56 protein-coding genes (2 of these 56 running past the window's edge) are annotated in these 56727 nt (G+C 63.6%); 27 read left to right on the top strand and 29 right to left on the bottom strand.

Features of this window, described 5'->3' with window-relative positions; genetic code table 11:
* A protein-coding gene (locus B0G71_RS09055) for a glycosyltransferase family 39 protein (protein ID WP_116148429.1) crosses the window boundary here: on the top strand, window positions 1-480 show its end. The gene continues 1278 nt to the left of window position 1, outside the view; the window shows 480 of its 1758 coding nt (coding positions 1279-1758); its start codon lies off the left edge, out of view; its stop codon occupies window positions 478-480.
* A gap of 2 nt (window positions 481-482) precedes the next feature.
* Complete coding sequence (locus B0G71_RS09050; RefSeq protein WP_116141121.1) at window positions 483-1862, top strand: MATE family efflux transporter; 1380 nt, start codon at window positions 483-485, stop codon at window positions 1860-1862.
* A gap of 188 nt (window positions 1863-2050) precedes the next feature.
* Here the strand turns inward: B0G71_RS09050 and B0G71_RS09045 are convergent, their stop codons facing one another.
* Both B0G71_RS09045 and B0G71_RS09040 read right to left on the bottom strand, forming a co-directional pair.
* Complete coding sequence (locus tag B0G71_RS09045) at window positions 2051-2500, bottom strand: carboxymuconolactone decarboxylase family protein (RefSeq protein WP_116141119.1); 450 nt, start codon at window positions 2498-2500, stop codon at window positions 2051-2053.
* Window positions 2452-2946 (bottom strand): MerR family transcriptional regulator, encoded by a 495-nt coding sequence (locus B0G71_RS09040; RefSeq protein ID WP_116141117.1) that lies wholly within the window; start codon window positions 2944-2946, stop codon window positions 2452-2454. Before B0G71_RS09040 ends, B0G71_RS09045 begins: the two co-directional genes overlap by 49 nt.
* A 322-nt stretch (window positions 2947-3268) precedes the next feature.
* Here B0G71_RS09040 and B0G71_RS09035 point away from each other — a divergent pair, with 322 nt between their 5' ends.
* Together B0G71_RS09035 and B0G71_RS09030 are read left to right on the top strand one after the other, a co-directional pair.
* Window positions 3269-3865: a helix-hairpin-helix domain-containing protein gene (locus B0G71_RS09035; RefSeq protein ID WP_116141115.1), complete on the top strand. Its 597-nt coding sequence runs from the start codon at window positions 3269-3271 to the stop codon at window positions 3863-3865.
* Between the two features lie 80 nt (window positions 3866-3945).
* Window positions 3946-4515, top strand: coding sequence for a YidB family protein (locus B0G71_RS09030; RefSeq protein ID WP_404935327.1), 570 nt, complete (start codon window positions 3946-3948; stop codon window positions 4513-4515).
* 156 nt (window positions 4516-4671) lie between these two features.
* On the opposite strand, the gene clpB is transcribed toward B0G71_RS09030, so the two are convergent.
* Together clpB and B0G71_RS09020 are read right to left on the bottom strand one after the other, a co-directional pair.
* Window positions 4672-7269, bottom strand: a complete 2598-nt coding sequence (gene clpB / locus B0G71_RS09025) for an ATP-dependent chaperone ClpB (protein ID WP_106283557.1) — start codon at window positions 7267-7269, stop codon at window positions 4672-4674.
* A 119-nt stretch (window positions 7270-7388) separates the two neighbouring features.
* Window positions 7389-7889 carry an Rrf2 family transcriptional regulator gene (locus B0G71_RS09020; RefSeq protein ID WP_106283558.1) on the bottom strand — a complete coding sequence of 167 codons (501 nt, stop codon included), beginning with the start codon at window positions 7887-7889 and terminating at the stop codon, window positions 7389-7391.
* 304 nt (window positions 7890-8193) lie between these two features.
* Between B0G71_RS09020 and B0G71_RS09015 the strand changes: the two genes are divergently transcribed.
* On the top strand, window positions 8194-8736 hold the full coding sequence (locus tag B0G71_RS09015; protein WP_116141113.1) for a group III truncated hemoglobin: 543 nt from the start codon (window positions 8194-8196) through the stop codon (window positions 8734-8736).
* Between the two features lie 157 nt (window positions 8737-8893).
* Here B0G71_RS09015 and B0G71_RS09010 read toward each other — a convergent pair whose 3' ends face one another.
* The 6 genes from B0G71_RS09010 to B0G71_RS08985 form a co-directional block, all read right to left on the bottom strand.
* Entirely contained in the window at window positions 8894-9370 is a 477-nt protein-coding gene (locus B0G71_RS09010) for a molybdenum cofactor biosynthesis protein MoaE (protein WP_106283560.1), read from the bottom strand.
* A gap of 44 nt (window positions 9371-9414) precedes the next feature.
* Window positions 9415-9672: a molybdopterin converting factor subunit 1 gene (gene moaD, locus B0G71_RS09005; RefSeq protein ID WP_012432823.1), complete on the bottom strand. Its 258-nt coding sequence runs from the start codon at window positions 9670-9672 to the stop codon at window positions 9415-9417.
* Window positions 9673-9702: 30 nt separating this feature from the next.
* Entirely contained in the window at window positions 9703-10947 is a 1245-nt protein-coding gene (gene glp, locus B0G71_RS09000) for a gephyrin-like molybdotransferase Glp (protein WP_116141111.1), read from the bottom strand.
* A gap of 242 nt (window positions 10948-11189) precedes the next feature.
* Complete coding sequence (gene thrC, locus B0G71_RS08995) at window positions 11190-12644, bottom strand: threonine synthase (protein ID WP_116141109.1); 1455 nt, start codon at window positions 12642-12644, stop codon at window positions 11190-11192.
* Between the two features lie 8 nt (window positions 12645-12652).
* Window positions 12653-13984 carry a homoserine dehydrogenase gene (locus B0G71_RS08990; RefSeq protein WP_116141107.1) on the bottom strand — a complete coding sequence of 444 codons (1332 nt, stop codon included), beginning with the start codon at window positions 13982-13984 and terminating at the stop codon, window positions 12653-12655.
* A 98-nt stretch (window positions 13985-14082) separates the two neighbouring features.
* Window positions 14083-15333: a pyridoxal phosphate-dependent aminotransferase gene (locus tag B0G71_RS08985; protein ID WP_106283651.1), complete on the bottom strand. Its 1251-nt coding sequence runs from the start codon at window positions 15331-15333 to the stop codon at window positions 14083-14085.
* Between the two features lie 404 nt (window positions 15334-15737).
* Between B0G71_RS08985 and B0G71_RS08980 the strand changes: the two genes are divergently transcribed.
* The 12 genes from B0G71_RS08980 to B0G71_RS08920 all read left to right on the top strand — a co-directional run bounded on the left by B0G71_RS08980 (window position 15738) and on the right by B0G71_RS08920 (window position 29390).
* On the top strand, window positions 15738-16112 hold the full coding sequence (locus B0G71_RS08980) for an Mth938-like domain-containing protein (RefSeq protein ID WP_116116829.1): 375 nt from the start codon (window positions 15738-15740) through the stop codon (window positions 16110-16112).
* Between the two features lie 408 nt (window positions 16113-16520).
* Window positions 16521-18269, top strand: coding sequence for a glycosyltransferase family 39 protein (locus B0G71_RS08975; RefSeq protein WP_116141105.1), 1749 nt, complete (start codon window positions 16521-16523; stop codon window positions 18267-18269).
* A gap of 25 nt (window positions 18270-18294) precedes the next feature.
* Entirely contained in the window at window positions 18295-18666 is a 372-nt protein-coding gene (locus B0G71_RS08970; RefSeq protein ID WP_116141103.1) for an SMR family transporter, read from the top strand.
* 248 nt (window positions 18667-18914) lie between these two features.
* The gene (locus B0G71_RS08965) at window positions 18915-20066 is read left to right on the top strand and encodes a DegT/DnrJ/EryC1/StrS aminotransferase family protein (protein ID WP_116148427.1); all 1152 of its coding nucleotides are present in this window, start codon (window positions 18915-18917) and stop codon (window positions 20064-20066) included.
* Between the two features lie 6 nt (window positions 20067-20072).
* Window positions 20073-21125 carry a glycosyltransferase gene (locus B0G71_RS08960; protein ID WP_116141101.1) on the top strand — a complete coding sequence of 351 codons (1053 nt, stop codon included), beginning with the start codon at window positions 20073-20075 and terminating at the stop codon, window positions 21123-21125.
* Window positions 21122-22057 carry a formyltransferase gene (locus B0G71_RS08955; RefSeq protein WP_116141099.1) on the top strand — a complete coding sequence of 312 codons (936 nt, stop codon included), beginning with the start codon at window positions 21122-21124 and terminating at the stop codon, window positions 22055-22057. The genes B0G71_RS08960 and B0G71_RS08955 overlap by 4 nt, the downstream gene beginning before the upstream one ends.
* Window positions 22054-23100 carry a bifunctional UDP-4-keto-pentose/UDP-xylose synthase gene (locus tag B0G71_RS08950; RefSeq protein WP_012432812.1) on the top strand — a complete coding sequence of 349 codons (1047 nt, stop codon included), beginning with the start codon at window positions 22054-22056 and terminating at the stop codon, window positions 23098-23100. Before B0G71_RS08955 ends, B0G71_RS08950 begins: the two co-directional genes overlap by 4 nt.
* A 10-nt stretch (window positions 23101-23110) precedes the next feature.
* On the top strand, window positions 23111-24004 hold the full coding sequence (locus B0G71_RS08945) for a polysaccharide deacetylase family protein (RefSeq protein WP_116141097.1): 894 nt from the start codon (window positions 23111-23113) through the stop codon (window positions 24002-24004).
* 142 nt (window positions 24005-24146) lie between these two features.
* Window positions 24147-24608, top strand: coding sequence for a peroxiredoxin (locus B0G71_RS08940; protein ID WP_116141095.1), 462 nt, complete (start codon window positions 24147-24149; stop codon window positions 24606-24608).
* 353 nt (window positions 24609-24961) lie between these two features.
* Window positions 24962-26812: a PhoH family protein gene (locus B0G71_RS08930; RefSeq protein WP_116116822.1), complete on the top strand. Its 1851-nt coding sequence runs from the start codon at window positions 24962-24964 to the stop codon at window positions 26810-26812.
* A gap of 205 nt (window positions 26813-27017) precedes the next feature.
* Window positions 27018-28241: a C40 family peptidase gene (locus B0G71_RS08925; RefSeq protein ID WP_116141093.1), complete on the top strand. Its 1224-nt coding sequence runs from the start codon at window positions 27018-27020 to the stop codon at window positions 28239-28241.
* Between the two features lie 342 nt (window positions 28242-28583).
* Window positions 28584-29390, top strand: a complete 807-nt coding sequence (locus B0G71_RS08920; RefSeq protein WP_116148425.1) for an SDR family NAD(P)-dependent oxidoreductase — start codon at window positions 28584-28586, stop codon at window positions 29388-29390.
* A 59-nt stretch (window positions 29391-29449) separates the two neighbouring features.
* Here the strand turns inward: B0G71_RS08920 and B0G71_RS08915 are convergent, their stop codons facing one another.
* From B0G71_RS08915 to B0G71_RS08870, 10 genes are all read right to left on the bottom strand, one after another.
* Window positions 29450-30460 (bottom strand): inorganic phosphate transporter, encoded by a 1011-nt coding sequence (locus B0G71_RS08915; protein WP_116116820.1) that lies wholly within the window; start codon window positions 30458-30460, stop codon window positions 29450-29452.
* Complete coding sequence (locus tag B0G71_RS08910) at window positions 30460-31086, bottom strand: DUF47 domain-containing protein (protein WP_012432805.1); 627 nt, start codon at window positions 31084-31086, stop codon at window positions 30460-30462. The genes B0G71_RS08915 and B0G71_RS08910 overlap by 1 nt, the downstream gene beginning before the upstream one ends.
* Window positions 31087-31224: 138 nt before the next feature.
* Window positions 31225-32610 carry a replicative DNA helicase gene (locus tag B0G71_RS08905; protein WP_074763850.1) on the bottom strand — a complete coding sequence of 462 codons (1386 nt, stop codon included), beginning with the start codon at window positions 32608-32610 and terminating at the stop codon, window positions 31225-31227.
* A gap of 133 nt (window positions 32611-32743) precedes the next feature.
* Window positions 32744-33196 (bottom strand): 50S ribosomal protein L9, encoded by a 453-nt coding sequence (gene rplI / locus B0G71_RS08900; protein WP_106283575.1) that lies wholly within the window; start codon window positions 33194-33196, stop codon window positions 32744-32746.
* A 27-nt stretch (window positions 33197-33223) separates the two neighbouring features.
* Window positions 33224-33499, bottom strand: coding sequence for a 30S ribosomal protein S18 (rpsR, locus tag B0G71_RS08895; RefSeq protein WP_007182109.1), 276 nt, complete (start codon window positions 33497-33499; stop codon window positions 33224-33226).
* 2 nt (window positions 33500-33501) lie between these two features.
* The gene (gene priB, locus B0G71_RS08890; protein WP_035550556.1) at window positions 33502-33801 is read right to left on the bottom strand and encodes a primosomal replication protein N; all 300 of its coding nucleotides are present in this window, start codon (window positions 33799-33801) and stop codon (window positions 33502-33504) included.
* A 51-nt stretch (window positions 33802-33852) separates the two neighbouring features.
* On the bottom strand, window positions 33853-34227 hold the full coding sequence (gene rpsF, locus B0G71_RS08885) for a 30S ribosomal protein S6 (RefSeq protein ID WP_006048823.1): 375 nt from the start codon (window positions 34225-34227) through the stop codon (window positions 33853-33855).
* A gap of 289 nt (window positions 34228-34516) precedes the next feature.
* Complete coding sequence (locus tag B0G71_RS08880) at window positions 34517-35464, bottom strand: anti-sigma factor (protein WP_116141091.1); 948 nt, start codon at window positions 35462-35464, stop codon at window positions 34517-34519.
* Window positions 35454-36188, bottom strand: coding sequence for an RNA polymerase sigma factor (locus tag B0G71_RS08875; protein ID WP_116141090.1), 735 nt, complete (start codon window positions 36186-36188; stop codon window positions 35454-35456). The genes B0G71_RS08880 and B0G71_RS08875 overlap by 11 nt, the downstream gene beginning before the upstream one ends.
* Window positions 36189-36341: 153 nt before the next feature.
* A complete protein-coding gene (locus B0G71_RS08870; protein ID WP_116141088.1) occupies window positions 36342-37256 on the bottom strand; it encodes a LysR family transcriptional regulator in 915 nt (304 codons plus the stop codon).
* 163 nt (window positions 37257-37419) lie between these two features.
* On the opposite strand from B0G71_RS08870, the gene gcl reads away from it, so the two are divergent.
* The 4 genes from gcl (at window position 37420) to B0G71_RS08850 (ending at window position 42072) form a co-directional block, all read left to right on the top strand.
* Window positions 37420-39195: a glyoxylate carboligase gene (gcl, locus tag B0G71_RS08865; RefSeq protein WP_106283578.1), complete on the top strand. Its 1776-nt coding sequence runs from the start codon at window positions 37420-37422 to the stop codon at window positions 39193-39195.
* Between the two features lie 104 nt (window positions 39196-39299).
* Window positions 39300-40109, top strand: coding sequence for a hydroxypyruvate isomerase (gene hyi, locus B0G71_RS08860; RefSeq protein WP_116148423.1), 810 nt, complete (start codon window positions 39300-39302; stop codon window positions 40107-40109).
* A gap of 95 nt (window positions 40110-40204) precedes the next feature.
* Entirely contained in the window at window positions 40205-41113 is a 909-nt protein-coding gene (locus B0G71_RS08855) for a 2-hydroxy-3-oxopropionate reductase (protein ID WP_116141086.1), read from the top strand.
* Between the two features lie 557 nt (window positions 41114-41670).
* Window positions 41671-42072, top strand: a complete 402-nt coding sequence (locus B0G71_RS08850; protein ID WP_116141084.1) for a DUF3597 domain-containing protein — start codon at window positions 41671-41673, stop codon at window positions 42070-42072.
* Between the two features lie 140 nt (window positions 42073-42212).
* Here B0G71_RS08850 and B0G71_RS08845 read toward each other — a convergent pair whose 3' ends face one another.
* The 6 genes from B0G71_RS08845 to B0G71_RS08820 form a co-directional block, all read right to left on the bottom strand.
* A complete protein-coding gene (locus B0G71_RS08845; protein ID WP_116148421.1) occupies window positions 42213-43256 on the bottom strand; it encodes an asparaginase in 1044 nt (347 codons plus the stop codon).
* Between the two features lie 223 nt (window positions 43257-43479).
* Window positions 43480-44406, bottom strand: a complete 927-nt coding sequence (locus B0G71_RS08840) for a CysB family HTH-type transcriptional regulator (RefSeq protein WP_106283582.1) — start codon at window positions 44404-44406, stop codon at window positions 43480-43482.
* Between the two features lie 94 nt (window positions 44407-44500).
* On the bottom strand, window positions 44501-45559 hold the full coding sequence (locus B0G71_RS08835; protein ID WP_012432793.1) for a sulfate/molybdate ABC transporter ATP-binding protein: 1059 nt from the start codon (window positions 45557-45559) through the stop codon (window positions 44501-44503).
* Window positions 45559-46614 carry a sulfate ABC transporter permease subunit CysW gene (cysW, locus tag B0G71_RS08830; protein ID WP_116141082.1) on the bottom strand — a complete coding sequence of 352 codons (1056 nt, stop codon included), beginning with the start codon at window positions 46612-46614 and terminating at the stop codon, window positions 45559-45561. The genes B0G71_RS08835 and cysW overlap by 1 nt, the downstream gene beginning before the upstream one ends.
* On the bottom strand, window positions 46611-47513 hold the full coding sequence (gene cysT / locus B0G71_RS08825) for a sulfate ABC transporter permease subunit CysT (RefSeq protein WP_106283584.1): 903 nt from the start codon (window positions 47511-47513) through the stop codon (window positions 46611-46613). Before cysT ends, cysW begins: the two co-directional genes overlap by 4 nt.
* A gap of 161 nt (window positions 47514-47674) precedes the next feature.
* Entirely contained in the window at window positions 47675-48715 is a 1041-nt protein-coding gene (locus tag B0G71_RS08820; protein WP_116141080.1) for a sulfate ABC transporter substrate-binding protein, read from the bottom strand.
* A 314-nt stretch (window positions 48716-49029) separates the two neighbouring features.
* On the opposite strand from B0G71_RS08820, the gene lexA reads away from it, so the two are divergent.
* The 3 genes from lexA (at window position 49030) to B0G71_RS08805 (ending at window position 50893) form a co-directional block, all read left to right on the top strand.
* On the top strand, window positions 49030-49680 hold the full coding sequence (lexA, locus tag B0G71_RS08815; RefSeq protein ID WP_012432789.1) for a transcriptional repressor LexA: 651 nt from the start codon (window positions 49030-49032) through the stop codon (window positions 49678-49680).
* A gap of 104 nt (window positions 49681-49784) precedes the next feature.
* On the top strand, window positions 49785-50129 hold the full coding sequence (locus B0G71_RS08810; protein ID WP_106283586.1) for a hypothetical protein: 345 nt from the start codon (window positions 49785-49787) through the stop codon (window positions 50127-50129).
* A 101-nt stretch (window positions 50130-50230) separates the two neighbouring features.
* Window positions 50231-50893, top strand: coding sequence for a DUF2939 domain-containing protein (locus B0G71_RS08805; protein ID WP_116141078.1), 663 nt, complete (start codon window positions 50231-50233; stop codon window positions 50891-50893).
* A 173-nt stretch (window positions 50894-51066) separates the two neighbouring features.
* Here B0G71_RS08805 and B0G71_RS08800 read toward each other — a convergent pair whose 3' ends face one another.
* The gene (locus B0G71_RS08800; RefSeq protein ID WP_012432786.1) at window positions 51067-51531 is read right to left on the bottom strand and encodes a universal stress protein; all 465 of its coding nucleotides are present in this window, start codon (window positions 51529-51531) and stop codon (window positions 51067-51069) included.
* Window positions 51532-51819: 288 nt separating this feature from the next.
* On the opposite strand from B0G71_RS08800, the gene nodI reads away from it, so the two are divergent.
* Both nodI and B0G71_RS08790 read left to right on the top strand, forming a co-directional pair.
* Window positions 51820-52734, top strand: coding sequence for a nodulation factor ABC transporter ATP-binding protein NodI (gene nodI, locus B0G71_RS08795; protein WP_106283589.1), 915 nt, complete (start codon window positions 51820-51822; stop codon window positions 52732-52734).
* Window positions 52735-52838: 104 nt separating this feature from the next.
* Window positions 52839-53666: an ABC transporter permease gene (locus tag B0G71_RS08790; RefSeq protein WP_116141076.1), complete on the top strand. Its 828-nt coding sequence runs from the start codon at window positions 52839-52841 to the stop codon at window positions 53664-53666.
* A gap of 86 nt (window positions 53667-53752) precedes the next feature.
* On the opposite strand, the gene B0G71_RS08785 is transcribed toward B0G71_RS08790, so the two are convergent.
* Together B0G71_RS08785 and B0G71_RS08780 are read right to left on the bottom strand one after the other, a co-directional pair.
* On the bottom strand, window positions 53753-54175 hold the full coding sequence (locus tag B0G71_RS08785; RefSeq protein ID WP_116141074.1) for a hypothetical protein: 423 nt from the start codon (window positions 54173-54175) through the stop codon (window positions 53753-53755).
* A gap of 317 nt (window positions 54176-54492) precedes the next feature.
* On the bottom strand, window positions 54493-55455 hold the full coding sequence (locus B0G71_RS08780; protein ID WP_116141072.1) for a LysR family transcriptional regulator: 963 nt from the start codon (window positions 55453-55455) through the stop codon (window positions 54493-54495).
* Window positions 55456-55683: 228 nt separating this feature from the next.
* On the opposite strand from B0G71_RS08780, the gene B0G71_RS08775 reads away from it, so the two are divergent.
* Window positions 55684-56727: the 5' portion of a M20 family metallopeptidase gene (locus tag B0G71_RS08775; protein WP_116141070.1), read on the top strand. The gene runs 360 nt beyond the window's last position; 1044 of the gene's 1404 nt are visible here — the first part of the coding sequence; the start codon lies at window positions 55684-55686; the stop codon falls past the right edge of the window.

Here is a 56727-nt window from a genome sequence, read left to right as displayed (position 1 = left end):
GTGACGGTCTGCTGGTTCGTGCTGGTGCAGTGGCGGCTCGCGCGCCATCCGAAAGTCCTGTGGCGCAGCGTGGTGCTCTCGAGCGCCGGCACCACCCTGATGTGGGTGCTGCTCATGACGCTGTGGCTGCCGGTGGTCAACTACAGCCGGACCTATAAGGACGTCGCCGAACAGATCGCCGCCCATCTGCCGGACGACTACACCTGCATTTCGCCGGTGCGCCTCGGCAATGCGCAGATCGCGACCTTCGCGTATTTCGGCGACATGCACTTCTCCTTCGACCAGGACTGCGACGTGATCCTGCGTCAGGATACGCAGGACTACGGCGAGCCGAGCGCGATGTCCGACTTCGTCTGGAAGCTGGTGTGGGAAGGCCGCCGCGTGGCCGACCGCGACGAACGCTTCCGCCTGTACGTGCGCATCGACCGTCCGAAGCCGCCGGTCGTCAAGCGCCGCAACTGGCGCAAGAAGTCCGACTGAGCATGTTCGCCGACGTACGGAAAATCGCCGGACTCGCGTGGCCGGTGCTGATCGGGCAACTGGCGATCATCGCGTTCGGCGTGATCGACACGGCGATGGTCGGCCGCTACTCGGCTGTCGATCTGGCGGCGCTCGGCCTGGGCTCGTCGGTCTATATCTCCGTGTATATCGGCCTCACCGGCATTCTGACCGCGCTGCAACCGATTACCGCGCAACTCTACGGCGCGCGCCGCTACATCGAGATCGGCGAGGAGGTTCGCCAGGCCTTGTGGCTCGCACTCGCGCTGACGGTGATCGGCTTTCTGATTCTGTTTTTCCCGGGCCCGGTGTTGCAGATCGCGCGCGTGCCCGAGGCGCTGCACGAGCGCACCGTCGCGTACCTGCGGATTCTGGCCTTCGGCTTGCCGGCCGGCCTCGCTTTTCGCGTCTACAGTTCGATCACCAATGCGGTCGGCAAACCGCGGCTCGTGATGATCCTGCAGATCGGCGCGCTGCTGCTCAAAGTGCCGCTCAACACGTGGTTCATCTTCGGCGGTTTCGGCATGCCGGCGCTCGGCGGCCCGGGTTGCGCGCTTGCCAGCACGACGATCAACTGGGGGCTGGCCGCGCTCGGCATGTTGCTGCTGACACGCGTCGACGTGTTCAAACCGTTCGCGATCTTCGCGCAGTTCTGCTGGCCAGTCTGGCGACGCCAGGCGGCGCAACTGCGGCTGGGCATTCCGATGGGACTGTCGTATCTGATCGAAGTCACCTCCTACACGTTCATGGCGCTCTTCATCGCGCGCTTCGGTACGACGACGCTCGCCGGCCATCAGATCGCCGGCAATATCGGTGCGGTGCTGTACATGACGCCATTGTCGATCGGCATCGCTTCGTCGACGCTGGTCGCGCAGGCACTCGGCGCGCATCGTCCGGCAGCGGCGCGCACGCTGTCGCGTCACGGCATCATGATGGCGATGGCGATCGCCTGCTGTTACGGCGCGGTCGTGCTGGTGCTGCGGCCGTACATCATCGAAGGCTATACGCCGAATGCGCAGGTCGTCGCGGCGGCGTCGCCGCTGGTGCTGATCGTCGTGTGCTATCACCTGTTCGATGCGTTGCAGATCACTACCGCGTTCGTGCTGCGCGCCTACAAGGTGGCGGTCGTGCCGACCGTGATCTACGCGGTGGCGCTGTGGGGTGTGGGGCTCGGTGGCGGCTATGTGCTCGGCTTCAACGTGACCGGCGGCACGCCGGAATGGCTGACCGGCGCGCGCGGCTTCTGGGTAGCGAATACCGCGAGTCTCGCGATTGCGGGCATCGGCTTGCTGATGTACTGGCGGGTGGTGAGCAAGCGCTATTTGCATGCCGAGGCGGCGCTTCGGGTCGATTCGGCGGCTTGACGGGGCTACTGTACAGCGGTGAAATGCGCGGGTTTCCCGCTGGTGAACTGCAGTTTGGTCTCTGTCCACAGCCCCGTTGTCGTGGGGACTGCCAATAACGGACCGTTAGTTGCGTTAGAACCACAATAAAAAGCGGCCGCGCAATGCAGCCGCTCGGCCTACCTTGCTGTCGCCGTTGCCCGAGGATATCAACCCGCGTGCGCTTGCTCCTCCAGCACCTGCGCCGCGCTCGCCGCTTGCCCATCGCTCACCGCCTGGTCACGGCGCTCGAAAATCTCGCGCGCGGCAAACAACGCATTCAGCGCCGCCGGAAAGCCCGCGTACAGCGCCATCTGCATGAACACCTCGACGATCTCCTCGCGCGTGCAGCCGACGTTCAACGCCGCCTCGATATGCACCTTCAATTGCGGCTGCGCGCAGCCGAGCGTGGCAAGCGATGCGATCGTGGCAATCTCACGCGCGCGCAGATCGAGTTGCGGCCGGCTGTAAATGTCGCCGAAGCCAAATTCGATCAGCAGACGGCCGAAATCCGGCGCGATCGGCGCCAGCGCGGCGATCACCTGTTCGCCGGCCGAGCCGTCAATCTGTTTCAGTTTGTCCCAGCCTCGGGTGTAGCGGTCGTTGTGTGCGTGGTCCATCGTGAGTCCTCTTCCGAATGTGAGTGCGCCTGGGTTTCGTCGGTTTGTCGTGTCGAATGCTCCGCGGCGGCTGCGCGCCCAGCCGCTTCGTAGTACGCGATCTTGTCGACGATCGCGCCGAGGTTGCTCTGCAACTCGGCGATCCGCGCCAGAACTGCATCCCGATGCGCCACCAGCAGATCGCGGCGCGCGCCCACCGTAGGCTGCCCTTGTGCGCGCAAGGCGGCGAACGCCTGCATGCCGGCGATCGGCATGCCGGTCGCCTTCAGGCGCATCAGGAACCGCAGCCAGTCCAGATCGGCCGGCGAATACAGCCGATGCCCCGCCTGCGTGCGGCCGACGGCGCGAATCAGCCCGGCCTGCTCGTAATAGCGCAACGTATGCGTCGAAACGCCGATCGTTTCAGCGACCTGCCCGATGGTGAGTGCTTTCGAGATATTCGACATGACGGAACTCAGGTTAGGACTTCGAGTGCACTCTAAGTCAAGTGCGTCATGCTGTCATTTGTCTCCGCTGTCATTTTTTACGGCGTGAGGTTTTGATCGATAAGCTCACAACAGCCTAATAACAAGGCAAAAGGTTTAAATCTTGTTCACACTGATTTACTTGTCGTGAATCGATCGGTATAAATCGTCCGCGTTCGCAAATAAGGGCGCGCAATTTGTTCTATGCTTAAGCGCAGCGAAAGCTGACAGGCTGCTGTCGTCCGAGCTTTGTACGGGTCGTCCCTTCGCGGCTAACTTTTTTGCCCACAATGGAGTGCTTGCCATGCTGAAGAAGCTTTTAATGCTTTGCGTTGCTTTGGCTTTGTCGCTGTCGGCCGGATTTGCGGCGGCCGTCGAAGTAAATTCCGCCGATCAGGCGGCGCTCGAATCGGTCAAGGGTATCGGCCCGGTGCATGCGAAAGCGATCATTGACGAACGCACGAAGAATGGCCCGTTCAAGGACGCCGACGATCTCGCCACGCGCGTCAAGGGCATCGGCACGAAATCGGTGACCAATCTCGAAGCGGCAGGCCTGACGATCAACGGTTCGTCCACACCGCCGAGCGGCGCCAAGCCCGCCGCGAAACCGGGCAGCACGGCCACGACGAAGGCAGCGCCGGCCGCCGCGCCTGCGGCCACGACCGCGGCGCCAGCCACGGCTGCGACCACGACGCCGGCCGCGCCCGCGGAGGCTTCCGGCGCGAAGGCATCGAAGTCTAAGAAGAAGAGCAAGGCTGCGGCATCCGACGCGGCGGCGGCATCCGCGCCGGCCGCCACGACCGCGGCGGCGCCGGCCAGTGCCTCCGACAGCAAGGCTTCGAAGAAGAAAGCGAAGAAGAGCAAGGCCGCATCGGCTGCGGCGGCCTCGGGCGGCGCCTGACAGCACGGAACGAGGACCGGACAGAATCACACGGAGTACGAAACAGGATCAGGCAGCGGCAGCGCAACGGCCCAAGGGTTATGCGCGTGGCGGCCACGCCAATGCACCGTCGGCGCCGTCTCGCCGCCGCCCGCCTTCCTCCCACAGCGCCGCGCAACCGCGCGGCGTTTTCACCCGCTGACCCGTCGAGCACGTGTCGGCATTCAAGAGAGACTGTCATGAGCCTACTCGACACACTCGGTTCCCTGGTTGGCAAATCCCCCGAAGGCGGTGGTGGCCAGCAAGCCCTGATCGCGGCTGCGCTCGAATTCGTCAACAGCCAGCCGGGCGGCCTGAACGGCCTGATCGACCGCTTCAAGGAAAAAGGCCTCGGCGACGTCGTGACGTCGTGGGTCAGCAATGGCGAAAACCAGCCGATCGCGCCCGACGCGCTGCACAGCGTGCTCGGCTCGGAAACCGTCACCAACCTCGCGGCGAAGGCCGGCGTGCAACCGGATCAGGTCACCGGACTGCTGTCGCAGATTCTGCCGCATGTCGTCAATGCCGCCACGCCGGAAGGCGAAGTGCCGGCCGAGGGCAAGCTGAACGCCACGACCGTGCTCGGCGCGCTGGGCGGCTTGTCGGCGTTGTTCGGCAAAGGCAACGCGTAACGACACGGGCGGCCTTGGCTGCCCACATGCCCGCTTGTAGCACAATCAGCGGGCAAAAAAAAACGGCAACGAAGTCACCTTCGTTGCCGTTTTTTAACATTGTCAGGAGCGGCTCGACCGCCGCCGCTCCTTCTCTCCGAAGAGAACGCGTTTCGCTTAATGCACGACGCGTTCGAATACCAGCTTGCCCTCTTCCAGTTCGACCGGAATCACGTCCTTCGGACCGAACTTGCCGGCCAGAATCAGCTTGGCGACCGGGTTCTCGATCTCCTGCTGGATCGCGCGCTTCAACGGCCGCGCGCCGAACAGCGGATCGTAGCCGACCTTGCCGACATGCTCGAGCGCCGAATCCGACACCACCAGTTGCATATCGAGCTTGGCCAGCCGCTCGTGCAGACGCTGCAACTGGATCCGCGCGATCGACTGGATATTCGAGCGGTCGAGCGCATGGAAAACGACGACGTCGTCGATCCGGTTCAGGAACTCGGGCCTGAAGTGCAGCTTCACTTCTTCCCAGACCGCGTCCTTCACCGCGTCCTGCGGCTCGCCGACCATCGACTGGATCACTTGCGAACCGAGGTTCGACGTCATCACGATCACCGTGTTCTTGAAGTCCACGGTGCGGCCCTGTCCGTCGGTCATGCGGCCGTCGTCGAGCACTTGCAGCAGCACGTTGAACACGTCCGGGTGCGCCTTCTCGATTTCGTCGAGCAGGATCACGCTATACGGCTTGCGACGCACGGCTTCGGTCAGATAACCGCCTTCTTCATAGCCCACGTATCCCGGCGGCGCGCCGATCAGACGCGCGACGCTGTGCTTTTCCATGAACTCGCTCATGTCGATACGGATCAGATGATCTTCCGAATCGAACAGGAACGACGCCAGGGCCTTGCACAACTCGGTCTTGCCCACCCCGGTCGGACCGAGGAACAGGAACGAACCATACGGGCGGTTCGGATCCGACAGACCGGCACGCGAACGGCGGATCGCATCGGCGACCGCGCTGATCGCCTCGTCCTGACCGACCACGCGCGCATGCAGTTTCTCTTCGATCTGCAGCAGCTTTTCGCGCTCGCCTTGCATCATGCGCGACACCGGAATGCCGGTGGAACGCGACACGACTTCAGCGATTTCCTCCGCCCCGACCTGCGTGCGCAAGAGCCTCGGACGGGTCGGATTGTTCTGCTCGCTCGCCTCGGCCTTGGTCACTTCCTTCAACTGCGCTTCGAGCCCCGGCAGCTTGCCGTACTGCAGCTCGGCGACCTTTTCAAGCTTGCCTTCGCGTTGCAGGCGTGTGATTTCCGCACGCGTCTTTTCGATCTCTTCCTTCAATTGCGCGCTGCCCTGCACCGCAGCTTTTTCCGCGGTCCAGATTTCTTCGAGGTCCGAATATTCGCGATTCAGCCGCTCGATTTCTTCCTCGATCAGCTGCAGACGCTTTTGCGACGCTTCGTCTTTTTCCTTCTTGACGGCTTCGCGTTCGATCTTCAACTGGATCAACCGACGGTCGAGCCGATCCATCTCTTCCGGCTTCGAGTCGATTTCCATCTTGATCTTCGAAGCGGCTTCGTCGATCAGGTCGATCGCCTTGTCCGGCAGGAAACGATCCGTGATGTAGCGATGCGACAGTTCCGCAGCGGCCACGATGGCGGGGTCGGTGATATCGACGCCATGATGCAGTTCATACTTTTCCTGCAGACCGCGCAGGATCGCGATGGTCGCTTCGACCGACGGTTCGTCGACCAGCACCTTCTGGAAGCGGCGCTCGAGCGCGGCATCCTTTTCGATGTACTTGCGATATTCGTCCAGCGTGGTCGCGCCGACGCAATGCAGTTCGCCGCGCGAGAGCGCCGGCTTGAGCATATTGCCCGCGTCCATCGCGCCTTCAGCCTTGCCCGCGCCGACCATGGTGTGAATTTCGTCGATGAAGACGATGGTCTGCCCTTCGTCTTTCGCGATGTCGCTCAGCACGGCTTTCAGGCGTTCTTCGAACTCGCCGCGATACTTGGCGCCGGCCAGCAGGGCCGCCATATCGAGCGACAGCACGCGCTTGCCCTTGAGCGTTTCCGGCACTTCGCCGTTGACGATACGCTGCGCCAGACCTTCGACGATCGCGGTCTTGCCCACGCCCGGTTCGCCGATCAGCACCGGGTTGTTCTTGGTGCGGCGTTGCAGGATCTGGATCGAACGACGGATCTCGTCGTCACGGCCGATCACCGGATCGAGCTTGCCGGCCCGCGCGCGCTCGGTGAGATCGATGGTGTATTTCTTCAGCGCTTCACGCTGGCTTTCGGCGTCCTGGCTATGCACCTGCGAGCCGCCGCGCACCGCGACGATCGCGCTTTCCAGCGACTTGCGCGACAAGCCGTGCTGACGCGCGAGACGCCCGGCCTCGCCTTTGTCGTCCGCAACCGCGAGCAGGAACATCTCGCTCGCGATGAACGTGTCGTTGAGCTTCTGGGCCTCCTTGTCGGCTTGATTCAGCAGACCGGTCAGCTCGCGGCCGATCTGCACGTTGCCGTCCGTGCCCTGCACTTGCGGCAGACGCGTCATGGCGTCGCCGAGCGCCGTTTGCAGCGCCTGCACGTGTACGCCGGCACGCGAGAGCAGCGAGCGCGCCGAGCCATCCTGCTGGGCGACGAGAGCCGACAGGACGTGAACCGGTTCGATGTATTGATTGTCGTGGCCGACGGCCAGACTCTGGGCATCCGCCAGGGCTTCCTGGAATTTAGTGGTGAGCTTGTCGATTCTCATCAAGAGACCTCCAATTTTCGATTACCACCAAAATGAGGCGTTTTATCCAGGTTTCAAGCGTTTTTTTGCCCCAAGCGACAACTATTTAACATTTGACGCGCGAGAAATGCCTGGCGCATTCATGCCGCCGACGCCGCGTCGCCGTTGGCCGGCGAGACCGGCGTGATCGGAATCACGTTGCTCAAACCGAGCAGCGCGGCCAGCGGGCCGTGCGGCTGCGCCATCTCGCCAATGGTATGGCGATCGAGCTCGGCGAGGAAGGCATTGCGCGCCGCCTCGAGCGCGCCGCGCAAACGGCATTGCGCCGTAATGACGCAGCCTCGGCTCTCGCCGCGCTGGTCCGGAAAGCAACCGACCAGCGCAAAGTCGCTCTCCGTCGCGCGCACAATTTCGCCGACCGTCAGCGCATTCGTCTGCTCCGCGAGCCGCAGGCCGCCGTTGCGGCCGCGCACGGTCTCGACCCAGCCGAGTTCGCCGAGCTGCTGCACGACCTTCATCAAATGGTTCTTGGAAATGCCGTACGCGTCGGAAATGTCCTGGATCGTCGACAACCCTTCGCCACGAACGGCGAGGTACAGCAGGACACGTAGTGAGTAATCCGTATAGTCGGTCAGTCTCATGGGTGCAGGTAGTGCAATGAGCGCAAGCCGCGATCCGGGGGATAACCGCGTCGATGCAAGGGTTGCCGTGGGCCGTCGCTTCGCCCTAAGATGCAGGCGCCACGCATATTTTCCAGTTCTGCGCAGACAGGCGGAGTGCGTGAATCGGCATTAATGGTAACGTTTCCTGCCTGGGGCATTCTTACGAAAAGCGGGGTATTCGCATCCTAGTTCCGCACGTTCGGGCTCCATTTGAGGCTATTTCCGACGCTGTGTGGCGCCATGTGGCGATATGCAGTGAATCGCTGCATTTTTTGGAATCTGCATGAACCCGTCTTTCCCTGCCGCGCCAGTGGTCGAGCGCGCCGCCGAGCCCACCGAGGCGAATATCCGCGATCTCGTCTACGGCTTCTACGACCGCGTGCGAGCCGACACGCTGCTCGGCCCGATATTCGACGCGAAACTGGCGGGCCGCTGGGACGACCATTTGCCCAAGATGTGCACGTTCTGGGGCAGCCTAGTGCTGGGCGCGAAGCAATACCGCGGCAACGTGCAGCAGGCGCACCAGCCGCTCGAGGGTGTCGAGCCGCAGCACTTCAGCCGCTGGCTGTATCTGTTTCTGGATACGGTCGAATCGCGTTATCAGCCGGCTGCGGCGGTGCGCTTCATGGAACCGGCGCTGCGTATCGCGCAGAGTCTGCAACTGAGCCGTTTCGGCTGGGACTACAAGATTCCGGAGGAACAACAGGCGCTGCTGGACCGCATCGCGCCAAAACGGCATCCGCGCGACGGCGAGGATGGCCACGCGGCGCGGCCGCCCGGCGAGCCGTTTCCGACACGAGTCGTCGGCCGGACGCGGGACGAGTGAGCCAGCCCGGTTCAGGTTGATAAGCCGCTTTGAAACGGTACGGCGGCACGGAGTAACCGTGGCGAGCCGCGTCCCCAGCCTTAGGAGCGCTTCAGATTGGCGTGAGATGCGCCAGGACGCTTTCTGACTCGCCAGCTCCCATGCTTAAACCCGCGCCCTATTCCGCCGTTCGATTGTCCGATTCGATGCCCCAGCGCGCGAGCGCCGCGTCGTCGGTAACACGGGCATCGACCCAGCGCTCGCCGGCTTCGGTCTTCTCTTTTTTCCAGAACGGCGCCTGGGTCTTCAGATAATCCATCACGAATTCGCACGATGCGAAGGCTTCCCCCCGATGCATCGCCGTGGTCGCCACCAGCACGATCTGGTCGAGCGGAGACAGCTTGCCGACCCGATGCACGATCGACACCTCGATGCCGGGCCAGCGCTCGCGCGCGCTCACGACGATCGCTTCCAGCGACTTCTCCGTCATGCCGGGATAGTGTTCGAGCTCCATCGTTTCGACCGTGTTGCCGTCGTTCAGATCGCGCACGGTGCCGACGAAGCAGGCCACCGCGCCGATCTTCGGATTGCGCGCGCGCAATGCGGCGACCTCGGCGGTAAGGTCGAAGTCTTCCGTCTGGACGCGAACGGGCATCTAAGGCTCCTATGCGGTTAAGCGGCGTTGTGGCGTTTTCTGGTTCAGCCGCCGGTGACAGGCGGAAAAAACGCGACTTCGCAGCCTTCGGTAACGCGCGTCCCGGCGCCGGTCATCACGTGGTTGCAAGCCATGCGCAGCGCGCGGCCTTCCGCCAGCGTGTCGGCCCAGATGCCGCCGCGCACGCGCAGCCAAGCGCGCACATCGCCGACGGTCGCGATGCCGTCGGGCAGATCGACGGTTTCGTCGGCCAGGTCGAGCGCTTCACGCACGCTCGCAAAATAGCGGAGTTGAATCTTCATCGGGATGCCGCCGGCGGTGGCCGGCCTCGCTCAGTTCAGCAATTCGGAAAAAGGAATGAAGCGCACGGTCTCGCCGGCGCTGATCGCGTGATTCGGCGGATTGTCGATCAGGCCGTCGCCCCACACTGTCGACGTCAGCACAGCCGAACTCTGGTTCGGAAACAGATCGAGGCCGCCGGCCGGGTTGATGCGCGCGCGCAGGAATTCGTTGCGGCGGTCGGCCTTGCTCTGCGTGAAATCCGCCCGCAGCGACAGCGCGCGCGGCGCGACCGTCTGCACGCCGGCCAGGCTCAGAATGAACGGCCGCACGAACAGCACGAAGGTGGCGAAGCTGGACACGGGATTGCCCGGCAAACCGATAAAAAAGGTTTCAGCCGAAACCGAGGACTCCGACGCAGCCTCGCCACGCTGCGCCGCACGGCGCACCGCGCCGAACGCGAGCGGCTTGCCCGGCTTCATCGCGATCTGCCACATCGCAAGGCGCCCTTCCGCTTCCACCGCCGGCTTCACGTGATCCTCCTCGCCCACCGACACGCCGCCGCAGGTCAGGATCAGGTCGTGCGCCTCGGCGGCTTCGCGCAGTGTCGCGCGGGTCGCGTCGAGCTTGTCCGCGACGATGCCGTAGTCGGTGACTTCACAGCCGAGCTTCTCCAGCAGGCCGCGCAATGTAAAACGGTTCGAGTTGTAGATCGCGCCCGGCTTCAGCGGCTCGCCAGGCATGGTCAGTTCGTCGCCCGTGAAGAACACGGCAACCTTGACGCGCCGCCGCACCGCAAGTTCGGCGCAGCCGACCGAGGCCGCGAGTCCCAGCGCCTGCGGCGTGAGCCGCGTGCCCGCCGGAAGAATCACCGCGCCGCTGCGGATATCCGCGCCCTGCGCCGTGATCCATTCGCCCGGTTGCGGACTGTGCAGGATGGTGACGTCCGCGCCGGCGGCTTCGGTCTGCTCCTGCATCACGATCGCGTCGGCGCCGGGCGGCACCGTGGCGCCGGTGAAGATGCGCGCGGCCGTGCCGGGCTTCAGCGGCTCCGGTGCGTGACCGGCGGGAATCCGCTGCGAGACCGGCAAACGGCTGTTGCCCTGCGCCGCCAGGTCCACCGTGCGGATCGCGTAGCCGTCCATCGAACTGGTGTTCATGGGCGGGACGTCGAGCGGCGACGTGACGTCGGCCGCGAGCACGCGGTTCAGCGCTTCCAGCGTGGGGATCGACTCCGTGCCGGCAATCGGGCTCGCTGCGCTGAGGAGAGTCGCCAGGGCTTCGGCGGTGGCGAGCATCGGCGCGCGGGGCGTGGGTGTGGACATCTCTGATCTCGGGGCCGCTGACTAAAAGAATATTGTAGCGGTCGAAGCCGATAGCCTGGGCAACCCGGCGTTATGGGAGGATTTTTTGGAGCTGGAGTGCTTGCCACGAGGGTTCGCGGCAAGCGTCGTTTAGCGTCGAGCGCGTGGCGCGTGCCGGACAGTCCGCATGAGCCGTGGACAACGCGCTCACGCTTCCTGTCGAGCGCGACGCCGACTTAATGAGCGCCCGCGTTCGCCGCCACGAAGTCCTTCACGCGCTGCACGTCCGCCGGCAGCACTTCGAAACGCTGCGGCAACGACTCGAGGCCCGAGAACGCCGCCGGCCGCTCCGGCTCGCGCAACAGCGCTTCGCGGATCGTCTCGCCGAACTTGATGGGTTGCGCCGTCTCCAGCACGATCATCGGAATGCCCGGCTGCAGATGTTCGCGCGCCACCTTCAGGCCGTCGGCCGTGTGCGTGTCGATCATCGTGTCGTACCGCTCGAACACGTCGCGGATCGTGTCCACGCGGCTGTCATGGCTGCTGCTGCCGGACACGAAACCGAACTCCTGCACGCGCGCGAAATCGCCGCTTGCCGCAAGGTCGAAGCCGCCCTTCTCTTCGACATCGCGGAACAGTTGCAGCACGCGCGCCGGATCGCGGCCAAGCAGATCGAACACGAAACGCTCGAAGTTCGACGCCTTCGAAATATCCATGCTCGGGCTGCTGGTGTGATACGTCTCGGCCGCCTTGCGCACGCGGTAAATGCCGGTGCGGAAGAACTCGTCGAGCACGTCGTTTTCGTTCGTCGCGACGACGAGTTTCTCGATCGGCAGGCCCATCATGCGCGCGATGTGACCCGCGCACACGTTGCCGAAGTTGCCCGACGGCACCGTGAACGACACGCGCTCGTCGTTGGACTTCGTGGCCGCGAAGTAGCCCTTGAAGTAGTACACGACCTGCGCCACGACACGCGCCCAGTTGATCGAGTTGACCGTGCCGATCTTGTACCTGGCCTTGAACGCGTGATCGTTCGAAACGGCTTTAACGATGTCCTGCGCGTCGTCGAACACGCCTTCAACCGCGATGTTGAAGATGTTCGGGTCTTGCAGGCTGTACATCTGCGCGGTCTGGAACGCGCTCATTTTCTTGTGCGGCGACAGCATGAACACGCTGATGCCCTTCTTGCCGCGCATTGCGTATTCCGCGGCGCTGCCGGTGTCGCCCGAAGTCGCGCCGAGAATGTTCAGGGTTTCGCCGTTTTTGGCGAGCGCGTATTCGAACAGGTTGCCGATCAGCTGCATCGCCATGTCCTTGAACGCGAGCGTCGGACCGTTCGACAGTTCCAGCAGCGACAGCGGCGCACCGTTTTCGACGCCGAGCGTCTTCAACGGCGTGATCTGCGCGGCGCTTTCGTCGTCGCGCACGTTGCAGTACGTAGCCGCCGTGTAGGTCTTGCGGGTGAGCGCGCGCAGGTCTTCGGCGGGAATGTCGTCGCTGAATTTCGACAGTATCTCGAAGGCGAGGTCCGCATACGGCAGCGTGCGCCAGCGCGTCAGTTCGTCAGCGCTGACACGCGGATATTCCGCGGGCAAATACAGGCCGCCGTCTTTCGCGAGACCGCCCAGCAGGATGTCGGAGAAAGTGTGGCGCTCGCCGGCTCCGGCGCCGCGCGTTGAGAGGTAGTTCATAGTTCGGCCTAGTTCAGTGCTTCCATGCGCAGCTTCGTGACTTGCGAGACGACGGTCTTCAACGCCTCGATCGTTTTGATCGCGGCGTTGACGTTCTTTTCAACCGTTTCGTGCGTAATCAGGATGATGTCTGTCTCGCCCTTGCCGTTCGCGTCGACCTGCTCCGATTCCTTCTGCAGCAGCGCGTCGATGGAAATGCCGGTGTCAGCCAGAATGCGCGTGATGTCGGCTAGCACGCCCGTCACGTCCGCCACTCGCAGACGCAGGTAGTAGCCGCTCGTGACTTCGTCGATCGGCAGGATCGGGGTGCTCGACAGGCTGTCCGGCTGGAACGCCAGATGCGGCACACGATGCTCCGGGTCGGCCGTGTGCAGACGCGTCACGTCGACCAGATCGGCCACTACGGCGGAAGCCGTCGGCTCAGCGCCGGCGCCCTTGCCGTAGTACAAGGTTGTGCCGACCGCGTCGCCATGCACGACGACCGCGTTCATCGCACCTTCCACGTTCGCCAGCAGGCGCTTTTCCGGAATCAGCGTGGGATGCACGCGCAATTCGATGCCTTTATCTGTACGACGCGTGATGCCGAGCAGCTTGATACGGTAGCCGAGTTCCTCGGCGTATTTGATGTCGATCGCCGCCAGCTTGCTGATGCCTTCGACGTAAGCCTTGTCGAACTGCACCGGCACGCCGAACGCGATCGCGCTCATGATGGTCGCCTTGTGCGCGGCGTCCGCGCCTTCGATGTCGAAGGTCGGATCGGCTTCGGCGTAACCCAGTTCCTGTGCGGCTTTCAGCGCGGTCGCGAAATCGAGCCCGCGGTCGCGCATCTCCGAAAGGATGTAGTTCGTGGTGCCGTTGATGATGCCCGCGATGTACTGGATGCGATTGGCCGTCAGCCCTTCGCGCAGCGCCTTGATGATCGGAATGCCGCCCGCCACCGCCGCCTCGAACGACACCATCACGCCGTTGGCGCGCGCCGCTTCGAAGATCTCCGTGCCGTGCACCGCGAGCAGCGCCTTGTTGGCCGTGACCACGTGCTTGCGGTTCTTGATCGCGCGCAGAACGAGCTCGCGCGCCACGCCCGTGCCGCCGATCATTTCGGCCACGATATCGATCGACGGGTCGTCGACCACCGCGTTGAAGTCATCGGTCAGCGCCACGGTGCTGGCTTCACTGCCGAGCGCCGCGGTCGCCTTGGCGGGATTGCGCACGGCAATGCGCGCAATCTCGATGCCGCGGCCCGCGCGGCGTTTGATTTCTTCCTGATTGCGGCGCAGTACCGTGAAGGTGCCGCTGCCTACCGTGCCGAAGCCCAGCAGTCCAACTTTGATCGGTTCCATGCAGCGTGTGTTTTCGAGTAGATGATTAAAAGGGAAACGGGTGGCGCCCGGCGGACGGCGCGACGCGGTGGGAGCCGCGTCGTACGCTCTATTGTGCGCTAGGCAGAGTGACGCTTGCGGTAACCGTCGAGGAAGCGCGCAATGCGGTTGATCGAATCCGCGAGATCGTCCACGTTCGGCAGGAACACGACGCGGAAGTGGTCTGGCGTCGGCCAGTTGAAGCCGGTGCCCTGCACGAGCAGCACACGCTCTTCCAGCAGAAGGTCGAGGATGAACTGCTGGTCGTCCTGGATCGGATAAATCTTCGGGTCCAGACGCGGGAACATGTACAGCGCCGCTTCGGGCTTCACGCAGCTCACGCCGGGAATCGCCGTCAACATGTCATACGCGAGTTCGCGCTGTTTGTACAGGCGCCCGCTCGGCACGATCAGGTCATTGATGCTTTGGTAGCCACCGAGCGCGGTCTGGATCGCGTACTGGCCGGGCACGTTCGGGCACAGGCGCATGGACGCCAGAATGCCGAGCCCTTCGAAGTAGTCTTTGGCGTGACGGCGATTCTCGCCGGCGGTCAGGCCGGAGATGAACATCCAGCCGGCGCGGTAGCCGCACGAGCGGTAGCTTTTCGACAAGCTGTTGAAGGTGACCGTGAGCACGTCTTCGGAGAGCGCCGCCATCGACGTGTGCTTCTTGCCGTCGTAGACGATCTTGTCGTAGACCTCGTCGGCGAAGATCACGAGGCCGTGCTGGCGCGCAATTTCGATCAGGCCGAGCAGCAGTTCGTCCGAATACAGCGCGCCGGTCGGGTTGTTCGGGTTGATGACCACGAGCGCGCGCGTGTTCGGCGTGATTTTCGCGCGAATGTCGTCGAGGTCGGGCATCCAGCTATTCGACTCGTCGCAGATATAGTGCACCGGCGTGCCGCCCGACAGGCTCACGCCGGCGGTCCACAGCGGGTAATCGGGCGCGGGCAGCAGCACTTCGTCGCCGTCGTTCAGAAGACCTTGCAGCGCCATCACGATCAGCTCGGAGGCGCCGTTGCCGATGTAGATGTCGTCCAGTTCGACGCCGTGCACGCCCTTTTGCTGCGTGTAATGCATGATCGCCTTGCGCGCGGCGAACACACCCTTGGAATCGGAGTAACCCGACGAGCCCGGCAGGTTCAGGATCATGTCCTGAATGATTTCGTCCGGCGCGTCGAAGCCGAACGGCGCGAGATTGCCGATGTTCAGCTTGATGATACGGTGGCCCTCCTCTTCGAGCCGCTTCGCGTGTTCGAGGACGGGCCCGCGAATGTCGTAGCAGACATTCAACAACTTGTTGGATTTGAGAATCGGTTTCACGGCGGGCACTTCATCCTGGTTGATGGCGGGGGCGAACAGGCGTGCGTTCCTCAGGCGCACCGGCGCTCAATGGCACCGGAACAGCGGCGAGAAGAACCACACAGACAATTGCAGACGAAAGCGGCCGAAAGCGGGCAAAACCAGGCGGGTAGCCGGTGGGCCGCACCCGTGGACTCCGCGCGGCTTGTGGCGGCACATGAGCGAGGGGCGCCGCAAGGCGGCTAAAAAGTTATAATTTAGCGGATTTTGGCCGACTTCCGCAATGCACCAACCGCAACGGCAAGGCTTTTCGGCCGCTTCTGTCCCGCTAGTACCCCATGCGCGTGTCGCATTCGCGTCGAATCGCCTGGCTCCGCTGCATCGGTCAGGCCGGCCACACGCATGATGTCTCACGACGACTTCGGAAAACCAATTTGAAACTACATCAGGATTCGAGCGGCGCCCTCAACACCGTAACCGGCTACGGCGCCGACTATGTCGAAATCAATCTGGTGCGCCACTCGGGCAGCATTCTCGTGCTGCCGGACGCGCCGGTCATTGCTTGGCCCGTCTCCTCATTCGAGCAGTTGAGCGCAGAGCACTTCGCCATGCTGGTCGACTCCGCGCCCGAAGTGGTCGTGTTCGGAAGCGGCGAACGGCTGCGCTTTCCGCACCCGCGCCTGACCGCCGCGCTCACCGCGAAGCGCATCGGCGTGGAGACGATGGATTTCAAAGCCGCCTGCCGCACCTACAACATTCTGATGGCCGAGGGCCGCAAGGTCGCGGCCGCGCTGCTGATCGAGGCCTAGAGCCAAGTCGGCGCCGGCCTCGCGCGCGTGGTTTGCGATGCGAGTGCGAGGCCGCTGCGCGTCCGTATCGGAAGCATCGGCGCCGCCGGGCCGAACCGCGCGCCCTGGCCGAGTCACGGCCGATCACGTACACTGCGCGCCATTGATTGCTGGAACGGCAGCCTTGGCACGCCCGCTCGAGCCGAGAAGGATCTGTCGACGGAAGGTGCCGCAGCGCCACCGTCGAAGCTGACGGCGCGTGGCAAGGCAACCAGAACGCGGCGCGGACAGTCTCATGCTCGCGCGCCCCGGGAAGTGGCCGTCTGGCAAAGCGCCGGCCGCCTCACTAAGAGCCGCGCCCGACCGGTCGCCATTTCCGAACAACACCGCTTCGCCGCCTGCGCGGCGTCGCCACAAAGGTTGAAATCCATGAACGATACGCCGACGAAGCTACCGCTCAACCGCACGATTCTGCTGCTGGTGCTGGCCCTTGCCGTGATCTGGTTCGTGCCGCTCGGCTGGCGCCATCTGCTGCCTAGCGACGAAGGCCGCTACGCCGAAATGGCGCGCGAGATGTTCGTCACCGGCGACTGGATCACGCCGCGCTACAACGGCTACAAGTATTTCGAGAAACCGCCGCTGCAAACCTGGGCGAACGCGCTCACGTTCGCGTGGTTCGGCGTCGGCGAATGGCAGGCGCGGCTCTACACGGCGCTGACGGGGTTTGCCGGCGTGCTGCTGGTCGGCTTTACCGGCGCGCGCGTGTTCAACGCGGCAACTGGCGTGTTCGCGGCGATCGTGCTGGCAACGTCGCCGTACTGGAACCTGATGGGCCACTTCAACACGCTCGACATGGGCCTGTCGTTCTGGATGGAGCTGACGCTATGCGCGCTGCTGCTCGCGCAGCGCCCCAACCTGCCGACCGGCAGCGTGCGCGGCTGGATGTGGGTGTGCTGGGGTTCGATGGCGCTGGCCGTGCTGTCCAAAGGCCTTGTCGGCGTGATCCTGCCGGGCGCGGTGCTCGTGCTGTACACGGTGATCGCGCGCGACTGGGCCGTGTGGAAGCGCCTGCATCTGATCGGCGGCCTGATCGTGTTCTTCGCGATCGTCACGCCGTGGTTCGTGCTGGTGCAGCAGCGCAATCCGGAGTTCCTGAACTTCTTCTTCATCGTTCAGCAGTTCAAGCGCTATCTGACGCCTGAGCAGAACCGTCCGGGGCCGTTCTACTACTTCGTGCCGGTGCTGATCGTGGGCTTTCTGCCGTGGCTTTCGGTGACGCTGCAAAGCGTGCGCCACGCGTGGCGTCTGCCGCGCCAGCCGAACGGCTTCGCACCGGTCACGCTGATGCTGACGTGGACCGTCTTCATCTTCCTGTTCTTCAGCGCGTCGCACTCCAAGCTGCTGTCCTACACGCTGCCGATCGCGCCGCCGATCGCGCTCCTGATCGGCATGTATCTGCCGCTCGTCACGCGCGAGCAGTTGCGCCGCCACCTCGCCGGCTATGCACTTTTTCTCGTAGTCGCCGCATTCGCCGCGTTGTTCATGGCGCGCTTCGGCAGCGCCCGCAATCCGGCCGAACTGTACGCCGAGTACCGCACGTGGGTGCTGGCGGCGCTGGCCGTCGCCTTCGTGATGACGCTGGCCGCGTTGTGGCTGAACCGCCGCGGCCGGGCCGGCAGCCTCGGCGCCGTCGCCACCTTCGGCGCGGCGTGGCTGCTGCTCGGCACCATCGCCGGTACGGGTCACGACGTGTTCGGCCGCCTGAGCTCCGGCGCGCCGCTCGCGCCGGCCATCAAGACCGAGATCGCGAAGCTGCCGGCGGATACGCCCTTCTACTCGGTCGGCGTACTCGACCACACCATGCCGTTCTACGTCGACCACACCATGATCATGGTCGAGCACCCGGACGAACTCGCGTTCGGCGTGTCCGTCGAGCCGCAGAAATGGATTCCCTCCATCGATGCCTGGGTCGAGCGCTGGAAGGCCGACCGCTATGCGCTTGCCCTGATCCCGCCGGGCACCTACGACCGTCTCCTCAAGGAAGGCCTGCCGATGCGGGTGATCGCCCGCGACTCGCGCCGCGTGGTGGTGGAAAAGCCGACGGCCACGCCCACGGCGCCCGGCCCGGCCGCTGCCGAAGCGCCTGCGCCGACGCCAGTAGAAAAAGCACAACAATGACCCCATATCAGGATCTAACCGTTCGATGAACCCGATTTCCCTCTTTTGCATTCTTGCAGGCGTCACGTTGAACGCCGGTGCGCAGTTGCTGCTCAAAGCCGGTACGAATGCCGTTGGACACTTCGAATTCACCCGTGCGAACATCCTGCCCATCGCCTTTCGCCTGGCAACCCAGCCGCCGATCATCGGCGGCCTGGCCTGTTATGTGATCAGCGTGGCCGTGTGGGTCATCGGGCTGTCGCGGGTGGACGTGTCGATCGCCTATCCGATGCTGTCGCTCGGCTACATCGTCAATGCGTTCGCGGCGTGGTACCTGTTCGGCGAAGTGCTGTCGGTACAGAAGCTGATCGGCATCGGCATCATCCTGCTCGGCGTGGTGGTGCTGGCGCGCAGCTAGGCGCCACTGTCCAAGGCAAGGTGTGCAGGACACAATTTATTACTGTTTATCGCAGGCGCAGACCGGGAAGGTCTAGACGGCAAAAGATACCGTAAGCGGACAGCCTCGCCGATTAAGGAATCCGTAAGGTTGGCCACGGTATGCTGCGCGGTTGCGCCCTTTTTTGCCGCGGCCCCGGGTTTTGCGCGTAGTGTGTGGTGTCCTGCGCGCCCTGCGGGTTGCGCCTCTTTCAATCGAGCGAAGCATTCATGACCCAGTCAACAGTCCCGTTTTTGCCCTTTGTCAAACCCGAGATCGATGAGGCAACGATTCAGGGCGTCGCCGACGTGCTGCGCTCCGGCTGGATCACCACCGGTCCACAGAACCAGAAGTTCGAAGCGGCGCTTTCCGAGTTCTGTGGCGGACGTCCGGTGCGCACGTTCAATTCCGGCACGGCAACGCTGGAAATCGGCCTGCGTATCGCTGGCGTAGGAGAAGGCGACGAAGTCATCACCACACCGGCCTCGTGGGTGTCGACCAGCAACGTGATTTATGAAGTCGGCGCGACGCCGGTGTTCGCCGACATCGACCCGGTCACGCGCAACATCGACCTCGACCTGCTGGAAAAAGCCATCACACCGCGCACCAAGGCGCTAATTCCGGTGTACCTGTCAGGCCTGCCGGTCGATATGGACCGTCTTTACGCAATCGCCCGCGCGCACAAACTGCGCGTGATCGAAGACGCCGCCCAAGCGTTCGGCTCGACATGGAACGGCGAGCGCATCGGCAAGCTGGGCGACATGGTTTCGTTCAGCTTTCACGCGAACAAGAACCTCACCTCGATCGAAGGTGGCGCGCTGGTGCTGAACAACGAGGAAGAAGCGATCCTCGCCCAGAAGTACCGGCTGCAAGGCATCACGCGCACCGGCTTCGACGGCATGGACTGCGACGTGCTGGGCGGCAAGTACAACCTGACGGACGTCGCCGCGCGCGTCGGCCTCGGCCAGTTGCCGCATCTGGAGCGCTTCCTCGCGCAGCGCAGGAAGCTCGTGCGCGCGTATTTCGCGGGTCTGGAAGGCGGCGCGGCGCTCAAACTGGGAGTCGGCCTGCCGTTTGCTGACTATAAAAACAGCAACTGGCACATGTTCCAGATCACGCTGCCGCTCGACAAACTGTCGATCGACCGCGCCGGCTTCATGGGTCAGTTGAAAGAACGCGGCATCGGTTCGGGCGTGCACTACCCGGCGATCCACCTGTTCTCGCTGTATCGCGCGCGCGGCTTCAAGGAAGGCATGTTCCCGCATGCGGAGAAGTTCGGCGCGACCAACGTCACGCTGCCGCTCTTCACGTTGATGAACGAAGGCGACGTGGAGCGCGTGTGCCGCGCGGTCAATGAAATTTGCGAACAATACGGAAAATAAGCGGAAATGATTTATTCGGAACATCGCGCTGCAGCGTCGGATACGCCGGAAGTGTCGGTCATCATCCCGGTGTACAACGAGGAAGCGGGTCTAGCCGCGCTGTTCGCGCGCCTGTATCCGGCGCTCGACGCGCTCGGCACCGGTTATGAAGTGATCTTCATCAACGACGGCAGCCGCGACAAATCCGCCGCCCTGCTCGCCGAACAGTTCCGCGCGCGTCCCGACACGACCCGCGTGATCCTGCTGAACGGCAACTACGGCCAGCACATGGCGATTCTGGCGGGCTTCGAGCAATCGCGCGGCGAGATCGTCATCACGCTCGACGCCGACCTGCAGAATCCGCCGGAAGAAATCGGCAAGCTGGTCAACAAGATGCGCGAAGGCTACGACTACGTCGGCACGATTCGGCTGCAGCGCCAGGACAGCCTGTGGCGCCGCAAGGCCTCGCGCGTGATGAACCGGCTGCGTGAGCGCATCACCCGCATCAAGATGACGGACCAGGGCTGCATGCTGCGCGCGTACAGCCGGCACATTGTCGACACGATCAATCGCTGCGGCGAAATCAACACGTTCATTCCGGCGCTCGCGTACACCTTCGCGCAGAATCCAGTCGAAATCGAGGTCGCGCACGAAGAGCGTTTTGCCGGCGAATCGAAGTACTCGCTGTACTCGCTGATCCGCCTGAACTTCGACCTCGTGACCGGCTTTTCGGTCGTGCCGCTGCAATGGCTGTCGTTCATCGGCGTGATCCTGTCGCTCGGCTCCGCGGCGCTGTTCGTGCTGCTGCTGATTCGGCGCTTCATTATCGGCGCGGAAGTGCAAGGTGTGTTCACGCTGTTCGCTATCACCTTCTTCCTGCTCGGCGTGATCATCTTCGCGCTCGGCCTGCTCGGCGAATATATCGGCCGGATCTATCAGCAGGTGCGCGCGCGTCCGCGCTATCTCGTGCAGACCATTCTCGAACAGCGCGACGGCACGACCGTGACCGAAGCGCCGCGCCAGACCGTCGTGCAGGCCGTGCAGGCCGCGCCGCTCCTCGATCAGGGCCCGACTCCATGAAGCCACGCGCCGTCGTATTCGCCTATCACAACGTCGGCGTACGCTGTCTGCAGGTGCTGCTCGCGCGCGGCGTGGACGTGGCGCTCGTCGTCACGCACGAAGACAGCCCGAGCGAAAACATCTGGTTCGGCAGCGTCGCCTCGGTCGCGGCCGAGCACGGCATTCCGGTCGTCACGCCGAACGACCCGAAGAGCGCCGAGCTGCGCGCCGCGGTGAGCGCCGCGCGTCCGGACTTCATCTTCTCGTTCTACTACCGCCACATGCTGCCCGTGGACGTGCTGGCGCTCGCCGCACGGGGCGCTTACAACATGCACGGCTCGCTGCTGCCGAAATACCGCGGCCGCGTGCCGACCAACTGGGCGGTGATTCACGGCGAAACGGAAACCGGCGCGACGCTGCACGAAATGGCCGCCAAGCCGGACGCGGGCGCAATCCTCGCGCAAACGCCGGTGCCGATCCTGCCCGACGACACCGCCGCGCAAGTGTTCGACAAGGTCACCGTGGCCGCCGAGCAAACGCTGTGGCGCGTGCTGCCGTCCCTGCTGGCGGGCGAGGCGCCGCGTCTGCCGAACGACCTCGCGCACGGCACCTACTACGGCGGCCGCAAGCCGGAAGACGGCCGCATCGACTGGACGCAAACGGCGCAGCAGGTCTACAACCTGATCCGCGCGGTCGCACCGCCCTACCCGGGCGCTTTCACGGACCTCGGCGGGCGGCGTTTCGTCGTCGCGCGCGCGCGCCTCGCCGCGCCCGGCGCGCTTCGCTCGGATTTGCCCCCGGGCCTGCACGTAAGCGATAATGCCGTTTTCGCGATATGCGGCGACGGCCGCGCGATCGCCATCCACGAATTGCGGCACCAGCACGACGGCAGCGAGGCTGTCGTCACTCCGGCCGAATTTGCCCAGCTCATCCAAACTCCCCGTCATCAATGAAAAAAGTCCTGATTCTGGGTGTGAACGGCTTCATCGGCCATCACCTGTCCAAGCGCATTCTCGAAACGACCGATTGGGAAGTGTTCGGGATGGACATGCAGACCGAACGTCTGGGCGACCTCATCAATCATGAACGGATGCACTTCTTCGAAGGCGACATCACGATCAACAAGGAGTGGGTCGAATATCACGTCAAGAAGTGCGACGTGATCCTGCCGCTGGTCGCGATCGCCACGCCCGCCACGTACGTGAAGCAGCCATTGCGCGTGTTCGAACTGGATTTCGAGGCGAACCTGCCGATCGTGCGTTCGGCCGTCAAGTACGGCAAGCACCTCGTGTTTCCGTCCACGTCCGAGGTCTACGGCATGTGCACGGACGAGCAGTTCGACCCGGAAGAATCGCAACTGTCGTACGGACCGATCAACAAGCCACGCTGGATCTACGCCTGCTCCAAGCAGTTGATGGACCGTGTGATCTGGGGTTACGGCATGGAAGGCCTGAACTTCACGCTGTTCCGTCCGTTCAACTGGATCGGCCCGGGCCTCGACTCGATCTACACGCCGAAGGAAGGCAGTTCGCGCGTGGTCACGCAGTTCCTCGGCCATATCGTGCGCGGCGAGAACATCAGCCTGGTGGACGGCGGCGCGCAAAAACGTGCGTTCACGGATATCGACGACGGCATCGGCGCGCTGATGAAGATCATCGAGAATAAAGACGGTGTCGCCACGGGCAAGATCTACAACATCGGCAACCCGACCAACAATTTCTCGGTGCGTGAACTCGCGCACAAGATGCTGACGCTCGCCGCCGAATTCCCGGAATACGCGGACACGGCCAAGCAGGTGCAACTGGTCGAGACCTCGTCGGGCGCGTACTACGGCGCGGGCTACCAGGACGTGCAGAACCGCGTGCCGAAGATCGACAACACCATGCAGGAACTCGACTGGGCGCCGAAGTCGACCTTCGACGAAGCGCTGCGCAAGATTTTCGAAGCGTATCGCGGCCACGTCGGCGAAGCGCGCGCGCTCGTCGAACAGCAATAAGGGCTGATCCTTGGCTCGCATCGTCCTGAAGATCGACGTCGACACGCTGCGCGGCACCCGCGAAGGCGTGCCGAACCTCGCTCGCATTTTCGACCGCTTCAAGGCGCGCGCCACTTTCCTCTTCAGCCTCGGGCCCGATCACACCGGTTGGGCAATGCGCCGCGTATTGCGACCGGGCTTTCTGAAGAAGGTGTCGCGCACTTCGGTGGTCGAACACTACGGCGTCAAGCAGCTGATGTACGGTGTGCTGCTGCCCGGCCCGGACATCGGCGCCAAGGCGTCGGCGGAAATGCGCGCGATCCATGAAGCCGGCTTCGAATGCGGCATTCACACGTGGGACCACGTGTATTGGCAGGACAACGTGCGCTCGAAAGATCGCGCATGGACTACGGCGCAAATGCAGCAAAGCCACGACCGTTTCGTCGAGGTGTTCGGCGCGCCGCCGGTCACACATGGCGCGGCAGGCTGGCAAATGAACGGCCATGCGTTCGAACAGATCGACGCCTGGGGCATGCGCTACGCGTCCGACGGACGCGGCCACTCGCCGTATCTGCCGGTGGTCGGCGGGCGCACGCTCTCGCACGTGCAGATGCCCACCACGCTGCCCACGCTCGACGAAGTGCTCGGTGTGGACGGTGTCGAAACGCACAACGTCGCCGCGTGGATGTTGAAGCACACGGAAAACAATCCGCACGACCAGGTGTTCACGCTGCACGCGGAACTCGAAGGGCAAAAGCTCGCGCCGATCTTCGAGCAGCTTCTGGAAGGCTGGCGCGCGCAGGGCCACACCTTCGCGACGATGGGTGATTACTACGCGACGCTAGACCGCAGTACGCTGCCATCGTACCCTGTTACATGGGGCGAAATTCCAGGGCGCTCCGGCGAGTTGATTGTCCAGCCCTGACTGGCCGATCCGCAGCCGGCCCTGACAGACCTGCCGCCGCGCGAGAGCATGCCGCGCGCCGGCCGCCCCTCCCCCAAAGTCTCGATGCCAGGCCGACGCCGCCGCAGTCATCCGGCGCAGGCCATCACAACCGGAGAACCTCGTGCCCATTGCAGTCGACCAACCCATCCCCGACTTCACCGCCCCCGCTACCGGCGGCGAGATCACGCTGTCCAAGCTGCGGGGCAAGAAGGTGGTGCTGTATTTTTATCCGAAGGACAACACGCCGGGCTGCACGACCGAAGGTCTGCAGTTCCGCGATCTGTATCCGAAGTTCAAGAAGGCCGGCGCGGAAATCCTCGGCGTGTCGCGCGACAGCCTGCGCTCGCATGACAACTTCAAGGCAAAGCTCGAATTGCCCTTCCCGCTGATCTCGGACCCTGAAGAAACGCTGTGCGCGCTCTTCAACGTCATCAAAATGAAGAAAATGTATGGCAAAGAGGTACGGGGAATTGAACGCTCCACGTTCCTCATCGACGCTGACGGCGTGCTGCGCCAGGAGTGGCGTGGCGTGAAAGTGCCGGGCCACGTCGACGATATTCTGGAGGCTGTACAAGCGCTTTGAGGCGCGCTATATTGGGTTGCAATGAGTGCCTGTACACACCCAATTTTTGCCGCTGCGCCAGACTTGACGGCCGCTTCCCGTTTCCTGGGTTCCGTCGGAGTCGCGAGGTGCAACGCGAGCACTGTAGGCGAGCCGCTTGCCCCGTACGCCGGGGCGGCGGCTTTTTTAATTGCGCGCAGCCGTTCTTTCACTCGGCCACGCGCATCCGTTAAGGAGCCGATCGAAGACCAGGCGAACCGGCATCTCTAGACCGAATGCGCGCCTCCGGGCGCAATCTGCGTGCGCACTCACTGGCACCGGCAGAATGCGACAGGCGGCGCACGATATGTGACCCGATTAATTCGAGGGAAACCATGCCTTTGCCTACCCCCCCCAGCAAGCTCGGCAATCTCCTGCCGCCTGACGAATACAAGGCCAAAGCCGCCAGCCCGGCGCGCTCGGTCGCGAAGAAACAGGCGGTCGTTGGGGAATCCGCAGAGTCGGCCGACTACGGCCGCGCGAACGTCGCCACGCCGATGGCACACGCCGCCAATGCCGCGACCACTTTGCGGCCGGTGCCGGCATCGTCGGCGGCCGCTGTTGCGTCCGCATCCGCTGAACAGGCTGCTCCGGCGCGTGGTCGCAAAACGAAGCAGACCGCCGCACTGCTGCAACCGGTTCCGGCCAGTCGTCCGCAAGCCGAGCCGGCCGCGCAGCCGGTCGTGGCCCGCGCGCCGAGCGCGAAGCAGGCTGAAGCGAGCACGCCCACGGCTGCCGCGCCGGCTACGCGCGGCACCACCAAGAAACGCGGTGCGGGCACCGAGCCGGTTGAAATGCAGAAGCTCTTCGTGCTCGACACGAACGTGCTGATGCATGATCCGAGCTGCCTGTTCCGTTTCGAGGAACACGACGTCTATCTGCCGATGATGACGTTGGAGGAACTCGACAACCACAAGAAAGGCATGTCGGAAGTCGCGCGCAACGCTCGCCAGGTGAGCCGCACGCTCGACGCGCTGGTGGCGAACGCCGGCAATATATCCGACGGCATTTCGCTCGCGCGGCTGGGCAGCCGCGAGGCGTCCGGGCGTCTGTACTTCCAGACCAAGCTCAACGCCATCGAGCCGGTGGAAGGTTTGCCGGAAGGCAAGGCCGACAATCAGATCCTTGGAGTGGTGCGCGCGCTGCAGCGCGACCGGATGGATCGCCAGGTCGTGCTGGTGTCGAAAGACATCAACATGCGCATCAAGGCGCATGCGCTCGGCCTGCCCGCTGAAGACTACTTCAACGACCAGGTGCTCGAAGACAGCGATCTGCTGTATTCCGGCATCCGCGCGCTGCCACAGGATTTCTGGACCAAGCACGCGAAGGGCATGGAGAGCTGGCAGGACACCAAGACCGGTACCACGTACTACCGTGTGACGGGTCCGCTGTGCGCCTCGATGCTGGTCAACGAGTTCGTCTATCTGGAGCCGCAGAACGGCGAGCCGGCGTTTCACGCGCTGGTGCGCGAGTTGAACGGCAAGACGGCGCTACTGCAGACCTTGCGCGACTACGGCCACCACAAGAACAACGTGTGGGGCATCACGGCGCGCAACCGCGAGCAGAACTTCGCGCTGAACCTGTTGATGAATCCGGAGATCGACTTCGTCACGCTGCTGGGTCAGGCCGGCACCGGCAAGACGCTGGTCGCGCTCGCCGCCGGTCTCGCGCAGGTGCTGGACGACAAGCGCTACAACGAGATCATCGTGACGCGCGCGACGGTGCCGGTCGGCGAAGACATCGGCTTCCTGCCGGGTACGGAAGAGGAAAAAATGCAACCGTGGATGGGTGCATTCGACGACAACCTCGAAGTCCTGCAGAAAACCGACGACGCAGCCGGCGAATGGGGCCGCGCCGCGACGCAGGAACTGATCCGCTCACGCCTGAAGGTCAAGAGCATGAACTTCATGCGTGGCCGCACGTTCGTGGACAAGTACCTGATCATCGACGAGGCGCAAAACCTGACGCCCAAGCAGATGAAGACGCTGGTCACGCGCGCGGGTCCGGGCACGAAGATCATTTGTCTCGGCAACATCGCGCAGATCGATACGCCTTATCTGACGGAAGGCAGTTCGGGTTTGACGTACGTGGTCGATCGCTTCAAGGGCTGGGCGCACAGCGGGCATGTGACACTGGCGCGCGGCGAGCGTTCGCGCCTTGCGGATTACGCGTCGGAAATTCTTTAAGTTTCAATTAGTTAGCGTTATCTAGAAGCCGCGTCGGGAGTAATCCGGACGCGGCTTTTTTCTTGACTGTACGTTCTCGCCGGGCAACACTTAGCGCACGAACTTCAAGTAATTTGTCAAGAATTCTTGCCGGAGCGAGGTTCCAAGGGCTACCATCCCGACATCGTTCGCCGTTAAACGGGCGTTTACCGCTCTCCTCGTCTTCATGCGCCGACTCGCCTTTTCGCTGCTGACCGTTCTGCTGCTCGCCGCCTGTGCCGGCGCGCCGCAGAAAACGTCGTCGCGCGCGGGCAGTTCGGTCGTGGTGGCGAACGGCGCTTATCATGCTCCGCCGCCCGGCTTTCCGAACTTCGTCGATCACAGCATCGGCCGCGAGGAAATCTCGATTCAGGCGATGAGTCTCGTCGGCATTCCATACCGTTGGGGCGGGAATACGCCGGATAGCGGCTTCGATTGCAGCGGATTGGTTCGCTATGTGGTGTCGCGCGCAGCATCCGTTAATCTGCCGCGCACGACGGCGGATATGAGCGGGCGCGGCGAATCGATCGAACCGGACGAGATCGCGCCGGGCGATCTGATTTTCTTCAATACGACGGGGCGCGCGCATTCACACGTTGGCATCTATGTGGGCAAGCTGCGCTTCGTCAACGCGCCGTCGACCGGCGGCACGGTGCGGCTCGACTATCTGACCAATCCGTATTGGGCGAAGCGTTTCGACGGGATCCGCCGCGTGGCCGCGCCGGCAGCGACACCGGCGCCGTTCGATACGCCGAGTTATCAGGCGGCGGCGCCGCAGCCTGAGCGCGTGGCGCAGACGGCGCCAGCTTATGCGGCGGCGGCAGGTGTGCCGGCGTATGCAGGTAAGGCGGCGACAGTGGCGCCGACGTCGGCGAAGACTGCTTCACAGGCGTCGCCGGTTTATGCCGCTGGCGCGCTGCAACCCCAATCGCAATCGCAATCGCAGCAGACAGCCCGCGTCGCGGCAACGTCGCGCGTGCCGTCTCCCACCGAAGCGCAATCGGCAACGACCGCGGCCGCGCCGCAAGCCGATCCGTTCGAACCGCCACCGCCGGGACTGAGCGCGGCGCAGATGCAGGCGCGTGCGGCAGGCGCGGTGTCGCCGACGCCGGTTCCGGCCGCTCAAACCAGCGCCTATAACGGCATCGCCGGTGCACCCGCTCAGCAACAGGCGGCCGCTTCACGCACGGCGCCGCAAATGGCGAGCTCCCGCGCGCCCGATCCAATCGACGCCGCCGCCGACGCGTTCGAGCCGCCGCCGCCCGCGTCCGTCGCCGCGCGCCAGGCGCAGCAAGCCGACGAAAACGGCGGCGTGCAGATTATGCGGGCTTCGACAGGCGCGCGCGGCATGCCCGCGCCCACGCAAACCAACGACGACCCGATCGCGCGCTTCGCCAACGGCAATTTCTGACGCCGCGGCGTGGGTTTGGCGCAAACAGGCATGGATCAAGCCGCTACCGTGCCGATACGACGCGATGTAGGCTGCGGCAAGCCAGCGTGCGCGGACCTCACAGCAGCGCGCTCGGCCGTTCAGCATCACACGGCGCCCCACAACTCGCACTCAGCGCTTGGTGCCATGCCCAAATCGCGCCGCCTGGCTTAGATATTTTTGTTATACCACCGGTCGTCGGCGCACGAACAACAAGTGACGCACCGCCGTTCACGATCCTCCCCTCACCACCACCCCACACACGACACCGCCCCCACTGATCTGCTATCGTCATCGATATTCTTCCGACAGCAGGTGATGACGATGGATCTCGGGCTCAAAGACAAGGTGGTGTTGATCACAGGCGGCAGCAAGGGAATCGGGTTCGCGTGCGCCCGCGCGTTCGCGCTCGAGGGCGCCAAAGTCGCGATCGTCTCGCGCGATCCCGCCAACCTCGCGCGCGCTTACGAGCAGTTGAAGCAGGAAGGCCTGCACGTGCACCGGACCCGCGCCGACCTGCACGAACCGCACAGCGCCGCCGATATCGTCGAGGAAGTCAGCACCGCAGTCGGCCCGATCGACATACTGATCAACAGCGCCGGCGCCGCGCGCCGCTATGATCCGGAAACGCTCGACGCCGACGCGTTCCGCGCCACCATGGAAGCGAAGTACTTCCCCTACATCTATCCCCAGCAGGAAGTACTGCGCCGCATGGCCGAACGCGCCAGGTCCGGCAACGGCGGTGAGCCCGGCACAATCGTCAACATTATCGGCATGGGCGGCAAGATCGCGAGCGATATCCATATTGCCGGCGGCGCCGCGAACGCCGCGTTAATGCTCGCCACCGTCGGCCTCGCTCACTATTACGCGCGCTACGGCATCCGCATCAACGCGATCAACCCCGGCGCGACGCTGACCGAGCGTGTCGAGGAAGCCGTCAAGCTGGAAGCGACGCAGCAAGGCATCGACAGCGCGGAAGCGCTCACGCGCGGGCAGGCCAAAGTGCCGCTCGGCCGCTATGCCAAACCGGAGGAAATCGCCGACGTCGCGCTATTTCTGGCGAGCCGCCGCGCGAGCTATGTGACGGGCGCAATCGTCCCGATGGACGGTGCTAGCGCGCCGCTGATCTAGACGGCACGCTACGGATACGGACAGTTTGATAGCGCGGCGGGCAGCGCCGCCGCGCGGTTTTACAGGAAACGGTGGCCGAGCCACCAGGCGGCGCCGGAGAGCGCCGCGGAAGCCGGGATCGTCAGAATCCACGCCCACACGATATTGCCGGCCACGCCCCAACGCACCGCGCTCAGCTTCTGCGTCGCGCCGACCCCGACGATCGCGCCGGTAATCGTATGCGTGGTGGACACGGGAATGCCGAGCCACGATGCAGTGAACAGCGTGATCGCGCCGCCCGACTCCGCGCAAAAGCCGCCCACGGGCTTGAGCTTGGTGATCTTCTGCCCCATCGTGCGGACAATGCGCCAGCCGCCGAACAGCGTGCCGATGCCCATGGAAAGATAGCAGCCGCCGATCACCCACAGCGGCGGCGCATCCGCGAACGACGACGCATAGCCGGTCGCGATCAGCAGCATCCAGATAATGCCGATGGTTTTCTGCGCGTCGTTGCCGCCGTGCCCGAGGCTGTACAAACCCGCCGACACCAGTTGCAGGCGCCGGAAACGCCGGTCGACCTTGCTCGGCGGCGTGCGGAAGTAGATCCACGACACCGCCAGCATGAAGAACGAGCCGAGCACGAAGCCGAGCAGCGGCGAAATGAAGATGAAGGCCACCGTCTTCATCAGGCCGTCGAAGTTGAGCGAGCCCCAGCCCGACTTGGCGAGCGCCGCGCCCACCAGACCGCCGATCAGCGCATGCGAGGAACTCGATGGAATGCCGTAATGCCAGGTGATGATATTCCAGCCGATCGCGCCGGCCAGCGCGCCGAAAATCACGTAATGGTCGACGATGTTCGGATCGATCGTGCCCTTGCCGACGGTTGCGGCGACTTTCAGGTGGAACACGAAGTACGCGATGACGTTGAAGGCCGCCGCGAAAGCCACGGCCTGCTGCGGCTTGAGCACGCCGGTCGAAACGACCGTGGCGATCGAATTCGCCGCGTCGTGAAAACCGTTCATGAAGTCGAAAATCAGCGCGACGGCCACCAGGCCGACGACGACCCAGATTGCGAGTTGTATCGATTGCATTATGCGTTTTCCAGCACGATGCCTTCGATGATGTTCGCTACATCCTCACACTTGTCCGTGATCGTTTCGAGCAATTCGTAGATCGCTTTGAGCTTGATCAGGGTCTTGACGTTGTCTTCTTCGCGGAACAGTTTCGACATGGCCGAGCGCAGCACGCGGTCGGCTTCCGATTCCAGACGGTCGATGTCCTCGCAGGCCTTCAGGATCTGGCTCGCCTGCTTCATGTCGGACAACAGGCTGACGGCGAACTGCACGCGCTCGGAGGTGGCCGTGCAGATGTGCGCCAACTGGCTCGCCTCGGAGGTCACGGCTTGAACGTCGTACAGCGAAATGGCGGTGGCGACGTCTTCCATCAGGTCGAGGATGTCGTCCATCGTGGTGATCAGCTTGTGGATCTCGTCACGGTCGAGCGGCGTGATGAACGTCTTGTGCAGCAGGTCGATGGTTTCGTGCGTGAGCTTGTCAGCGGCCTTCTCGGCTTTCTGCACGTTTTGCTTATGAGTCTCGGCGTCCTGCAGGTTGTCGATCAGCAGCTCGAGTTCGCGGCTTGCCGAGACGATGCACGTTGCGTGCGCATTGAAAATTTCAAAGAACTTGCCCTCGGTGGGCATGAATCGACCGAACATTGGGATCCCGAAAATTGGTCACATTATGGCTGACATAAAACCGCCACATTGTACCGTTGCGAGACCCCGGCCGCACTTGTGAAAGCGCCGTTACAACGACGCTCCAGTTATAGCTTCACTTCTGCGCGAATTGCGTTTCTAGTCGCTGTAGAAATTTTGCGCGCCCGCAAAATTGTCGAACTTCGTGAATTGACCATGGAACGTGAGCCGAACAGGGCCGATCGGACCATTCCGCTGTTTGCCGATGATAATTTCGGCCGTGCCCTTGTCCGGGCTGTCCGGGTTATACACTTCGTCGCGGTAAATGAACAGGATCACGTCGGCATCCTGTTCGATAGCGCCGGATTCGCGCAAGTCGGACATGATTGGCCGCTTGTTCGGGCGCTGTTCAAGACCGCGGTTGAGCTGCGACAAGGCGATCACCGGTACGTCGAGTTCCTTGGCGAGACTCTTCAGCGAGCGCGAGATTTCCGAGATTTCGGTCGCGCGGTTTTCACCTGACGACGACCCGCTCATAAGCTGCAAATAGTCGATGATGATCAGCCCCAGCTTGCCGCACTGGCGCGACAATCGCCGCGCGCGCGAGCGTAATTCCATCGGGTTCAGACCGCCGGTTTCGTCGATGAAAATCTGCGCTTCGCTCATTTTCTGCACAGCGTGCGTGAGCTTCGGCCAATCCTCGTCGGTGAGGCGCCCGGTTCGCATACGGTGCTGATCCAGCCGTCCGACCGAGCCGAGCATACGCATGGTGAGCTGCGAACCCGGCATTTCCATCGAGAACACCGCGACCGGCAAGCCGTACTCGACCGCCACATATTCGCCGATGTTCATTGAAAATGCCGTTTTACCCATCGACGGACGACCCGCGACGATGATCAGCTCACCGCCGTGCATGCCCGAAGTCATGCGGTCCAGATCGACGAAGCCGGTCGGCGTGCCGGTCACGTCGCTCGGATTGGCGGTGTGATAAAGCGTGTCGATCCGCTCGACAACTTGCGTGAGCAGCGGTCCAATTTCGAGGAAACCCTGCGTGCCGCGCGCGCCATCTTCGGCGATCGAAAACACCTTCGATTCGGCCTCATCCAGCAACTGCCGGACTTCCTTGCCCTGCGGATTGAAGGCATCAGCCGAGATTTCATCGGCGACCGAGACTAGCCGGCGCAACACCGCGCGATCGCGCACGATTTCCGCGTAGCGGCGGATGTTGGCCGCGCTCGGCGTGTTCTGCGCGAGCGCGTTCAGATAGGCCAGACCGCCGACTTCTTCCGCCTTGCCCGAGGTGCCGAGCGCCTCGTAGACGGTGATCACGTCGGCCGGACGCGTGGCCGCGATCAACTTGCCGATGTGCTCGAAGATGATGCGGTGGTCGTAGCGGTAAAAATCGCTCTGCGACAGGAAATCGGCGATGCGGTCCCACGCGGCATTGTCGAGCAGCAGGCCGCCCAGCACCGATTGCTCGGCCTCGATCGAATGCGGCGGGACTTTCAGCGACTCGAGTTGGGGATCTTTGGACGGTGCGTTCATGGAGAGGAATTATCGGGTAATCGAGCGGCCGCGGCGAGCGGGAAAAACAAAAAAACAGGCACAAAAAAGGCAGGGGCCGGTTACCCGGCCCCTGCCCTTCGCCAGCAACGTCCTGGCAAATACTGCCTGATGCTTAGACGTGTTCGCCGATCACAGCCACCGTCACATCGACCAAGACGTCGGTGTGCAGCGAGATCTGAACTGCGTGCTCGCCAACCAGCTTCAGCGGGCCTTCCGGCAGACGCACTTGCGCCTTTTCCACTGCGAAGCCTTGCTTGACCAGGGCTTCAGCGATGTCCGCGTTCGTCACCGAACCGAACAGACGGCCGTCGACGCCAGCCTTCTGATTGATCTGAACGGTCGAGCCACCCAGCTTTTCGCCTTGAGCGGTAGCCGCAGCCAGCTTTTCAGCGGCGACTTTTTCCAGTTCTGCGCGACGCACTTCGAATTCAGCCAAAGCTTCCTTCGTTGCACGGCGGGCTTGCTTGTTCGGGATCAGGAAGTTACGTGCGTAACCGTCCTTGACCTTCACGATATCGCCCAGGTTGCCCAGATTGACGACTTTTTCCAGAAGAATAATTTGCATTCGGAGACTCCTTATCGCGTCGTCGGGTTAGGCCTTGTGCTGGTCGGTGTACGGCACCAGCGCGAGGAAACGTGCGCGCTTGATTGCCGTATCCAGCTGGCGTTGATAGTGCGACTTCGTACCCGTGAGACGCGCCGGCGTGATCTTGCCGTTTTCGCCGATGAAGTCCTTCAGCGTTTCGAGGTCCTTGTAGTCGATGTGATCGACGCCAGCGGCCGTGAAACGGCAGAACTTCTTGCGCTTGAAGAGCGGATTTTGTTGCTGACGACGCTTGTCGAATTTCTTACCAGTCGGGCGGGGCATGTTCAGTCCTTTCCAATGTCCTGCAATGCTGTGATGTGAAATACCAGAGTTCTTGCGTTGCGGTGCTTTTTTGCCAGAAAGCCTGTGAAGAGCGTTTCCACGCCCATCTGACAGCTTTCCAGCTTACCGCTCGCCTCGCCTGCGGCCACTGCCTGCATGGTCAGTTCGACTTGCCGGGTAATGCCGGCTTCGACGACTTCCGTGCGGTGGTGCAACGTGCAGCCTGCGATCGGAACGCCGGCGGGGGTATATCGCACCGGTTCGCGTTCAACGACGCTGGCCGTCAGTTGCAGCCGATTCATGTAGCCTTCGACGAGAACGACGCTTTGATCTGGTAGCTTAAATAGTGTGTCTTAAGCCTGCGCTTCGGACGGTTGCGTAGCAGCCGACTTCTTGGCTTCTTCGCGCTGCACTTCCTTCATCATCGGCGACGGGCCGGTCTCGGCCTTCTTCATCTTGACGATCAGGTGACGCAGAACAGCGTCGTTGAACTTGAATGCGTGTTCCAGCTCATCGAGCGTGGTTTGGTCGCATTCGATATTCATGCAGACGTAGTGAGCCTTCGCGAGTTTCTCGATCATGTAGGCCAGTTGGCGACGGCCCCAGTCTTCGATACGGTGGATCTGGCCACCGTGCGAGGTGATCGTGGACTTGTAACGCTCGATCATGGCGGGCACTTGCTCGCTCTGATCCGGGTGCACGATAAATACGATTTCGTAATGACGCATATTCACTCCTTGTGCTGACTTATGGATTAAAGCCACCCGGGCGTCGAACCGGTGTGGCAAGTGAGAAGCCCAAGAGTGTAACCCGATTGGGGCCGGGTTGCAAGATATCCCGTTATTGCGAAGCGCGAATCGGGTGTGTTTTCAAAGGTTTAGCCAGTGCGGCCGCGGCGTGGGCACCGCCTCTCGCACCCGGCGGCCTGAAACGCGCACCGAAGCCTGTGGGAGCGGCCGCACCCGCAAACCCCGGCGGTCTGTGGCCCGCAGAGCCGCCCAGCGCGCTGGTCGCAGTCTACGAGCCAGTTTCCGTGCGCTCGCTGCCGCTTTGCAGGCGCGCCTTCAGCGCCACTTCGAGCCCCTTCAGCGCATCTGGCGCGGCGTCCGAGATTGCCCACCAGGTCATGCCTTCCGCGTTCCAGTGCGCAATCGAGTAGCCTTCGCGGCCGAGCGTCGCCGGCGCCGTGCCGCTGGAGGCGGTCTGCGGAAAGACGTACACGTCGATCACATGCTTCTGGTAGCGGTACACCAGCACGGCCACCCGCTGATGCGCGAGGTAATCGAGGCGGCCGCCCTCCAGCGCAAAGCCGTTCGCCGCGAGATCCTCGACCGGCGGCGAATAGTCGAGCCGGCCATTGAACCACGGCTTGACCGTATGCCGGTCCGTCGAAATCACGTCGATGTCACGTCCCGAGACCTGCGCGCGTACGTGACTTTCTATCAACTCGTCGGTAAATGGCCCGAAGTCCGCCGGCCGACGCAGGTTCAGCGCCACGCCAGCCGCCGCCGCACACAGCGCGAGCACCAGCACCGTCAGCCAGCCGCGCCCGAACACGCCGCCTGAGCCGACCGCGCCGCCGCCGATGCCGCCCGTGCCAGCGCCAGCGCCCGTCGGCCAGCCCAAACCGCCCTGCGGCGCACGCATCCCGGCCAGCAAACGCTCGAGCCAGCCGCGCCGTGCCTGCTCGCGCGACGGCGCCTTGACGTTGGCAACCGGCGCCTCGGCCGCCGCAACCGGCTCGTCGACGGACGGCAATCCGGCGATGATCCGCTCGCGCAGCGACTGCGGCGCACGATGGTAAGGCAGCGCGCGCACCGCGCCACTCAAGGCCCGCAGGTTCTCGCTTTCGCGCCGGCAGGCGTCGCAGCTCTCGATGTGCTGCTGAACGCGCCGGGCGTCCGGCGCGGGCAATTCGTGATCGGCGTTCGCGTCGAGGAGCGGCCGCGCTTCGTTACAGTCCATCTGGCGTCTCCTGAGCGTTGCCGGCGACGCTGCCGCCGGGTGTGTTGAGCGGCCGGCCATTGGCGGACGCCCGCAATGGGGTGACGCTCGCCGTAGCCGATCTGCCTGGGCCGGCCGCCGCGCACGCCGACGACCGGTGCGAAGCGCTTCCGCCCTCCTGTTTCTCCATGAGCAGCGCGGCAAGCTTGCGACGCCCCCGCGCGAGCCGGGACATCACCGTGCCGATCGGCACGTCGGCCACCGCGGCGATCTCCTTGTAACCCATTTCCTCCAGCTCCCGCAGCATCAGTACTTCCCGATATTCGACCGGTAACTGCGCAAGCGCCTCGTGCACGCGCTTGGTGTCCTCGTCGCGGATCAGGAGCGCCTGCGGATCGGCGCCGCCGACGCTCCAGCCTTCGAACGAGGCGTCGTCCATGGTGTCGTCGAACTCCACCGTCTCATGCGACGACGAACGTCGTCGCCATTCCGTGTACCAGGTGCGTCGCACGATCGCCAGCAGCCAGGGCCGCGCCGAGTCGCCGCGAAACGTGTCGAAGAATCGGAATGCGCGCATGAACGCTTCCTGCACGACATCGTCGGCGTCGCTCGCGTTACCGCACAACCAGCGCGCAAGGTTGTACGCGGCATCGAGGTGCGGCAGCGCCATTTGCTGAAAGCGCCGGCTCCTCGCTGCTTCGGACTCGCCGTGCGCGCGGACAGGTTCTGAATCGGTCTGGACCACCTCGGCCCTCCAGGGCATTGCGGCTATGCGATTTAGCTCGTCGGGACACTCTCTGCAACGAATAACCGGCCATTTGCCGAGTTTATTCCCGACCCCGCCCGGAATCCGCAAAAAAATCCGGCCGAACCGCCAGCGCGCCCGGATGCGGCAGGGTTAGTAAGCCGGGCGGTTCCAGTAGTCCTCGCTGGCGTAGACCTCTTTCAGATAATCGATGAAGTACCGCACCTTCGCCGGCACGTACCGCTGCTGCGGGTAGACGGCGAGAATGTCGTAGTCCGGCAGCGCGAACTCGTCGAGTACGGTTTCCAGCTCGCCGCGCGCCAGCTGCTGCTGGATCTCCCACGTGGAGCGCCAGCCGAGCCCGAGACCTTCCGACACCCAGCGGTGCAGCAATTCACCGTCGTTGCAATCGAGCGTGCCGCCCACCCGCACCGTCGCCAGCTTGCCGTTGCGGCGGAAATACCAGCCGCGGTTCTGTCCGCCTTGCAGATTGAATGCGAGACAGTTGTGCTGCGGCAGGTCTTCGAGCGTTTTCGGCCGGCCGTGCTGGCGAAAATACTCCGGCGTGCCGCACACCACGCGCCGGTTCGACGCCAGCTTGACCGCTACGAAGTTCGGATCGACCGCGCCGCCGATCCGGATCGACAGGTCGTAACCCTCGCGTACCAGATCCACTACCCGGTCGGTCAGATTGAACGACACCTGCAATTCCGGCTTGTCGGCGAGAAACACCGGCGCGAGCGGCGCGACGTGCTTGCGCCCGAACGCCGCCGGCGCCGACACGATCAGATGGCCGTTCACGGCGCGCCGCCCGGCGCTGAGCTCGTTTTCCGCCTGATCCCATTCGGTGAGGAGACCCCGGCAGCGCTCGAGAAATGCAGCGCCGTCTTCGCTAACCACCAGCCGCCGCGTCGAGCGGTACATGAGTTTGACGCCGAGGCGCCTTTCCAGCGCGTCGATGCGGCGGCCGAGAATCACCGGCGACACGCCCTCCTCCAGCGCGGCCGCCGCCAGGCTGCCGGCATCCGCGACACGCACGAAGGTTTCGATCTGTTTGAAGCGATCCATTTTTGTCTCCCTGCTGCCAGTCCCGATGCCAGTCCGCGGGCCATTCCATACTTTTTGTTTCGAAATAAGCGACCCGGACTGATCTTATCAAACCTTTAGGTGAGGCCTAAAGTGCACTCAACACTTTTAATTCGCCCATTCCCAAGACATTCAGGAGACATTCATGGCCAAGATGAGAGCCGTCGACGCAGCGGTGCTGGTGCTCGAAAAGGAAGGCATCGACACCGCATTCGGCGTTCCGGGCGCAGCGATCAACCCGTTCTACTCGGCCATGCGCAAGGCAGGCAACATCAGCCACGTGCTGGCCCGCCACGTCGAAGGCGCGTCGCATATGGCCGAAGGCTATACGCGCGCCCAACCGGGCAACATCGGCGTGTGTATCGGCACCTCGGGCCCGGCCGGCACCGACATGATCACCGGTTTGTACTCGGCTCAGGCCGACTCCATTCCTATTCTCGCCATCACGGGCCAGGCGCCGCGCGCGCGTCTGTACAAGGAAGATTTCCAGGCCGTCGATATCGAATCGATCGCCAAGCCCGTCACCAAATGGGCCGTCACCGTGCGTGAGCCGGCGCTGGTGCCGCGTGTGTTCCAGCAGGCTTTCCACCTGATGCGCTCGGGCCGTCCGGGTCCGGTGCTGGTCGATCTGCCGATCGACGTGCAACTCGCCGAAATCGAATTCGACATCGACACGTACGAACCGCTGCCGGTCTACAAGCCGAAAGCGACGCGCAAGCAGATCGAAGCTGCGCTCACCTTGCTGAACAACTCGGACAAGCCGCTGATCGTCTCGGGTGGCGGCGTGCTGAACGCGGCCGCAGAAGACCTGCTCGTCGCGTTCGCTGAAACCATCGGCGTGCCGGTGATTCCGACGCTGATGTCGTGGGGCGCGATTCCCGACGACCATCCGCTGATGGCTGGCATGGTCGGCCTGCAAACCTCGCACCGCTACGGCAACGCGACGATGCTCGCCTCCGACTTCGTGCTCGGCATCGGCAACCGCTGGGCGAACCGTCACACGGGCAGCGTCGAGGTGTACACGAAGGGCCGCAAGTTCGTGCACGTCGACATCGAACCGACGCAGATCGGCCGCGTGTTCGGTCCGGATCTGGGCATCGTGTCGGACGCGAAGGCCGCGCTCGAACTGTTCGTCGAAGTGGCAAAGGAATGGAAGGCCGCGGGCAAGCTGAAGGACCGTAGCGCGTGGGTTGCCGACTGCCAGGAACGCAAGCGCACGATGCATCGCAAGACGCACTTCGACAACGTGCCGATGAAGCCGCAGCGCGTCTACGAAGAGATGAACCAGGTGTTCGGCCGCGACACGTGCTACGTGAGCACGATCGGTCTCTCGCAGATCGCCGGCGCGCAGTTCCTGCACGTCTACAAGGCGCGCAACTGGATCAACTGCGGCCAGGCCGGCCCGCTCGGCTGGACGATTCCGGCAGCGCTCGGCGTGCGTGCGGCTGATCCGCAACGTCCGATCGTGGCGCTCTCGGGCGACTACGACTTCCAGTTCATGATCGAAGAGCTGGCCGCCGGCGCGCAATTCAAACTGCCGTATGTTCACGTGGTGGTGAACAACTCATACCTCGGCCTGATCCGCCAGGCACAGCGCGCGTTCGACATGGACTTCTGCGTGCAACTCGGCTTCGAGAACATCAACGCGCCGGAGATGAACGGCTACGGCGTGGATCACGTCGCGGTGGCCGAAGGTCTGGGTTGCAAGGCGATCCGCGTGTTCAAGCCGGAAGAACTGAAGCCCGCGCTGCTCAAGGCGCAATCGATGCTCTCCGAGTTCAACGTGCCGGTGATCGTCGAAGTGATTCTCGAGCGTGTGACCAACATTTCGATGGGCACCGAAATCGACGCGATCAACGAATTCGAAGAACTGGCCACGAAGCGCGAAGACGCGCCGACCGCGATCAGCATGCTCGACTGAGTGGCCTGACGCAGCGAAACGATGAGCATCACGTGAGCGCGGTTCTGCAAACCGAACCGCCTCACGAAGTTATTCCACTGACCGACCAGAGAGACAGACGCACCATGCCGAAATTTGCAGCGAATCTCACCATGCTGTTCAACGAGGTCCCGTTCCTCGACCGCTTTGCGGCCGCTGCGGACGCGGGCTTTCACGCCGTCGAATTTCTGTTTCCGTATCCGTTTCAAATCGCCGAATTGAGCGAGCGTCTGCAGCAGAACCGCCTGAAGCTGGTGCTGCACAACCTGCCCGCGGGCAACTGGGAAGCCGGCGAACGCGGCATCGCTTGCCTGCCGCATCGCGTGAGCGAATTCCAGGAAGGCGTCGGCCGCGCGATCGAATATGCGAAAGCATTGAAGGTGCCGCAACTGAACTGCCTCGTCGGCATTCCGACGGCCGGCGTGGATGCGGACAAGGCGCGCTCGACCATCGTCGACAACCTGCGCTTCGCTGCGAGCGAACTGAAGAAGGCCGGCATCAAGCTGCTGGTCGAGCCGTGCAATTCCTATGACATTCCGGGTTTCGCGTTGAACCGTTCGGCCGAAGGCCTCGACGTGATCCGCGCAGTCGGTTCGGACAATCTGTTCCTGCAGTACGACATCTATCACATGCAACGGATGGAAGGCGAACTCGCGGCGACCATCAGGAAGAACCTGCCGCAGATCGCGCACATCCAGCTCGCCGACAACCCGGGCCGCAACGAACCGGGCACCGGCGAAATCAACTACCCGTTCCTGTTCGATCTGCTCGACTCGCTCGGCTACGACGGCTACGTCGGCTGCGAATACAAACCGCGCACGACGACCACCGCCGGCCTCGGCTGGGTGCAGAGCGTGGCCGGGCAAACCCGCGGCGCGGCGCACGCCGCCGCCTGAGCGTCGCATCGCCTGATTGCCAGGCGGGATCAGGCGCTCGACGCCCCGAAGGAAGTCCCACGAGGGACCCCAAACAACACTGGAGATTTAGACACATGGCAAAGATCGGTTTTATCGGCCTCGGCATCATGGGCGCGCACATGGCGCGCAACCTCATCAAGGGCGGTCACTCGCTGTTCGTGAATGGCGCGTACCCGGTGCCGGAAGATCTGAGCAAAACGACGAGCGTCGTCGCCGATTCGACCGCTGTCGCGCAGGCCGCCGACATCGTCATCATCATGGTGCCGGACACGCCTGATGTCGCCAACGTGCTGTTCGCCGACGACGGCGTCGCCGCCGGCCTTTCGCAAGGCAAGCTCGTGATCGACATGAGCTCGATCTCGCCGCTCGACACGCAAGCGTTCGCGAAGAAGATCAATGCGCTCGGCGTCGACTATCTGGATGCGCCGGTTTCAGGCGGCGAAGTCGGCGCGCGTGAAGCGTCGCTGACGATCATGGTGGGCGGCCCGGAAAAGGCGTTCGCCACGGCCAGGCCGCTGTTCGAACTGATGGGCAAGAACATCTCGCTGATCGGCGACAACGGCGCGGGCCAGACCTGCAAGGTCGCGAACCAGATCATCGTCGCGCTGAATATCGAAGCCGTGGCCGAAGCGCTGCTGTTCGCCTCGCGCTCGGGCGCCGATCCGGAACGTGTGCGCAAGGCTTTGATGGGCGGCTTCGCTTCGTCGCGGATTCTCGAAGTGCACGGCGAGCGCATGACCAAGCGCAAGTTCGATCCAGGCTTCCGCATCGAATTGCACCAGAAGGATCTGAACCTCGCACTCGACGGCGCGCGCAAGCTCGGCATCGCCCTGCCGCATACGGCGAGCGCGCAGCAACTGTTCAGCGTGTGCGCGGCGAACGGCGGCAAGGCATGGGATCACTCGGCAATGGTGCGCGCGCTCGAAATCATGGCGAATTTCGAAGTCGCGCAAGCGCCGGGCAGCGAAGCCAAGGCAGCATAAGGCAGCAATACGGATTGCGATGATCGTTGCAGGATCAACGTCATGGCAGTCGCAGGTGGGGCGCCCGGTTCGTCGTGCGACATGCATGACGGAACGGGCAAATCGTGCCGCTCTGGGCTGAGAGCGGCAAGTGGGGTCCGCAGCGGCACCCGGCGGCGCCGGGGAAGCCTTGGTCGGTCAGACGTCGTCGTCGGGTGTCCGGCTGTCGGACTTCAATGTTTAGCGATGTTTATGCTTTTTCGGCCAAACTCTCGCAGCGGGTGCGTCACGCACGCCGCTCACCGGCGTGTCTCTTTGCCGCTACCCTCGTACGCATGGCCGCAAGTCTGCTTGCATTTGCTTGCAACTCCGTCCCCTTTGCTCGACCTTTTTTGACACATCGGTCCGCGCTTTTCTCCTACACTCGTTGAGTCTGGTTGCGGGCGTGTCGGCGCCCAAGTGCGGCTTGCCGGTCATGGCAACGCGTGTCCGCTGCTTCATTCGCCCGATTCCCAGCCAGTGTTCAACCCGTGAGCGGAATGTGCTTGCGCCAGTAACCCCTCTGCAAAGGATTCAGAATGAGCATCTTTGGTGACATCGTACATAAGCTCTTTGGCAAAGCGAAACCGGACCAGCCCGCGCCCGCTGTCGAGCCGACACCGGATCCGGCCGCGGCGCAAGCTGCTGCACCGTCGGCCACTCCGGCGCCCGCGCCGCTCGCCGACGTCGACGTCGCTGTCGTCATGGACCAGTTCGTGAGCGAGAGCGGTCAAACGTTGAACTGGCGCACGTCGATCGTCGACACGCTGAAGGCGCTCGGCGTCGACAGCAGCCTCGATCATCGCAAGGAACTCGCCAGGGAGTTGAAGTACACCGGCGACACGAACGATTCGGCAAGCATGAACATCTGGCTGCACAAGCAGGTGATGGTGGCACTGGCAGCTAACGGCGGCAAGTTGCCGCCGGATCTGGCGAACTGACAGCGTGCAGGCGTCGCCTTTTCGGCGCTAGCGATAAACCGCAAGCTGAAACGACAACGCGGCGCTCCGGTCGATGACCTGGGCGCCGCGTTGTCATTTGAGCGTCATGCGCTGAATTGAATTGCTCAGCGCTGAATCCCTCAGTACGTATCGAAAGTCTTCTGCAAAGCCACCGGCCCCGTTGCGCCCGCGGCCAATGCCAGCATCAGCAGCACGCGCGCCTTGTACGGATTCAGCGAACCCGCGCTGACGAAACCGAGTGCGTCGTCGGCGGCCGCGCCGTTGCGCATCACGTGGCCCGATCCCACGCGCGACGCACGCACCACCGCGACGCCTTGCGAGGCGGCATCGGCGAGCGCCTGCTGCACCGAGGCGTGAATCGAGCCATTGCCCGTGCCTGCCACGACGATGCCGCGCACACCCGCGGCGACCAACGCATCGACGGCAATGCGCGACACGCCCGCGTAGCTCACGACGATTTCCACATGCGGCCACGTCGCGCCGATCACGAACTCGGTTGCAAGCGTATGCGGACGCAACACACCGCGCTGGAACTCGACACGGCCGTCCTGCACCCAGCCGAGCGCGCCGATTTCGGGCGAGTGAAACGCGTCGACCGCATAGGTGCTCGTCTTGACCACGTCACGCGCGCTATGGATCTTGTTGTTGAAGGCCACCAGCACGCCCTGCCCGCGCGAACTCGCCTGCGCCGCGACCGTCACGGCGTTCAGCAGATTCAGCGGGCCATCGGCGGACAGCGCCGAGGCCGGGCGCATGGCCGCCGTCAGCACGACCGGCTTGTCCGACTTGACCGTGAGATGCAGCAGGTAGGCGGTTTCTTCGAGCGTGTCGGTGCCGTGCGTGACCACCACGCCGTCGATCTCGTCGTCGGCGAGCAGCGTGTTGATGCGTTGCGCGAGCGTGGTCCAAAGCGGCATCGCCATGTCCTTGCTGTCGACGCTGGCAATCTGCTCGCTCTCCATGCGCGCCACCGTCGACAAGGCCGGCACCACGGCCAGCAATTGCTCGACGCCGATCACGCCGGCCTGATAACCCGAGGTGTTGGTGGCGCTCGCGGCCGCGCCGGCAATCGTGCCGCCGGTCGCCAGCACGACGATGCGCGGCAGCAATGACGTGGCGCCTTCGTTTGAAGGTATAGCGGAAGAAGAAGTCGAAGTATTCATGGCGGCGATTGTAAGCGATGCGCCGCGCGCCGCCATGCGTGAAAAAACGGATGTGCGTTCGTTTCGGGGTTGGATGGGGCCGGCGCTTTGGCGCCACAAGTTTGTGCGGCGTCTGGCCTGGGCCAGCCGCAGCCCGCATGAAGTTCGCGCTAACCGGCCGCCGCGATGGATTCGTGCGGCAGCGTTCGGCGTTGCGCCGGACCGCGACGATCCGGCGCAACCCTCAAACCGCTTCGCGCAACTGCGCGGCGATATCCGCTTCGTTCAGTTGCGGCGCGAACATCTCGATCAACCGGTACGCGTACGCGCGCAGGAACGCGCCCTTGCGCAAACCGACCCGCGTCGTGCTCGCCTCGAACAGATGCTGCGTGTCGAGCGCGACCAGTTCCGTATCGCGCTTCGGATCGTAGGCCATCGCCGCGACCACGCCGATGCCCATGCCGAGTTCGACGTAGGTCTTGATCACGTCGGCGTCGATCGCGGTCAGCACGACGTCGGGCAACGCGCCCGCTTTCGCGAAGGCCTGGTCGATATGCGAGCGGCCCGTGAAGTCCTGATCGTAAGTGACGATCGGGAATTCGGCGATTTCGTCGAGCGTCAGATTCGGACGGCCCACCAGCGGATGATCCTTCGGCACGACCACGACGTGATGCCATGAATAGCACGGGAACGTGACGATATCCGGGAAACGGTCGAGCGCTTCGGTGGAGATGCCGATGTCCGCTTCGCCGTTGATGATCATCTGCGCGATCTGTTGCGGGCTACCCTGACGCAGCGCCAGATGCACTTTCGGGAACACCTCGGTGAACTGACGGATCACCTTCGGCAACGCGTAGCGCGCCTGCGTGTGGGTGGTCGCCACGACCAGGTGCCCGCTGTCCTGGTCAGCGTACTGGCGCGCGACCCGGCGCAGATTCTCCGCGTCGAGCAGCATCCGCTCGATCAGTTGATGTACGGCCTTGCCCGGCTCGGTGAGGCCCGTGAGGCGCTTGCCACGTCGAATGAAAATGTCGACGCCGAGTTCGTCCTCCAGATCCTTGATCTGTTTCGATACGCCCGACTGCGACGTGTACAGCACGTTCGCCACCTCGGTCAGATTCATGTTCTGACGCACGGCTTCGCGCACAAAGCGCAATTGCTGGAAATTCATCTTGATGTCTCCGGTTCGGCCAGAGTTGAGTTATTTGAGTTCGTTTGAAACGCCGGGTCGTGTTGCTGTCGCTGCGCGCCTGACAGCACTGCGCTCACTGCGCCGGAAACACACGCAAGGCGCGCGGCACCGCGGTCACGCCGTCGCCGATCGAGAGCTGCAGATCGCGCCACGCTTCGCGATCGAGTTCGGCCTCGAGCAGGTTGCCCTCGCGGCCCGCGAGTTCGACCCGCACCGAGCCACCCAGTGTCACCACGCGCCGCACGTCGACGACGATGCCTTCGCGATGCCCCGACGCCTGCGGGTACAACTGCAGATCGTGCGGACGCACATAGGCGAACGCGGGACCGCTGAAATCGGCCTTGATGGAAACCGGCAACGCCGCGCCGTCCACCACGAAACCGCTTGCATCGACGTTGCCGTGCAGGCGATTCGCCGCGCCGAGAAACTCGTAGACGAACGAGGTTTGCGGATGGTCATACACGTCCTGCGGACTGCCCACCTGCTCCACATGCCCGCGATTCAGCACGACGATACGGTCGGCGACTTCGAGCGCTTCTTCCTGATCGTGCGTGACGAAAATCGTCGAGATATGCAGATCGTCGTGCAGACGACGCAGCCAGCTGCGCAGTTCCTTGCGCACCTTCGCATCCAGCGCGCCGAACGGTTCGTCGAGCAGCAGCACTTTCGGTTCGACGGCCAACGCGCGCGCGAGCGCGATACGTTGCCGCTGGCCGCCCGACAGTTCCGACGGATAGCGTTGCGCGAGCCAGTCGAGCTGCACGAGCTTGAGCAGTTCATGCACCTTCTCGCGGATCACGGCTTCCGAGGGGCGCTCCTTGCGCGGCTTCACGCGCAAGCCGAAGGCCACGTTCTCGAACACCGTCATATGGCGGAACAGCGCGTAATGCTGGAACACGAAGCCCACTTCCCGCTCGCGCGCGCCGACCGTCGCCACGTCCTGGCCTTGCAGCACGACCTGGCCGCCGTCGGCGTATTCGAGTCCGGCGATCACGCGCAGCAAGGTCGTCTTGCCACAACCCGACGGCCCGAGCAGCGCAACCAGTTCGCCCGGCGGAAAGTCGAGCGAGACGTTATCGAGCGCGACGAAATCGCCGAAGCGCTTCTGCAGGTTACGAACGGTGATACCCATTACAGCTCTCCTTGCTTGAGCGGGTGTTGCTGCGGTGCATGCGTTGCTTGCGTTGTGTGTGATGCGCTTGTTGCGGGTGTTGCGGGTGTTGCGCTTGTTGCATTGGCCGCAGGCGTAACGGGACCCGCGTATGCGGGCACATCGCGCGCGGCCGACAGTTCCGCCGACATATGGCGCTCGGCGAGCAGCTTCAGGCCGAGCGTCACGAGTGCGAGCAGAGCCAGCACCGACGCCACGGCGAACGCCGCCGAGAAGTTGTATTCGTTGTAGAGAATTTCGACGTGCAGGGGCATCGTGTCGGTCTGGCCGCGAATATGGCCCGACACCACCGACACCGCGCCGAACTCGCCCATTGCCCGCGCGTTACACAGAATCACGCCGTACAGCAGGCCCCATTTGACGTTGGGCAGCGTGACGCGGCGGAAGATCTGCCAGCCCGACGCGCCGAGCACGTGCGCGGCTTCTTCTTCGTCGTTGCCTTGCGCCTGCATCAACGGAATCAGCTCACGCGCGACGAACGGGAACGTGACGAAGATCGTTGCCATCACGATGCCCGGCACCGCGAAAATGATCTGCACGTTGTGGTCCTGCAGCCACGGGCCGAACCAGCCCTGCGCGCCGAACATCAACACATAGATCAAGCCCGAGATCACCGGCGACACCGAAAACGGCAGATCGATCAGGGTGGTCAGCAGCGCCTTGCCGCGGAACTCGAACTTGGCGATACACCACGAAGCCACGAGGCCGAACACGAGGTTCAGCGGCACCGCGATCGCGGCGGTGATCACGGTGAGCTTGATCGCCGCGAGCGCGTCCGGATCGGCGAGCGATTCCAGATAGAAACCGAGCCCCTTGTTCAACGCCTGATAGAACACGGCGGCGAGCGGCACGACGAGAAACAGCGCGAGAAACAGCAGCGCGACGCCGGTGAGAATCCAGCGCACGACAGGCGGTTCGGTGACCGGATCGGGCCGGCGCGCGACGTTCAGCGGCGCGCGCGGCGCCACGGCCACGGCTGCTGCCGCGCCTGCATTCTTCACGGAATCGCGGCTCATTGCGCACCTCCGCCGACACCGATCGCCGCGACACTCGCGGCAGCAGGCGCCGGGCCCGCGCCCCCACGACTCGTGCGGCGCTGCAGATACCACTGCAAGGTATTGATAAAGAGCAGCATCAGGAACGACACGACCAGCATCACGACCGCGATCGCAGTCGCACCCGCATAGTCGTATTGCTCGAGCTTGGTGATGATGAGAAGCGACGTGATTTCCGACTTCATCGGCACGTTGCCGGCGATGAAAATCACCGAGCCGTATTCGCCGAGGGCGCGCGCGAATGCCAGCGCGAAGCCCGTCAGCAGCGCCGGAAACACCGCCGGCAACACCACGCGCCGAAACGTCAGCCAGCGCGACGCGCCCAGGCACGCCGCCGCTTCTTCCTGCTCGCGCTCGAACTCTTCGAGCACCGGCTGCACCGTACGCACCACGAACGGCAAACCGATGAAGGTCAGCGCGACCAGCACGCCCGCCGGCGTGAACGCGATCTTCAGGCCGAGCGGTTCGAGGAACTGCCCGATCCAGCCGTTGCCCGCGTACACGGCCGCGAGCGAAATACCCGCGACCGAGGTGGGCAGCGCGAACGGCAGATCGACCACGGCATCGACAATGCGCTTGAACGGAAACGTGTAGCGTACCAGCACCCACGCCACCAGAAAGCCGAACACCGCATTGATCAGCGCGCCGCCGAGCGCGGAAAAGAAGGTGAGCCGATACGACGCGAGCACGCGCGGCGAACTCACCGCACGCACGAACTGGCTCCAGTCGAGCGTGGCGGTCTTGAGAAAGGTCGCCGCAAGCGGAATCAGCACCACGAGGCTCAGATAAGCCACCGTGATGCCGAGTGTCAGGCCAAAACCGGGCAACGCGCTCGGTTTTCGGAAGGTCAACGTCGTCATGCTCGTTACTCGTTCAGGTTGATGCTCGTATTGCCGGCCGGCAGGCCCTGGCGGCCAAAAGCGCGCCCCATGGGGCGCGCTCGGGAGTGACGCGTCGCCGCGTCGTGCTGCCTATGTCTATGCCTTTGCCTATGCCTTTGCCGATGCCGGCAGCGGGCCTGTTACTGCGGCTGATAGATCGAATCGAACACGCCGCCGTCGGCAAAGTGCGTCTTCTGCGCGTTGGTCCAGCCGCCGAACGAATCGTCCACCGTGTACAGCTTCAGCTTCGGAAACTTGGCGGTCAGCTCGGCCGGCACCTTGTTCGAACGCGGACGGTAGAAGTTCTTCGCCGCGATCTCCTGGCCTTGCTCGCTATACAGGAAGTTCAGGTAAGCTTCGGCGACCTTGCGCGTGCCGTGCTTGTCGACCACCTTGTCCACCACCGCGACCGGCGGCTCGGCCAGAATGCTGACCGACGGCACCACGATCTCGAACTTCTCCGGACCGAATTCCTTGAGCGACAGGAAGGCTTCGTTTTCCCATGCGATCAGCACGTCGCCAATCCCGCGTTGCACGAAGCTGGTGGTCGCGCCGCGCGCGCCCGAATCCAGCACGCCGGCATTCTTGTACAACTTGCCGACGAATTCCTTGGCCTTCTGATCATTGCCGCCCGGCTGATGCTCGGCGTACGCCCAAGCCGCGAGGTAGTTCCAGCGCGCGCCGCCCGACGTCTTCGGGTTCGGCGTCACGATCGACACACCCGGCTTGATCAGATCGTCCCAATCCTTGATGTGCTTCGGGTTGCCCTTGCGCACCAGAAACACGATCGTCGACGTGTACGGCGAGGCGTTATCCGGCAAACGCTTCTGCCAGCCCTTGTCCAGCAAACCCTTGTTCGCCAGTGCGTCGATGTCATAGGCGAGCGCCAGCGTCACCACGTCGGCCTGCAGACCGTCGAGCACCGAGCGCGCCTGGGCGCCCGAGCCGCCGTGCGACTGCTTGAAGGTGATCGTCTCGCCCGTCTTCGCTTTCCACTCCTTGCCGAACGCCTGGTTGACGTCCTGATACAGCTCGCGCGTCGGGTCGTAGGAGACGTTCAGCAGCGTCGTGTCGGCGGCGTGCGCCTGCGCCATCACGCCGAGCGCGCCCGCCGCGCCCAATGCTAGCGCCGCGATCAGTTTCTTCGTCCTGCCTGCCAGCCCCGTACCTTGGTATTTCATGTCAACTTTCTCCGCGTTGTCCGCTGAAACAGCGTGTGATGTCTTTTCTTGTGTCGCGGTCACGTGCACATGAACGTCAACTGGAGGCCCAGTCTATCGAAGGGCTTTCATCATTAAAAATAATGTTTCTTCATTTTTTAATACTCAAAAGTGGTAACGACAGCTGGATAAGGCGTTGCTGAACGAAAACGGCTGTTAAAGCATCGTTTGACGGCGCTGGAACGCCGCCCTTCGCCCCGAACTTAAAGTAAAGCTTGAATTGCGCCGAATACTGTATAAAAATACAGTCACCTGTTCATACATACAGTGGCGCCATGACCAAACTCACCGCACGACAGCAGCAGGTTTTCGATCTGATCCGCAGGGCTATCGAACGCACCGGCTTTCCGCCCACCCGCGCGGAGATCGCCGCCGAGCTGGGTTTCAGCTCGGCCAATTCGGCAGAAGAACATCTGCGCGCACTCGCCCGCAAGGGCGTGATCGAACTCGCGGCCGGCGCATCGCGCGGCATTCGCCTGCTGGCCGGTCCGGAAGACTCGCCGCACCAGTTCACGCTGCCGCACGCCAGCATCATGCAACTGTCGCTGCCGCTGATCGGGCGCGTTGCCGCCGGCAGCCCGATCCTCGCGCAGGAACATATCTCGCAGCACTACGCGTGCGACCCGGCGCTGTTCTCGAGCAAGCCCGATTACCTGCTGAAGGTGCGCGGGCTGTCCATGCGCGACGCGGGCATCTTCGACGGCGATCTGCTCGCGGTGCAAAAGCGCAGCGAAGCGAAAGACGGCCAGATCATCATTGCCCGGCTGGGCGACGACGTCACGGTCAAGCGCCTGAAGCGCCGGCCGAATGGGCTCGAACTGATCGCCGAGAACCCCGATTACGAAAACATCTTCGTTGAAACCGGCAGTGCGGAGTTCGCGCTGGAGGGTATCGCCGTGGGGCTGATTCGCCCCGGCGAGTTCTAACCAGCTCTAACCCTTTTGCGCGTTCGACAGAATAAAAAGCCGCGTCAATGTCGCATCGACACTGCATCAACGCCGCATCAACGTTGCATCGTCTGGAGAGTCTCATGGAACGTCTTGCCCGCCTGCTGCCCTTTCGCCAGTTCGGTCGTCTGCGTCACCTTCGCAAGCTGGTGCCGTGCTCATTGATCGAGGCGGCCACGCGCAGCACACCGTCGCTGTTCGACTCGCCCGAGGCTGCGTCGAGCTTGCCTTCGTCGTTGCCGGCGTTTGCCCGCGTGTCGTTGAATTCCGGCCTGAATACGGCCGAACCGGCGCGTCGCGCACCGGTGCGGGTCTATCACGGGCCGTCGCGTCTCATCATGGTCGGCACGATGGACGCCGTTTGCCGCATGATCGACCGCTGCATCGCCGACGAAGCCAACGTCCACGGCGCGGTGTTCGAGTCGTGATGACCCGGTCTTGAGCGGGCGGCGAGAGATTGCATTGCGTGGGATCGTTTTCGCGTGGCCGTGGTCCACGTTAGATCACACCTGATGGAGAGTCCCACTCGATGGCAGTTCCGAAACATACCCAACGCGGCAGCAGAGGCGGCGCCACAAAGCCGCTGATCGTCACACTCGTCGTGATCGTGGTGATCGCCGCTCTGGGGTTTGCTTACGCGTCGCCGTACATCGCGCTGAACAATCTCAAACGCGCGGCCGATGCGCGCGATGCGCAAACGGTCAATCAGTACGTCGACTTCCCCGCGTTGCGTGAGAGCCTGAAGGAACAGGTCGCCGGCCTGCTGACACGCCGGCTTGGCGCGCACAGCAACGGCAATCCATTGGCCGCCATTGGCGCGATGATCGGCGTCGCGTTGATCGGCCCGCTCGTGGATGCCTATGCCACACCGGACGGTGTCGCGGCCTTGCTGAACGGCATGCCGCCGCGCGGCGATCCGGGTGAGCGGCCGCCCGCGCCGCCGGCCGCGAACAATCCGTCCGACGCCGCCGCGACCGCACCGGCACCGGCAGCGCCTCCGGCCGGCAACGCGGTGAATGGGAATGCCAATGCCACGCCCCCACAACCGCCGCAAACCACCGCGGGCTATCGTGGGCTCAACGAGTTTGTCGTCACGTACCAGCATGGCGCCGGCGACGCGCGTTACTCGGCGATCTTTCAGCGCGAAGGGATATTCACGTGGAAGCTGGCCGCGGTCAATCTGAACGAGTGATCGCGGCAGGTCGGCTTTGTATGGCGCGGATCCCGTGATCGCGCCAATTATTTGGCGAGTCGCGGCGAGTCGCGGCGAGTCGTTCAGCGACATCGTTATGACGTCGAGGCCACCGGGTAGTGAGGCCGGAGTGCCCGGCCGCCAGCCAACCGTCCACAATGGCGACATGCGCCTCAAGCTGCCGCTTGCTGCTGCTCCTGCGCCGAAGAACACGCCACCAGAATGCTGCACGAGACACGGTCGAGCAACGGCGTATTGCCCGCGCCCATCCACCATCGCGACAAACCCGTGCGGCAACGGTGGCCGACCACCACCAGGTCGACATGCAGTTCATTGGCGAGGTTGGCGATCTCATCGATCGGATGGCCGAATGCAAAATGCCCTTGTGCGGTCACACCTCGCTCGGTGAGCCAATCAACGCCTTCCTGCAGGATGTCGCGTGCGGTCTTTTCGAAACTGCCGCAGGCCACGTCGGTCAGCAGGCCCGCGCTTTGCGCAATACTCGAGCGCATGTCGACGACGGACAGCAAATGGGTTTCCGCTTTCAGATCCAACGCCAGGTCGGCGCCGCAACGGAGTGCTTTGCGGCCTTCGCGCGAGCCGTCGTAGCACAGCAGGATTTTCTGGTAGCTCGCCATGATTTTTCTCCCTTCGCGCGGGACGCGCGATTCTCAATTAATCATGGTGCGCCGCAATTCAGGTTGCAAGGGATGGAAAACGCTAACTGTGCGCTGACCGCCCTCTAACCACGCCCTAAACAGGTGCGCGAGCCGCTCGGAGGGTCTCCGCGCGCCGATGCCGCAGTGCAAGAAACCGGCTTCGTATTGTCGGGGCGAACCAACAGCGTCGCGCCGATGCCCTAGAATAGGCCGCCTCCCTCGGCCACTCACGTCATTCACGCCCTTCCTTGGAGACTCGTTCGATCCATGCCCGAAGCCGCCATCGAATTTCATCAGGTCAAAAAAAGCTACGGCGAAAAAACGGTCGTCGATGGACTGTCGTTTCATGTGAACGCCGGCGAATGCTTCGGCCTGCTCGGCCCGAACGGAGCGGGCAAGACCACCACGTTGCGCATGCTGCTCGGCATTGCCGCGCCGGACGCGGGCACGATCCGTCTGTGCGGCGAGCCGATCCCCGGACGCGCGCGCGTGGCGCGGGCGCGCGTCGGCGTGGTGCCGCAGTTCGACAATCTCGATCCCGACTTCACAGTGCGTGAGAACCTGCTGGTGTTCGGCCGCTACTTCGGTTTGAGCGCCGCGCAATGCCGTGCGATGGCGCCTTCGCTGCTCGAATTCGCGCGGCTCGAAAGCAAGGCGGACGCGCGCGTGAGCGAGTTGTCCGGCGGCATGAAGCGGCGCCTCACGCTGGCGCGCGCGCTCGTCAACGACCCCGATGTGCTGATCATGGACGAGCCGACCACCGGCCTCGATCCGCAGGCGCGGCATCTGATCTGGGAGCGGCTGCGCTCGCTGCTCGCGCGCGGCAAGACCATTCTGCTGACCACGCACTTCATGGAAGAAGCCGAACGCCTCTGCCACCGGCTGTGCGTGATTGAGGAAGGACGCAAGATCGCCGAAGGCGCGCCGAGCGCGTTGATCGCTTCCGAGATCGGTTGCGATGTGATCGAGATCTTCGGACCCGACCCGGTCGCGTTGCGCGATGAACTGGCGCCGCTCGTCGAGCGCACCGAGATCAGCGGCGAGACGCTGTTCTGCTATGTCAACGACGCGCAGCCGGTGCATGCACGGCTCAAGCAGCGCGCGGATCTGCGCTATCTGCATCGACCGGCGAATCTGGAAGATGTGTTCCTGCGGCTCACGGGCCGCGAGATGCAGGATTGAAGCGCATCGGTCGAGACCGCCATTGCACGCAACGCCCTGCAACTACAACGACGCCCTGACAGAAACCACGCAGGGACACGCACGAGATACGCACGAGACCCGCAATGGACGCACGCACCTACGAAACCGCCGGCGACACGCCATCGAATCAGGAAGCCTTCGCCGCCTTCCCCGCGAACGCCAGCAACTGGATCGCGGTGTGGCGCCGCAACTATCTGGTGTGGAAGAAACTCGCGATCGCCTCGATGTTCGGCAACCTGGCCGACCCGATGATCTATCTGTTCGGCCTCGGCTTCGGGCTGGGGCTGATGGTCGGCCATGTCGACGGCGTGTCGTATATCGCGTTTCTCGCGGCGGGCACGGTGGCCTCGAGCGTGATGATGTCGGCAAGTTTCGAGTCGATGTATTCGGGCTTCTCGCGCATGCATGTGCAGCGCACCTGGGAAGCGATCATGCATACGCCGCTGACGCTCGGCGACATCGTGCTCGGCGAGGTGATCTGGGCAGCCAGCAAATCGGTGCTCTCGGGCGCGGCGATCATGTTGGTGGCAGGCGCATTGGGCTACGCAAATTTTCCGTCGATGCTGCTGGCGCTGCCGGTCATCGTGCTGACCGGGCTTGCGTTCGCGAGCATTGCGATGGTCGTGACGGCGCTCGCGCCTTCGTACGACTTCTTCATGTTTTACCAGACGCTGATGTTGACGCCGATGCTGCTGCTATCCGGCGTGTTCTTTCCGGTCTCGCAACTGCCTGCCGTTGCGCGGGGCGCGACCCAGATGTTGCCGCTGGCGCATGCGGTCGACCTGATGCGGCCGGCGATGCTGGGCCGCCCCGTCGATAATGCGCTGTTGCATATCGCCGTGCTGGCCGCGTATGCGCTGGGCGGGTTTATCGTGTCGGCTATTCTGTTTCGCCGCCGGATGATGAAGTAGGTTTTCCGGCCGTCAACCATAACGGATGCCAGGCGCTGATCGCCGCGCCCGACGAAACATCAGCGCCTGGCGCGAGCCGGGCCCGCTCAGTCCTCGTCATCCGTCCACGGAATGTCCACGTCGGAGATAAACGCCACCGTGGCGAACGGACCGCCGTCCTGACGCCCGATCTTGCCGTCGGCTCGCTGCCACTCGACCCGGAACACCGTGCCCGGGTCGTCGGCGATCAGGCGGACCGTGCGCACTTCATCCGGATCGGCCTCTTCGACGGGGCCATCGAGCGAGACCTGCAGCTCCTGCGGCCACAGCCCGTCGGCCGGATCGTAGATCTTGTCGCCGTCGGGAATCAGGGTGAAGGCTTCCACGCCGATGGTGGCCGACGCGTCCACGATCATCTTGCCCAACGCGCGCAGCAATGCCGTGGCCCGCGCCGAATTCGCCTGACGGATGGCCAGATCCCCGCGCGTCAGCGCCTGCTCAAGTTTTGGGTTTGTTTTTTGTTGCGCCATTCGATGTCCTGGGTCCTATCGCTCTGTTGTGGACGGCGCGCAAATTCGCGCGCGCGCCGCTCTCCATTTTTCGGGCTGAATCCTACCATCGCCATGCACTGCAGCATTGCCGGCCATGCACTGCGGCGCTTTCAGCCCACCCCGTCCACCACAGTTTAGGTCGTGATTCGCGATCCGGCTGGGACATTTGCCTTTCGATCGGTCGCGAATCGATCACTATCGCACGCACGCCGCCGGCCTGTTTGGTTGTGCGCCGGTCGTCGTCATCGCAGTCTCGTCCGCTCGATGGCGCGTAGATTGTCCAGCCGCTGCGGCCGTCAGCCCTTGGCTCTGCCGCGCTTTCGCGCGGCCTTCGAGGCCGGCGTATCCGCCGGCTTCGCATCCGCGATTTCCGCGATCAGATGATCCCGGAACGCCCTCACCGACTGCGGCAGTTCACGCCCCGCCATGGTCTGCACCTGGATGCTGCGCTGGCGCATCTGCGGATGGGTCAGCGGCATCACGACGAAACCATCGCCGGCGTAACGGTCACGCACGGACAGCAGACCCGTGAACATGATCGCGCCGGACTTCTGCGCGTAGCGATACATGGCACCGCTGTTGTTGCAGGTGAGCTCGGGTTCGAGCAGGACGCCTTCGAGCGCGCAGGTAATGTCGATCAACTGACGAATCGTCGTGCCGGGCTCGGGCAGCACGAGCGGATAGCGCCGCAAGTCGGCGAGCGACACCTTCGCGCGCGCGGCGAGCGGATGATCGGCGCGCAGCAGCGCCAGCACCGGCGCGCGCTCCGTATGCTCGACCTTCACGCCCTTTTCCGGCGCGAGGCTGAAGGTCAACGCAAGGTCGGCGTCGCCGTCGCGCACCTGGCGGGTCGCCTCGCCTGGCGACATGACCGAGAGCGTGAAGTCGATGCCCGGATACTGAACCCGGAAGCTCGCCATCGCGGTGGGCAGGAAGTCGGCGGCGAAACCTTCGGAACTCGTCACCTTGATCATGCTGCCATGCAAGGTCTCGAGGCCGCCGATCTCCTTCATCACATGCTCCGCCTCCAGCAGGCTGCGCTGCGCGTAGGCCAGCAGGCGCTCGCCCGCTTCGGAAAGCGCCATGCCGCGCGGACGCCGCTCGAATAGCGCGACGCCGAGATCGCTTTCGAGCCGCGCCACCTGCCGGCTGATCGCCGAGACGGCGACATGCAGCCGCGCGGACGCGTCGCTGAGCGAGCCGGTGCGCGCGACTTCGACGAAATAGCGCAGCGCGATGCCATGCAGCGAAAGTGCCATGTGTGATGTCCCATTCAACGGTCAGCGCCGGCGCGCCGATATCCGCAAGTGCCTTCTGTACGCGCGGCGAGCTTTGCCTTTTCAGCAACGCAAGCTTCGAAAGACGATCATTGTGACAAAAAAAACGGCCTCCTAGAATCGGTTCGAAGATGCAGGCCGCGTCCGTGCGTCATCAGACAAACGATCCCGCGCCGCCCGCCCCCACCTTCGCCCGCATTGGAGACACGCATGAGCCGCACCCAGGCCATCGAGCACGCCACCCGTCATTTCGAATCCGGCGCCTTTCTGGAAACGCTCAACCGGCGCGTCGGTTTTCGCACCGAAAGTCAGGAGGACGACCGCACCGCCACGCTGCTGTCGTATCTGACCGACGAGATCACGCCGGAAGCCAAAAGCCTCGGTTTCAACACGCGCATCGTCGCCAATCCGGTGGATGGCTTCGGGCCTTTCCTGATCGCGCAGCGCCACGAGGGCGACCATCTGCCCACCGTGCTGATCTACGGCCACGGCGACGTGGTGCGCGGCTACGACAGCCAGTGGCGCGCGCCGCTGACGCCGTGGGCCGTGACCGTCGAAGGCGAACGCTGGTTCGGCCGCGGCACGGCCGACAACAAAGGTCAGCACAGCATCAACCTCGCCGCGCTGGCGAGCGTGCTGGCCGCGCGCGACGGCAAGCTCGGCTTCAACGCGAAGCTGCTGATCGAGATGGGCGAGGAAACCGGCTCGCCCGGACTCGACGCGATCTGCCACGCGCACCGGGAAGAACTGGCCGCCGACGTGCTGATCGCCTCCGACGGTCCACGTCTCGCCGCGCGCCGCCCTACCGTGTTCCTCGGCTCGCGCGGCTCGGTGAATTTCAGGCTTTCGTTGAATCTGCGCGACGGCGCGCATCATTCGGGCAACTGGGGTGGCCTGCTGCGCAATCCGGCGACGGTACTGGCGAATGCGTTGGCGAGCCTCGTCGACGCGCGCGGTGTGATCGCCGTCGACGGTTTGCGCCCGCCGCCGATTCCCGAGGCGGTGCGCCGTGCGCTCGCCGATATCACGGTAGGCGGCGGCCCGGGCGATCCGGACGTCGACGAAAACTGGGGCGAGCCAGGCCTTACCGCACCCGAGCGTGTGTTCGGCTGGAACAGCTTCGAAATACTCGCGTTCAAGGCCGGCAACCCGGAGAACCCGGTCAATGCGATTCCGTCGTCGGCGTTCGCGCATTGCCAGCTGCGCTTCGTGGTCGGCACCGATTGGGACAACCTCGAACGGCATCTGCGCACG

Origin of the sequence: Paraburkholderia sp. BL27I4N3 (assembly GCF_003386115.1) — a bacterium.
Classification (GTDB): Bacteria; Pseudomonadota; Gammaproteobacteria; order Burkholderiales; family Burkholderiaceae; genus Paraburkholderia.
Note: the sequence above shows the minus strand (reverse complement) of the source record. Positions and strands in the feature narration are given on the sequence as shown.

Coding starts and splice junctions, on each gene's coding strand:
- B0G71_RS08855 (WP_116141086.1), top strand. CDS start 40,205: ATGGCAAAGATCGGTTTTATCGGCCTCGGCATCATGGGCGCGCACATG.
- rpsF (WP_006048823.1), bottom strand. CDS start 34,227: ATGCGTCATTACGAAATCGTATTTATCGTGCACCCGGATCAGAGCGAG.
- B0G71_RS08905 (WP_074763850.1), bottom strand. CDS start 32,610: ATGAACGCACCGTCCAAAGATCCCCAACTCGAGTCGCTGAAAGTCCCG.
- B0G71_RS08780 (WP_116141072.1), bottom strand. CDS start 55,455: ATGGCACTTTCGCTGCATGGCATCGCGCTGCGCTATTTCGTCGAAGTC.
- cysW (WP_116141082.1), bottom strand. CDS start 46,614: ATGAGCCGCGATTCCGTGAAGAATGCAGGCGCGGCAGCAGCCGTGGCC.
- B0G71_RS09015 (WP_116141113.1), top strand. CDS start 8,194: ATGAACCCGTCTTTCCCTGCCGCGCCAGTGGTCGAGCGCGCCGCCGAG.
- rplI (WP_106283575.1), bottom strand. CDS start 33,196: ATGCAAATTATTCTTCTGGAAAAAGTCGTCAATCTGGGCAACCTGGGC.
- moaD (WP_012432823.1), bottom strand. CDS start 9,672: ATGAAGATTCAACTCCGCTATTTTGCGAGCGTGCGTGAAGCGCTCGAC.
- B0G71_RS08990 (WP_116141107.1), bottom strand. CDS start 13,984: ATGGAACCGATCAAAGTTGGACTGCTGGGCTTCGGCACGGTAGGCAGC.
- B0G71_RS08880 (WP_116141091.1), bottom strand. CDS start 35,464: ATGGACTGTAACGAAGCGCGGCCGCTCCTCGACGCGAACGCCGATCAC.
- B0G71_RS08845 (WP_116148421.1), bottom strand. CDS start 43,256: ATGAATACTTCGACTTCTTCTTCCGCTATACCTTCAAACGAAGGCGCC.
- gcl (WP_106283578.1), top strand. CDS start 37,420: ATGGCCAAGATGAGAGCCGTCGACGCAGCGGTGCTGGTGCTCGAAAAG.
- B0G71_RS08975 (WP_116141105.1), top strand. CDS start 16,521: ATGAACGATACGCCGACGAAGCTACCGCTCAACCGCACGATTCTGCTG.
- B0G71_RS09050 (WP_116141121.1), top strand. CDS start 483: ATGTTCGCCGACGTACGGAAAATCGCCGGACTCGCGTGGCCGGTGCTG.
- nodI (WP_106283589.1), top strand. CDS start 51,820: ATGCCCGAAGCCGCCATCGAATTTCATCAGGTCAAAAAAAGCTACGGC.
- B0G71_RS08955 (WP_116141099.1), top strand. CDS start 21,122: ATGAAGCCACGCGCCGTCGTATTCGCCTATCACAACGTCGGCGTACGC.
- B0G71_RS08805 (WP_116141078.1), top strand. CDS start 50,231: ATGGCAGTTCCGAAACATACCCAACGCGGCAGCAGAGGCGGCGCCACA.
- B0G71_RS09010 (WP_106283560.1), bottom strand. CDS start 9,370: ATGCCCGTTCGCGTCCAGACGGAAGACTTCGACCTTACCGCCGAGGTC.
- B0G71_RS08785 (WP_116141074.1), bottom strand. CDS start 54,175: ATGGCGCAACAAAAAACAAACCCAAAACTTGAGCAGGCGCTGACGCGC.
- B0G71_RS08835 (WP_012432793.1), bottom strand. CDS start 45,559: ATGGGTATCACCGTTCGTAACCTGCAGAAGCGCTTCGGCGATTTCGTC.
- rpsR (WP_007182109.1), bottom strand. CDS start 33,499: ATGCCCCGCCCGACTGGTAAGAAATTCGACAAGCGTCGTCAGCAACAA.
- B0G71_RS08970 (WP_116141103.1), top strand. CDS start 18,295: ATGAACCCGATTTCCCTCTTTTGCATTCTTGCAGGCGTCACGTTGAAC.
- priB (WP_035550556.1), bottom strand. CDS start 33,801: ATGAATCGGCTGCAACTGACGGCCAGCGTCGTTGAACGCGAACCGGTG.
- B0G71_RS08790 (WP_116141076.1), top strand. CDS start 52,839: ATGGACGCACGCACCTACGAAACCGCCGGCGACACGCCATCGAATCAG.
- B0G71_RS09030 (WP_404935327.1), top strand. CDS start 3,946: ATGCGCGTGGCGGCCACGCCAATGCACCGTCGGCGCCGTCTCGCCGCC.
- B0G71_RS08810 (WP_106283586.1), top strand. CDS start 49,785: ATGGAACGTCTTGCCCGCCTGCTGCCCTTTCGCCAGTTCGGTCGTCTG.
- lexA (WP_012432789.1), top strand. CDS start 49,030: ATGACCAAACTCACCGCACGACAGCAGCAGGTTTTCGATCTGATCCGC.
- B0G71_RS09040 (WP_116141117.1), bottom strand. CDS start 2,946: ATGTCGAATATCTCGAAAGCACTCACCATCGGGCAGGTCGCTGAAACG.
- B0G71_RS08930 (WP_116116822.1), top strand. CDS start 24,962: ATGCCTTTGCCTACCCCCCCCAGCAAGCTCGGCAATCTCCTGCCGCCT.
- B0G71_RS09020 (WP_106283558.1), bottom strand. CDS start 7,889: ATGAGACTGACCGACTATACGGATTACTCACTACGTGTCCTGCTGTAC.
- B0G71_RS08870 (WP_116141088.1), bottom strand. CDS start 37,256: ATGGATCGCTTCAAACAGATCGAAACCTTCGTGCGTGTCGCGGATGCC.
- B0G71_RS08915 (WP_116116820.1), bottom strand. CDS start 30,460: ATGCAATCGATACAACTCGCAATCTGGGTCGTCGTCGGCCTGGTGGCC.
- B0G71_RS08960 (WP_116141101.1), top strand. CDS start 20,073: ATGATTTATTCGGAACATCGCGCTGCAGCGTCGGATACGCCGGAAGTG.
- cysT (WP_106283584.1), bottom strand. CDS start 47,513: ATGACGACGTTGACCTTCCGAAAACCGAGCGCGTTGCCCGGTTTTGGC.
- B0G71_RS08920 (WP_116148425.1), top strand. CDS start 28,584: ATGGATCTCGGGCTCAAAGACAAGGTGGTGTTGATCACAGGCGGCAGC.
- B0G71_RS08820 (WP_116141080.1), bottom strand. CDS start 48,715: ATGAAATACCAAGGTACGGGGCTGGCAGGCAGGACGAAGAAACTGATC.
- B0G71_RS09045 (WP_116141119.1), bottom strand. CDS start 2,500: ATGGACCACGCACACAACGACCGCTACACCCGAGGCTGGGACAAACTG.
- B0G71_RS08950 (WP_012432812.1), top strand. CDS start 22,054: ATGAAAAAAGTCCTGATTCTGGGTGTGAACGGCTTCATCGGCCATCAC.
- clpB (WP_106283557.1), bottom strand. CDS start 7,269: ATGAGAATCGACAAGCTCACCACTAAATTCCAGGAAGCCCTGGCGGAT.
- B0G71_RS08910 (WP_012432805.1), bottom strand. CDS start 31,086: ATGTTCGGTCGATTCATGCCCACCGAGGGCAAGTTCTTTGAAATTTTC.
- B0G71_RS08800 (WP_012432786.1), bottom strand. CDS start 51,531: ATGGCGAGCTACCAGAAAATCCTGCTGTGCTACGACGGCTCGCGCGAA.
- B0G71_RS09035 (WP_116141115.1), top strand. CDS start 3,269: ATGCTGAAGAAGCTTTTAATGCTTTGCGTTGCTTTGGCTTTGTCGCTG.
- B0G71_RS08840 (WP_106283582.1), bottom strand. CDS start 44,406: ATGAATTTCCAGCAATTGCGCTTTGTGCGCGAAGCCGTGCGTCAGAAC.
- hyi (WP_116148423.1), top strand. CDS start 39,300: ATGCCGAAATTTGCAGCGAATCTCACCATGCTGTTCAACGAGGTCCCG.
- B0G71_RS08965 (WP_116148427.1), top strand. CDS start 18,915: ATGACCCAGTCAACAGTCCCGTTTTTGCCCTTTGTCAAACCCGAGATC.
- B0G71_RS08850 (WP_116141084.1), top strand. CDS start 41,671: ATGAGCATCTTTGGTGACATCGTACATAAGCTCTTTGGCAAAGCGAAA.
- B0G71_RS08925 (WP_116141093.1), top strand. CDS start 27,018: ATGCGCCGACTCGCCTTTTCGCTGCTGACCGTTCTGCTGCTCGCCGCC.
- glp (WP_116141111.1), bottom strand. CDS start 10,947: ATGCTCGCCACCGCCGAAGCCCTGGCGACTCTCCTCAGCGCAGCGAGC.
- thrC (WP_116141109.1), bottom strand. CDS start 12,644: ATGAACTACCTCTCAACGCGCGGCGCCGGAGCCGGCGAGCGCCACACT.